At 38.4% G+C, this 57,671-nt stretch carries 43 protein-coding genes (1 of these 43 running past the window's edge); 19 read left to right on the top strand and 24 right to left on the bottom strand.

Features of this window, described 5'->3' with window-relative positions:
• Nucleotides 1–1,510, top strand: partial view of an alpha-amylase/4-alpha-glucanotransferase domain-containing protein gene (locus tag AB1444_05910; GenBank protein ID MEW6526190.1) — the 3' portion only. The gene continues 548 nt to the left of window position 1, outside the view; 1,510 of the gene's 2,058 nt are visible here — the last part of the coding sequence; its start codon lies off the left edge, out of view; the stop codon is at nt 1,508–1,510.
• Between the two features lie 97 nt (nt 1,511–1,607).
• Here AB1444_05910 and AB1444_05905 read toward each other — a convergent pair whose 3' ends face one another.
• Both AB1444_05905 and AB1444_05900 read right to left on the bottom strand, forming a co-directional pair.
• Nucleotides 1,608–1,979, bottom strand: coding sequence for a hypothetical protein (locus AB1444_05905; GenBank protein MEW6526189.1), 372 nt, complete (start codon nt 1,977–1,979; stop codon nt 1,608–1,610).
• Between the two features lie 411 nt (nt 1,980–2,390).
• Nucleotides 2,391–3,611, bottom strand: coding sequence for a hypothetical protein (locus AB1444_05900; protein ID MEW6526188.1), 1,221 nt, complete (start codon nt 3,609–3,611; stop codon nt 2,391–2,393).
• Between the two features lie 252 nt (nt 3,612–3,863).
• Here AB1444_05900 and AB1444_05895 point away from each other — a divergent pair, with 252 nt between their 5' ends.
• The gene (locus AB1444_05895) at nt 3,864–5,981 is read left to right on the top strand and encodes a heterodisulfide reductase-related iron-sulfur binding cluster (protein MEW6526187.1); all 2,118 of its coding nucleotides are present in this window, start codon (nt 3,864–3,866) and stop codon (nt 5,979–5,981) included.
• Between the two features lie 51 nt (nt 5,982–6,032).
• Here AB1444_05895 and AB1444_05890 read toward each other — a convergent pair whose 3' ends face one another.
• The 3 genes from AB1444_05890 to AB1444_05880 are packed head-to-tail and all read right to left on the bottom strand — an operon-like array spanning nt 6,033 to nt 9,668.
• The gene (locus tag AB1444_05890; GenBank protein MEW6526186.1) at nt 6,033–6,557 is read right to left on the bottom strand and encodes a gamma carbonic anhydrase family protein; all 525 of its coding nucleotides are present in this window, start codon (nt 6,555–6,557) and stop codon (nt 6,033–6,035) included.
• A 25-nt stretch (nt 6,558–6,582) separates the two neighbouring features.
• Nucleotides 6,583–7,524, bottom strand: a complete 942-nt coding sequence (locus AB1444_05885) for a site-2 protease family protein (GenBank protein ID MEW6526185.1) — start codon at nt 7,522–7,524, stop codon at nt 6,583–6,585.
• Nucleotides 7,525–7,526: 2 nt separating this feature from the next.
• Nucleotides 7,527–9,668, bottom strand: a complete 2,142-nt coding sequence (locus AB1444_05880) for an acetate--CoA ligase family protein (GenBank protein ID MEW6526184.1) — start codon at nt 9,666–9,668, stop codon at nt 7,527–7,529.
• Between the two features lie 220 nt (nt 9,669–9,888).
• Here AB1444_05880 and AB1444_05875 point away from each other — a divergent pair, with 220 nt between their 5' ends.
• Nucleotides 9,889–10,653 carry an SDR family oxidoreductase gene (locus AB1444_05875; protein MEW6526183.1) on the top strand — a complete coding sequence of 255 codons (765 nt, stop codon included), beginning with the start codon at nt 9,889–9,891 and terminating at the stop codon, nt 10,651–10,653.
• A gap of 28 nt (nt 10,654–10,681) precedes the next feature.
• On the top strand, nt 10,682–11,953 hold the full coding sequence (locus AB1444_05870; GenBank protein ID MEW6526182.1) for an ATP-binding protein: 1,272 nt from the start codon (nt 10,682–10,684) through the stop codon (nt 11,951–11,953).
• Here the strand turns inward: AB1444_05870 and AB1444_05865 are convergent.
• The 4 genes from AB1444_05865 to AB1444_05850 form a co-directional block, all read right to left on the bottom strand.
• On the bottom strand, nt 11,934–13,478 hold the full coding sequence (locus tag AB1444_05865; protein MEW6526181.1) for a 1,4-alpha-glucan branching protein domain-containing protein: 1,545 nt from the start codon (nt 13,476–13,478) through the stop codon (nt 11,934–11,936). The two genes, AB1444_05870 and AB1444_05865, sit on opposite strands and share 20 nt — an antisense overlap.
• Nucleotides 13,475–13,900 (bottom strand): hypothetical protein, encoded by a 426-nt coding sequence (locus AB1444_05860; protein MEW6526180.1) that lies wholly within the window; start codon nt 13,898–13,900, stop codon nt 13,475–13,477. Before AB1444_05860 ends, AB1444_05865 begins: the two co-directional genes overlap by 4 nt.
• 10 nt (nt 13,901–13,910) lie before the next feature.
• Nucleotides 13,911–14,939: a DUF2804 domain-containing protein gene (locus AB1444_05855; protein ID MEW6526179.1), complete on the bottom strand. Its 1,029-nt coding sequence runs from the start codon at nt 14,937–14,939 to the stop codon at nt 13,911–13,913.
• 794 nt (nt 14,940–15,733) lie between these two features.
• The gene (locus tag AB1444_05850; protein MEW6526178.1) at nt 15,734–17,191 is read right to left on the bottom strand and encodes an AMP-binding protein; all 1,458 of its coding nucleotides are present in this window, start codon (nt 17,189–17,191) and stop codon (nt 15,734–15,736) included.
• A gap of 194 nt (nt 17,192–17,385) precedes the next feature.
• On the opposite strand from AB1444_05850, the gene AB1444_05845 reads away from it, so the two are divergent.
• Complete coding sequence (locus tag AB1444_05845) at nt 17,386–17,829, top strand: hypothetical protein (GenBank protein ID MEW6526177.1); 444 nt, start codon at nt 17,386–17,388, stop codon at nt 17,827–17,829.
• A gap of 2 nt (nt 17,830–17,831) precedes the next feature.
• On the opposite strand, the gene AB1444_05840 is transcribed toward AB1444_05845, so the two are convergent.
• Both AB1444_05840 and AB1444_05835 read right to left on the bottom strand, forming a co-directional pair.
• The gene (locus tag AB1444_05840; GenBank protein MEW6526176.1) at nt 17,832–18,941 is read right to left on the bottom strand and encodes a M20/M25/M40 family metallo-hydrolase; all 1,110 of its coding nucleotides are present in this window, start codon (nt 18,939–18,941) and stop codon (nt 17,832–17,834) included.
• A gap of 8 nt (nt 18,942–18,949) precedes the next feature.
• Nucleotides 18,950–21,433, bottom strand: coding sequence for a sugar phosphate nucleotidyltransferase (locus AB1444_05835; GenBank protein MEW6526175.1), 2,484 nt, complete (start codon nt 21,431–21,433; stop codon nt 18,950–18,952).
• Between the two features lie 417 nt (nt 21,434–21,850).
• Between AB1444_05835 and AB1444_05830 the strand changes: the two genes are divergently transcribed.
• The gene (locus tag AB1444_05830; protein ID MEW6526174.1) at nt 21,851–22,564 is read left to right on the top strand and encodes a cytidylate kinase-like family protein; all 714 of its coding nucleotides are present in this window, start codon (nt 21,851–21,853) and stop codon (nt 22,562–22,564) included.
• A 43-nt stretch (nt 22,565–22,607) separates the two neighbouring features.
• Here AB1444_05830 and AB1444_05825 read toward each other — a convergent pair whose 3' ends face one another.
• The 3 genes from AB1444_05825 to AB1444_05815 all read right to left on the bottom strand — a co-directional run bounded on the left by AB1444_05825 (nt 22,608) and on the right by AB1444_05815 (nt 25,496).
• Nucleotides 22,608–23,198, bottom strand: coding sequence for a hypothetical protein (locus AB1444_05825; GenBank protein MEW6526173.1), 591 nt, complete (start codon nt 23,196–23,198; stop codon nt 22,608–22,610).
• Between the two features lie 76 nt (nt 23,199–23,274).
• On the bottom strand, nt 23,275–24,060 hold the full coding sequence (locus tag AB1444_05820) for an inositol monophosphatase family protein (GenBank protein ID MEW6526172.1): 786 nt from the start codon (nt 24,058–24,060) through the stop codon (nt 23,275–23,277).
• A 2-nt stretch (nt 24,061–24,062) separates the two neighbouring features.
• Entirely contained in the window at nt 24,063–25,496 is a 1,434-nt protein-coding gene (locus AB1444_05815; GenBank protein ID MEW6526171.1) for a tetratricopeptide repeat protein, read from the bottom strand.
• A 183-nt stretch (nt 25,497–25,679) separates the two neighbouring features.
• Here AB1444_05815 and AB1444_05810 point away from each other — a divergent pair, with 183 nt between their 5' ends.
• From AB1444_05810 to AB1444_05795, 4 genes are all read left to right on the top strand, one after another.
• Entirely contained in the window at nt 25,680–27,941 is a 2,262-nt protein-coding gene (locus tag AB1444_05810; protein MEW6526170.1) for an alpha-hydroxy-acid oxidizing protein, read from the top strand.
• 308 nt (nt 27,942–28,249) lie between these two features.
• Nucleotides 28,250–28,699 carry a hypothetical protein gene (locus tag AB1444_05805; GenBank protein ID MEW6526169.1) on the top strand — a complete coding sequence of 150 codons (450 nt, stop codon included), beginning with the start codon at nt 28,250–28,252 and terminating at the stop codon, nt 28,697–28,699.
• Between the two features lie 5 nt (nt 28,700–28,704).
• The gene (locus AB1444_05800; protein ID MEW6526168.1) at nt 28,705–29,442 is read left to right on the top strand and encodes an alpha/beta fold hydrolase; all 738 of its coding nucleotides are present in this window, start codon (nt 28,705–28,707) and stop codon (nt 29,440–29,442) included.
• A gap of 89 nt (nt 29,443–29,531) precedes the next feature.
• Nucleotides 29,532–31,004, top strand: a complete 1,473-nt coding sequence (locus AB1444_05795; GenBank protein ID MEW6526167.1) for a 4-hydroxyphenylacetate 3-hydroxylase family protein — start codon at nt 29,532–29,534, stop codon at nt 31,002–31,004.
• A gap of 198 nt (nt 31,005–31,202) precedes the next feature.
• Here AB1444_05795 and AB1444_05790 read toward each other — a convergent pair whose 3' ends face one another.
• Nucleotides 31,203–33,176: a serine protease gene (locus AB1444_05790; protein MEW6526166.1), complete on the bottom strand. Its 1,974-nt coding sequence runs from the start codon at nt 33,174–33,176 to the stop codon at nt 31,203–31,205.
• A gap of 218 nt (nt 33,177–33,394) precedes the next feature.
• Between AB1444_05790 and AB1444_05785 the strand changes: the two genes are divergently transcribed.
• Nucleotides 33,395–34,381: a hypothetical protein gene (locus AB1444_05785; GenBank protein MEW6526165.1), complete on the top strand. Its 987-nt coding sequence runs from the start codon at nt 33,395–33,397 to the stop codon at nt 34,379–34,381.
• A gap of 428 nt (nt 34,382–34,809) precedes the next feature.
• Nucleotides 34,810–35,367, top strand: coding sequence for a nucleotidyltransferase (locus tag AB1444_05780; GenBank protein ID MEW6526164.1), 558 nt, complete (start codon nt 34,810–34,812; stop codon nt 35,365–35,367).
• On the opposite strand, the gene AB1444_05775 is transcribed toward AB1444_05780, so the two are convergent.
• Complete coding sequence (locus AB1444_05775; GenBank protein ID MEW6526163.1) at nt 35,354–37,717, bottom strand: fibronectin type III domain-containing protein; 2,364 nt, start codon at nt 37,715–37,717, stop codon at nt 35,354–35,356. The genes AB1444_05780 and AB1444_05775 overlap by 14 nt on opposite strands.
• 105 nt (nt 37,718–37,822) lie before the next feature.
• On the opposite strand from AB1444_05775, the gene AB1444_05770 reads away from it, so the two are divergent.
• The gene (locus tag AB1444_05770; GenBank protein ID MEW6526162.1) at nt 37,823–41,683 is read left to right on the top strand and encodes an Ig-like domain-containing protein; all 3,861 of its coding nucleotides are present in this window, start codon (nt 37,823–37,825) and stop codon (nt 41,681–41,683) included.
• 13 nt (nt 41,684–41,696) lie between these two features.
• Here AB1444_05770 and AB1444_05765 read toward each other — a convergent pair whose 3' ends face one another.
• Nucleotides 41,697–42,086 carry a type II toxin-antitoxin system VapC family toxin gene (locus AB1444_05765; GenBank protein ID MEW6526161.1) on the bottom strand — a complete coding sequence of 130 codons (390 nt, stop codon included), beginning with the start codon at nt 42,084–42,086 and terminating at the stop codon, nt 41,697–41,699.
• On the bottom strand, nt 42,077–42,328 hold the full coding sequence (locus AB1444_05760; GenBank protein ID MEW6526160.1) for a hypothetical protein: 252 nt from the start codon (nt 42,326–42,328) through the stop codon (nt 42,077–42,079). Before AB1444_05760 ends, AB1444_05765 begins: the two co-directional genes overlap by 10 nt.
• Before the next feature lie 242 nt (nt 42,329–42,570).
• Here AB1444_05760 and AB1444_05755 point away from each other — a divergent pair, with 242 nt between their 5' ends.
• The 6 genes from AB1444_05755 (at nt 42,571) to AB1444_05730 (ending at nt 50,244) form a co-directional block, all read left to right on the top strand.
• Nucleotides 42,571–42,756, top strand: coding sequence for a hypothetical protein (locus AB1444_05755; GenBank protein MEW6526159.1), 186 nt, complete (start codon nt 42,571–42,573; stop codon nt 42,754–42,756).
• 154 nt (nt 42,757–42,910) lie between these two features.
• Complete coding sequence (locus AB1444_05750) at nt 42,911–45,115, top strand: PAS domain S-box protein (protein MEW6526158.1); 2,205 nt, start codon at nt 42,911–42,913, stop codon at nt 45,113–45,115.
• Nucleotides 45,090–45,755, top strand: coding sequence for a response regulator transcription factor (locus AB1444_05745; GenBank protein MEW6526157.1), 666 nt, complete (start codon nt 45,090–45,092; stop codon nt 45,753–45,755). Before AB1444_05750 ends, AB1444_05745 begins: the two co-directional genes overlap by 26 nt.
• Nucleotides 45,756–46,126: 371 nt before the next feature.
• Nucleotides 46,127–47,488, top strand: a complete 1,362-nt coding sequence (locus AB1444_05740) for an acetyl-CoA hydrolase/transferase C-terminal domain-containing protein (GenBank protein MEW6526156.1) — start codon at nt 46,127–46,129, stop codon at nt 47,486–47,488.
• A gap of 40 nt (nt 47,489–47,528) precedes the next feature.
• Nucleotides 47,529–48,134: a hypothetical protein gene (locus AB1444_05735; protein ID MEW6526155.1), complete on the top strand. Its 606-nt coding sequence runs from the start codon at nt 47,529–47,531 to the stop codon at nt 48,132–48,134.
• Between the two features lie 220 nt (nt 48,135–48,354).
• On the top strand, nt 48,355–50,244 hold the full coding sequence (locus AB1444_05730; protein MEW6526154.1) for a B12-binding domain-containing radical SAM protein: 1,890 nt from the start codon (nt 48,355–48,357) through the stop codon (nt 50,242–50,244).
• Between the two features lie 393 nt (nt 50,245–50,637).
• Here AB1444_05730 and AB1444_05725 read toward each other — a convergent pair whose 3' ends face one another.
• From AB1444_05725 to AB1444_05700, 6 genes are all read right to left on the bottom strand, one after another.
• Nucleotides 50,638–51,267 carry a hypothetical protein gene (locus AB1444_05725; GenBank protein MEW6526153.1) on the bottom strand — a complete coding sequence of 210 codons (630 nt, stop codon included), beginning with the start codon at nt 51,265–51,267 and terminating at the stop codon, nt 50,638–50,640.
• Nucleotides 51,255–52,088: a metallophosphoesterase gene (locus AB1444_05720; GenBank protein MEW6526152.1), complete on the bottom strand. Its 834-nt coding sequence runs from the start codon at nt 52,086–52,088 to the stop codon at nt 51,255–51,257. The genes AB1444_05725 and AB1444_05720 overlap by 13 nt, the downstream gene beginning before the upstream one ends.
• A 24-nt stretch (nt 52,089–52,112) precedes the next feature.
• A complete protein-coding gene (locus AB1444_05715; protein ID MEW6526151.1) occupies nt 52,113–52,400 on the bottom strand; it encodes a PG0541 family transporter-associated protein in 288 nt (95 codons plus the stop codon).
• 39 nt (nt 52,401–52,439) lie between these two features.
• Complete coding sequence (locus AB1444_05710; protein ID MEW6526150.1) at nt 52,440–55,556, bottom strand: efflux RND transporter permease subunit; 3,117 nt, start codon at nt 55,554–55,556, stop codon at nt 52,440–52,442.
• A 21-nt stretch (nt 55,557–55,577) separates the two neighbouring features.
• Nucleotides 55,578–56,501: an efflux RND transporter periplasmic adaptor subunit gene (locus AB1444_05705; protein MEW6526149.1), complete on the bottom strand. Its 924-nt coding sequence runs from the start codon at nt 56,499–56,501 to the stop codon at nt 55,578–55,580.
• 18 nt (nt 56,502–56,519) lie between these two features.
• The coding region (locus AB1444_05700; protein MEW6526148.1) for a TolC family protein at nt 56,520–57,671 on the bottom strand (1,152 nt) is incomplete at its 5' end.

The following is a 57,671-nucleotide window of genomic DNA, read 5'->3' as shown; positions in this document are numbered from 1 at the left end:
TTCTATTCCATTTAAGCTTCCTCATGAAACAATAGATTATTTCAAACGTCAGTGTGATAAATACGGTAACTGTGCATTTGTCTATGGTGATGATGGTGAAAAATTTGGTGTTTGGCCCCACACCTATCAATGGGTCTTTGAAGAGAAATGGCTGCAGAATTTCATAGAAGCAATCTTGAAAGAAGACTTCATCACACTGATACATCCAAAAGATTATATTAAAACGCACTCGCCTATTGATAGGGTATACCTTACACAGGGAAGCTACTATGAAATGTCAGAATGGGCACTTCCTGCCGAAAGCGCTGCGGAACTTGTCAGGATACATAATGAAATAAAATCTGCCGGCAGGGAAGCAGAGTTTTATCCGTTTTTAAAGGGAGGAGTATGGAATAACTTTTTAAACAAATACCCTGAATCAAATGCCATCAATAAACGCACGCTGTATCTTTCACGGGAAATAACTACCTTAGAGATGAAAACCGGCAAAGACCTTTCACAGGCAAAACTTGAATTGTATAAAGCTCAGTGCAACTGCGCATACTGGCATGGACTCTTTGGCGGTATCTATCTTACACACCTCAGAGGCGCCCTGTATGAGCACATCCTTGCAAGTGAAGAACAGGTATGTAATGAAAAAAAATTAAAGAAACCGGAGATAGTAACCGGTGATTTCCGCAATGAAGGCTCAGAGCAGATTTTTATTCGCAACAAATCCTGTAGTATAATTATCAATCCTGCTTTAGGTGCTTCAATTTCTGAATTTAGTAACCGAACCAAAAAAGTCAATGCTTTTGATGTTATTGCCCGTCGCAAAGAAGCATATCATCAGCTATTGGCTGAGCTTAATGAAGATGAGCTAAATAATGATACTGTTAAATCCATTCATGATATGGTAACGGTGAAAGAAAAAGGCCTCAAGCGCTATCTTGTATATGACAGCTCTCGGCGATATTCATGTAAGGAGCTTTTATTTTCAGCCATGCCTTCTGCAGATGAGCTTATGTTTAACTCCCTGCACTATACTGATTGCTCGCAATACCCCTATATGTATGCAATACATAATAATAGTATTATAAGCGATAGTTCCAGTAATGCATTACCATCAATAAGAAAAACTATTCATGTTCATGATACTGATCCTGCCATATCCATTCACTATGACATTAGTGGGTTTAACGGTGTTGTGGGCATAGAATGTAATGTCAATATGCGTGCACCTCACGTGAAGGAGTGTCACTACATTGTTGAAGGTATGGCTGAAGAGGAATCGTATCTGGACAGCGTAGGACAGATGAACAACATTACCCGCTATGCAATTGCTGATACCATTCGGGATGTAACATTCAGTGTCCAGGCAAGTAGCCCCTCTACCTTTTTGCGATACCCGTTATATACTATTTCACAGTCGGATTCGGGGTTTGAGAAAAATTTCCAGGGAAGCTGTGTTATTTTGTGTTTTGAAGTTACTGAAACTCTGGAACTGGATCTCATATTATCTCTGGAATAATTGTATAAACATCATTAGATGTATCAATCTTCCCTAGGTAGTGTAAATACAGTATAACACAATGCATGTATTGTTGTTATATGAAAAGTACAATATATTAATTTTGTTTTTCTTTTTCCTCTTTGCTCATTTCCTGCAACACTTCTTTTTGAACCTGCTGATAATGCTTAGGGGAATTGACAACCAGCGTAGTAAAGATATACTCATCTTTATGCTGCATAAGTGCGTTTACATGGGCTACTAAATCCTTTATCTCAAAATCAGATCGGACAACTTTTCGGTTTATATCATTAGAAACTATCTCCTTTATAAAATTGTAATGGGCTTTCACAAATTCTATAGCATGTTCTTTTTCAGGTGTGCCAGCATTATAATTTGCCAGGGCTTTGACAATATTATCGCTGGTTAAAATAGATGCTATTTCATCCATAACCAGAATACGTTCAGGTTGCTTTTCTTGCATATCCATCAAAAGCTCCTACAAAAATATTGTATGATCTTCATCACAACAGTATGTGATGCAATATATTTGCTGCGTTCTATCTTCTTAATATTACTGATACTTAAAACAAAATGTCAACAAAAATTAAGAGGGTGTCCCAAAACAAACAGTGGGGCTATCAATGAAGCGAGTGCAAAGTCATTGCGAGCGTAGCGCTTGCACTGAGTGCTTCGACGAGCTCAGCAACCACTTGTCGAAGTGAAGCAATCTCAATACTACGAAAAGCAAGATTGCTTCGTCGCTGACGCTCCTCGCAATGACAGGAAAATGGATTGCCACGGAACTTCGATCTTGCAATGACAAGACGGCAAAAGTCATTGCAAAGAGGTGCCTTTTGGGGCACCTCTCTGTAGAAATTGTATTGTGTAATGCATCAGATTACATTTTCTGCACAACCATCATAATTTTATTTGGGTAGGATTCTTTAATCTCTATCTTGAATCCAATACTATTTGCTTTGCCAACAAGTTCATCAGCAAGATCAGTTGTTTTTCCCGCAAACTCAACATCTATCTTTGACTGTTTTCCCGCCTGTCCCCTTACGTAAACTTTCTGGATACCTCGTATTCTGTTCTGCAAAATATCCCTGAATTTTGTAAGACCATTGTAGTCCAGTCCTACTATATTCAGTGTAATCATTCTATGCGTTGCCGCCAGTAAAAACTTTTTGGTAATCTGATTCATAAACGGTCCCGATTTAAACTTCCCGGTTTCTTCATCAGTGCTGCCTAAAATCTTTATCAGAGCACGCTGGATTGCTGTTTTAGAAGCAGTTGCATCATCTATATGAGCGCCTGGCATATTCACACTGGTAGATGCCAGGATACTGCCAGTATACACATCAATAGCCTTTAAATTAAGGATTGCCTGCTTTGATTTCATGTTTGCTGAATACTGCTTCAATACCGCTGATTGGTCAGTTGTCTTCACATCACCTACGATAATACATTCAGCTCCCACATCATCAAGGAGCAATTCCTGAACATTTCCACCCACCTGACCCTGCATTGCCTGCATCATCTTTGCTCTGTCTTTTTTTATCAACTGCTGTACAGTAGCTGCATCCACAAACTCAAAACCAGCATTCTGCATAATTTCCATCATGGTAAGTTCCGTTACGGTGAAGCCCGGTTCATTTTGCTGACCCTCAAATGTTTCACGGACCAGGATCATAAACTTTGGACGACCATAATTTTTCAATGTAGCTTCAATAGTATCATTAACAGCCTGTGGGTACACTTCACCATATATTCTTACAGTATAAGCACCTTCCTGAGAACCTTCTTTAATAACCTTCCAGTTACGCACCATCCCTGTGGATTTTGCTTCAACTATTGATTCCACCAGTGCATAATCCTCAACAATTGCACGGCCTTCGACAGTTGTACCCAACTTCATTTTAACCAGCTTATTCATAGCATCATCAATTGCCCTGTCACGTGCCAGTGCAATATCATTATCAAATATTGCAGCAAAACCATCAGCCTCGCCACACATTTCACATCCTGCTTTAGACGCTTTTTGCTGTGGTTTGGAACCACCACAGGCAACAAATGAAATAATTACCAACAACGCTATCCAAAAAACATGTCGTTTCATAGTTGAACCTCGTATTTTGTAATAATTTTTGTAGAGAGTTATATAGTAGATACTGTACAATAAATCAATGGACAAGTCAAACTATTTTTACGAATATCTGAATAAAGCCATTTCTATAATATCACTGGTTGCTAATCAATCATTCCTGAGTTACTATTTTATTTAAAATAGTGTTGACAAGGACTTCAACTATTAAAGTATTGTTGTAAAATGAATATGTGCAATCATTTTCAAGGGTAAGGAGGGTTATACATGAGCCTTTCAAGTTTATATGACCTGCCTGTCGACCAGATTACCAGGGAATCATACTTTAATGTTGGTGGCATGCATGGTTTCATGAGATGGGGTGTATATATCTTTTTAATTATCGCAGGTGTATATATTCTGTACAGTTTAATTCAACGAGTGAGAATCTGGAGAAAGGGTAAACCAGAACTGAGAACCGATTTTCACGAAAAAAGGATTATCGCACTCCTCAAATATGTCTTTTTACAGAAGAAAGTACTGAGGGAAAAATATGCAGGTATAATGCATGCTTCCCTGTTCTACGGATTTGTTGGGTTGTTCATCGTAACGTTCATCATACTTATACAGGAAGACGTTACTGAACTATTCTTCCATTTCAAATTTTTGGTGGGAGATGCTTATCTATTGTGGTCACTGGCTGGCGATGTGTTTGGCGTTGCTGTTATTGTTGGACTGGTCATGGCTTTCTGGCGCAGATATAAGGTGAAGCCAAGCCGTCTTGATACCAAGCCAATCGACACATTTGCGCTGGTACTCATTGCATTTATTATCCTTACAGGTTTTCTTAATGAGTCATTAAGAATTGCAATCACCGGCTTCCCAACATTTGAAGTCTGGTCACCTGTTGGCTATACGCTGGCTCACCTCTTTGGATGGATCAGCATCCCTACACTTGAGGTAACCCACTATATCAACTGGTGGCTTCATATGATTGGCGCTTTTACATTCATTGGGTTGATAGCAACTGATAAATTAGGCCACGTGCTTATTACCATGCTTAATGTCTACTTCCAGAATTTAGATAATGAAAGCCCAAAAACAAAATTTGCAATGCCAATCATCAGTCCCCAGGAGTTTGAAACAGCAGAGTCGTTTGGTGTGGGAACTGTTGAGCATTTTACCTGGAAACAGCTTATGGACGGTGATGCATGTACCCGTTGTGGACGCTGTCAGGACAATTGCCCGGCATATTTAACTGAAAAGCCACTATCTCCAAAAAAGATTGTCAATGATGTAAAGGCAGCAATGGATGAACGTATCCCAAAACTGCTTGTTGCTGAAGACCCCGCTACAGTTGAATCCAAAGCATTAATTGGTGAACATGTGCTGGAAGATGAAATCTGGTCATGTACTAACTGCGCTGCATGTATGGAAAACTGCCCGGTTCAGATTGAGCATGTACCAAAAATAAATGATATGCGTCGCTATCAGGTCCTCATGGAAGGTAAGATGGCTCCTGAATTGCAGACTTCATTTAGCAATATGGAAAACAACTCCAATCCTTACGGATTTGCATTTGCAGCCCGTGGTGATTGGGTCACTGAAGATTTAGGTGTTAAAACATTAGCTGAAGATCCGGATGTAGATTTTCTCTATTACGTTGGATGTGCTGCATCGTATGACAAACGTAATCAGAAAGTGGCGATAGCTCTTTGTAAGATACTGAAGGCTGCAGGATACAAAGTAGGTATCCTTGGTGCCGAAGAAGCATGTTGTGGTGATTCAGCAATGCGTGCAGGAAATGAATACCTGTTCCATTCACTGGCAGCACAAAACTTAGAAACATTTAAAAACTATGGTGTAAAAAAGATTATCACTACCTGCCCACATGGATATAACATGCTCAAGAAAGAATATCCCAAATTTGCTAAAGTGGGTGTTGATTCAAGTGGTAATCCGTTAGAAGTCAATTATGAAGTATATCATCACACAGAGGTTATCATGGATCTTATTAAATTAGGCAAGATCCGGCTGTCAAAACCTCTTAATGAAACTATCACCTATCACGATTCATGCTTCCTGGGTCGATATAATGAGATATATGACCAGCCACGAAATATAATTAAAGCTATACCTGGCACTAACTTCGTTGAAATGAGCAGAAACCACCAGCGTAGCTTCTGCTGCGGTGCTGGCGGTGCTCGTATGTGGATTGAAGAGCATTTAGGTACCCGTATTAATCAATTCAGAACAAAGGATGCACAGGCTACTGGTGCAACAAAGATTGGTACTGCATGTCCATTCTGCCTTACCATGCTTTCTGACGGTGCCAACGAGCTTGACATTCAGAATCTGCAAACATTTGATTTAGCTGAATATGTATGGGAATCAATGGAAAAATAAGAATAATGATATGAAAAAAAAGGCGTCCCTTTATGGCGACGCCTTTTTTATTTAATCTATCCTCTTGAATGATTGGGGGTACTGATAGGTCAAATCAACATATACCTGCTTGCCGGCATTCCATATATCCATATGTTTCTGTAACACATCACCTATCTCTTTTGCTGGTACTCCACCATACACTTTATAACCGGGAATTTTTTGTTTGTTTACCACCAGAGCATGTTCAGCTATAATAGCCCATTCACCTATCTCTGCATTATCACTTAATGTTGCATGCATCCCAATTACAGCATTGTCCATGATGATAGAACCGTGTATCATAACCATATGACCAACCGTTACGCGATTGCCAATCTGTACCAGTTGCATAGGACGCGCATGAATCATGCATCCTTCCTCAATGGCAGTTTCATCACCAATTATTATGGTGCCATAATCACCTCGTATAATTGCCCCAAACCCTATATAGCAGCGCTTACCAATTCTGACATCACCAATGATCTCTGCTGAAGGAGCTATCCAGGTTCCCTCTCCTATTATTGGTTTCCTCCCATTAATTTCATACAGTGGCATGTATACCTCCAAATATAAAATTTAACTATTGTCCTAAAATACTTACTGGCACCGGTATAAACGTAAGAATAAAGATGATAACACACATATACCCCATACACCGTTCCCAGATATTCAATGGCATGCCATCAGGAATATATGGATGTCCTATCATAAGCAACGTAAGGGTAAGGATAATCCATACTGCCCATCCCGGCCACAATAGTGCTAAAAAGAATAATACTACAAAAAAGACCCATCCTGCATATCGTTGCTTTTCACCAAACAATGCATAGATAATATGGCTGCCATCAAGTTGACCAATAGGCATAAGGTTTAAATTGGTAACTAAAAAACCAATCCAACCAGCCCATGCAAGAGGCGAAAGATGAACATCGCTACCGGGAGGAATGGTACCATGAATCAATTTAGTAAAGAGATAGTACAGTAATGAATCACCAAATATTGGAATAATAGCATCAGGTGCTGGTTGTGGAAGAGGTTGTACTGTAGACTGATACAGCCCGATTATGGTAATTATACAACTTAGTATAAACCCAGATATTGGCCCCATTGCACCTATATATAACAATGCTCGTTTGTCCGGTATTGGCGATTTAATGCGAATAACTGCGCCCATTGTGCCCACAATGGAAGGAAAAGGAATAAAATATGGTGGTGTTGCAATAACATTAAAATAGCGTGCAGCAAAATAATGCCCCATTTCATGAGCCATTAATATGCCTAAAAGGGAAATTGAAAACGGCAAGCCATTAATAATTATTTCCAAAAGCGTATCTCCGCCAGCAGAGCCAGCAATTGATGTTGTTAAAAATGTTGTAGCAAAAAGTATACTTATAACACCCCATTTAGGTTTGTAATCAGGTTCATAGCGAGGAAGCACCACCCTGCGTTCCATATTAAGCGCTTCTAAATAGCGTTTCAATAATAATCGAATCCGCACAGATAATGGTAATTTTATATCCATAGTTAATTATTCAATACCACCAGAGCATCAATAACAACAGGCTTACTTCCACTGATAATTATTGGGTTGCAATCTATTTCCGAAATTTCTGGATGCAACAATGGTACAGCACTCACTATGTACAGAAGATTAGCTAATGAAGATGCATCCACTTCATCTTCATTCCTGAATTTGCCTAACAGTGTTTTAGCGTGTATATCATTAAGCATCTCAAATGCATCTCGTTTTGAAAGTGGAGCCACTCTGAACGTAATATCTTTTAATGCTTCCGTAAAAATTCCTCCTAATCCAAAAAGAACAGCTTTGCCAAAGCCTTTCTGATGTATTGCTCCTGCCATGAATTCCCGTTTGCCTTCAACCAAAGGATATACTAAAATTGGTGTTTCAAAACCTGCACGCTTTTGTATTTCATTAAATGCAACTTTTGCATCTGCACTGTTTTTAATAGGCAGAATTACCAGCCCCTTTTCAGTCTTATGCATTATATCAGGATGACAGGCTTTCATTACTACAGGATATTTCAATGAATCAACAACTACATCTAATTCTTCTTTAGATCCAATAAGTGTTTCATCAGGAATTGGAATGCCATACAAAGCTAATAGTGTCTTTGCAGCATGTTCATCCAGTGCTTTCTGTTTGTTCTTCAATGCTTTTTGAATGATTGCCGAAGCCTGTGGATTGACTTCTGGCAATGCAACCTTTTCATAGGGAAGCCGCTGTGTAACTTCTTTATATCGTAATAATACTGCCAGTGCTTTTGCAGCTTTTTCCGGGCTGTCAAATACAGGCACACCTTTTTCCTGCATTGCAACTGTAAAATCATCCTGATAATCAAAAAACGATGACATAACTATTGGAATACCATACTTATAGGGAATAATACCAGGAGTATCTAGATCACTTGGTAAAAACCCCAGCACATCTTCAGGTTTATCTAAATGTAATGCCTGTTGCACGTGAGGGAATATGCATTCTATAAAACCTTTTCTAAAAGCACCATGAATACAAAGGGCATCAACCTCCCCACTCTGTATTGCAAGCTCAGGTATTTTAATTGTCAGCACATCTAAATCCAGATTGAATGTAATATCTACAGGATTTCCTGCCGGCGCATGTGGTGGTATCAATGGTTTTATTTTTTCCTGCAACTGACGGCTGAATGGAGGTACAGTAAAACCCTCCTTTTCGCAGGTGTTGGCCATTGATGTCCCCGGACCTCCTGAGTTTGTAATAATACCAACACGATTTCCTTTGAGTCTCGGCTGGGTTGCAAGCACGTGTCCGTGCATATACAGTTCCTCAACAGAATAAACTCTGATTATGCCAGCCTGCTTGAAGAGACCTTCATATAGATAATCAGGCCCTGCCATTGCACCGGTATGACTGGAACCAGCCCGTGCCCCAGCAGTAGATCCGCCAACATATTGTGCTATGACAGGTTTTTTGGGCGTAATATTTGATGCCACTTCCAGAAAACGTGGCACATCCCGAATACCTTCAATATACAGTGAAATTGCCCTGGTCTGTTCGTCATTACCCAGGAATTCAAGCGCATCAATAATTGAGATATCAGCTTCATTACCAACACTCAGTGCTTTGCTGAAGCAAATCCCGTGATGCTTCAGATACATGATTGATTGTGTTATATATGTCCCGCTTTGTGAGGCAAATCCTAATGAGCCAGGTTTTGCAGTATATGCCATTACTGTTGTATTGAGAGCTATTTCTGAATTTATTAACCCCATACAATTAGGCCCCAAAAAACGTATACCATGCTTTGCGGCAATGGCTTTAACTTCTTCTTCCAGCTTCTTTCCTTCTTCACCAACTTCTTTAAAGCCAGCACTAATAATGATTGCACGCTTAGTGCCAATTGTGCCAAATGCATCCAGTGTTGCAGGAATACCTGTAGCTGGAATTACAAATATGGCACAATCAGGAGCTTCAGGAAGATCAAGAGGGCTTTTATAAGCTTTTAACCCAAATACAAAATCTTCCTTTGGATGAACAGGAAATATTTTTCCTGTAAAGCCATCTTTCATAATACTTAAAAGGTGCATGGTAGCCATTTTTAAGGGATTGTTGCTAGCACCCACAATGGCTATTGATGAAGGATTAATGAGTTTTTCCAGCGGACCCATAATGACACCTCAATATGTTTTTTCTGCATTACGACATACTACACATATTTTGCAATATAAAAATGAATGGGTGTTATACATTTTTTTGTTAACTTTTTATACAACAAATTAATATTGTTGAATATCCCGTATCTACAGAGTACTATACTGTACAAATAACTTGACGAACATTAACCCCAATGTAGGGGTGTATACGATAATATTCAATAAGGGAGGTTTTATGAGCAAACTTACATTTGATTTAACGGGTAAAATAGCGATAGTAACTGGTGCAAGCAGAGGGATTGGCCAGGCAATAGCCCAAACATTGGCAGCGCACGGCGCTGTTGTTTACTGCACCAGCAGAAAGATTGAAGATTTAAAAAAAGTACAACAGGAAATTGAATCACAGGGTGGCAAAGCACATGCCGTTGCCTGCCATGTTGGCAAATTAGAAGATATACAGAACCTATTCAAGGTTGTGGAGGAACAATACGGTAAGCTTGATATACTGATAAATAATGCCGCAACCAATCCATTTTTTGGCGATGTTTTACATGCAACCCCGGATGCATGGGATAAAACAGTGGATGTAAACCTTAAAGGGTATTTCTTTGCAAGCCAGTATGCAGCAAATCTCATGATAAAAAATGGTGGCGGTTCCATTGTTAACGTTGCTTCTATTAATGGAATACGTCCAGCACCATTCCAGGGAATATATTCAATTACAAAAGCAGGGGTCATAGCTATGACAAAATCCTTTGCCAAAGAACTTGCCCCATTTAATGTCCGTGTGAATGCAATCCTGCCAGGTCTTACTGAAACAAAATTTTCATCGGTTATGACACAAAATCAGGAAATTTTAAATATGATTCTGCCGACAATACCAATGAAGCGTGTTGCTTCCCCTCAGGAAATGACAGGAGCAGTATTATACCTGGTTTCTGATGCTGCAAGCTATACCACAGGATCTACCATTGTCATTGATGGAGGGGCATTAGCTTAAATTTTACAGTAATAAAACAAGGGTGAACATGGCAATTGCAACCATGAATAATGAAATTGACACCATCTCTTTTGACCAGATGAAAACTCAGATTAACCGCGCGCTGGAGGAGTTGTCAATTAAAAGCAACATTATCGTGAGTGAACCCTACATTGGTTTTGAAAAAGGTTTTACTAAAATAAGTGTTTCAATTCCGGAACTATCGCCTGCACTGATAATACAGTGTTTGGGCATTATTAAAGACCATTTAGAACACATACGCATTCATGCATTTTCGGATGGCTATTATGCAGTGCAGGCTTTAAATAAAAATCTTTTTAAAACCGAGAATATCTTTGATAACCTTAAAATCGAATTTTCAGGGCTAACGACAAACTTTAAGATTGAATGCACCAAAAAAGGTAACCTTTCACAGGAAGAAATACATTGCTTCATTGCTCTGGTTTACAAAGCCTATTCACAAGCAAAAGAAAACCCTGTGATACGGCTTATAAAACATGGAGCATCAGTCTATACCGATGCAGGTGGTCTTGACTGGAATTATATCGCTGGCTATGAGGAAGTTAAACGTACCATACGCGAATCCATAATCCTGCCACTCAAAAACCCAAAAGTATATGACAGCATTGCCGAAATCACACGCAAAACATTTGAAACCAACAGGCCCAAAGCAATACTCTTTGAAGGACCTCCTGGCGTAGGAAAAACCACTATTGCTCGAATTATAGCAAAAGAGGTTCAGGTCCCTCTGGTGTATGTACCGGTGGAATCAATCATGTCTAAATGGTACGGACAGTCATCACAAAATCTGGCAGCTATTTTTGATGCATGTGATGACTTGGGTGGATCAATTTTATTCATCGATGAGATCGATTCACTGGCAGGTTCACGGGATCAGAATATGTACGAAGCCACACGCCGTATTTTATCGGTGCTTCTGCGGCGACTTGATGGTATAGGTGCTATCACCAATACTATAGTGATTGGAGCCACCAACCGGAAGCAGGATTTAGATCATGCTCTCATTTCACGATTTGATCAAACTATTCATTTCCCATTACCTGGGGAACAGGAGCGTGCAAGCATTTTTGGAAACTATGCAAAACACCTTGCACCTGAAGAGCTTGTAAAACTGGCAACAGCAAGCCACTCCCTTTCTGGCAGAACAATAAAAGACCTGTGTGAGCAAACCGAACGCAGGTGGGCACGTAAGCTTATTATAAAAGATCTGCCACCATCCCCACCGCCATTTGAGTACTACTATCATACTGTTAAAAGTTTTATTGCTGCACAAGCCTGAGGAGAAGTGAGCCAATATTCTCAAATAGAGGATATTTTTCAAATCGTTCATTTATATAGGTATTGTTGGTTATCTTTTTTTCCATCATATCCATAATTGCTTCTGCAGCAGCAGAGTGTTCCTCAAAGCGCATACGTGCATAGTCAGCATAGTTTCCTGTTGAAATCATAAACTGCCAATCCGATGAAGAAGCAAGCATAAGTTCCCGTGCGCACTGCTGTAACGCTTCATCATTACTGTGAAGTGCTTTATCAAATCTGTACAGCAATTCTTCTAATTTCACCACGGTGTGTCGCACCCTTGCATTGTACCAGGTAGAAAAATCATTCCCTCTGCCCCATGATGATTCCACCGGTTCAAAAATTTCCATATCATACTCTAAAAGCTCATGGGGCATCACGCACATCATATCATCCCGGGAAGCAATGGTTTCCAAAAGCATCTCTAAAAATACCGGGCCTTCAAACCACCAATGACCAAACAACTCTGCATCAAATGGTAACACAAATACGGGTTTTCGTTTTATAATGCATTCAACCTCCTGTGCGCGTGTTAGTATAGCATCAATAAAATCATCAACCTGCTGGCGCACAACGACCATAGCTTTCTGTGGGTCATAATAATCTTTATGGTTGCTTCCGCTTATCGCATAAATTTTTAAACCCAATAGTCTATGTTCATAATTGGGCGATAGTTCCTGCAATTCATACATTGCATCGTGATGAAACTCTCTGTAAGCAGGATTCCCTGGATATCCCTGATGCGATGACCATATCTTCATGGATAAAACCGCATCTCGGGGAAACAAAACTAAACCTGTTTGCGTTTTCAGTGGAAAAAAATTTCCTGTTTGCGGAATATTTTGAGCTAATAAAACACCTGTATCATTAACAATGGTATAGTCTATTGAATTCTGACGCAGATACCGGTCAATCCCTGCATGGTATCCTAACTCAGGCAGCCAGAACCCCCGTGGTGATTTCCCAAATTTTGTTGTAAATGAATCAATTCCAGTAATGATCTCAAGTTTCTGAAATGAAGGATATGTTCTATATAAAGGGAAAAAAGGGTGTGTTCCTGCAGTTGTCAGTAATTCAATGGAATTGTTATAAAACAATTTGCCAAAAGCATCAGCACATTTCCCATGTATGTCTTCAAAAAAAGAAAGGGAATTGGTTATAAACGTTGTATAAAAATCAAGAGCGCCATGAGCCTTTATATTCTTTTTTTTTAGTAGGGTAATGGCATCAAGAAGTGAATGCGCCCATTTTCTAAAACGCTTATGATAGTATGATTGCTGCAACATGGTAAGTAAGGTGGGGCTTATTGACAGGGCAATTGAAGGTATTATATGCTTTTGATTAAGTCTTTGGCACATGTGAATAAGCGGGATATAGCATTCTGCTATATTCTGATACAACCAGACTTCTTCCAGCGGCAATGTAGCTTGAGGATTCCTGACATACGGAAGATGCGCATGCAGTATGATGCAAAGTTTTGTTGCACTGGCTTGATTATCAATCATGAAGAAAGGCGCTTTTCATCAGCCAAATCAATAGTATTTAACCTACGAATTTCCTGTGTAAATGTTGGGATGGTGTCTTTCAGGTTTTCAGGAGAAAGAGGCAGCGTAATAGCATCGGATTCAAATATAATCTCATCGCCTTTTCCTTCTATTGCTGTCATAAGCATTACTTTGATAACACAACCGTGAAGATGATCTCCAACGGAAACAATCCAATGATTATTTCTTCCAAAAACATCAATCTGCTGATCCTGTATCCACTGGTTCCCATGCAATTTGACAATTCGTATGAATAACACTGGATCACCATATACATCAGTTACCGCGTTTGAAACAATAGTATCCCAGTATTCATTATCAATAGCCCAGTGCACATGCATCAATGAAAACGATGGTAAATGCACCGTAAAATATCCTGACATATATCCTCCCTCACCACCGTGCATGATGTTCTTCGGCCCATCCAATAATGTTGGTTACCTGTATTTTTTTACCGCTGTTATCGATAACAAAGCCATTGTATATACCAAACAGCTGATGCACCTCACTTGTTATAACCAGAAGGTTGGATGTTGCTATTCTTTCAAAAAAAGGTGAAAACGTTAAACTCAACCTGCCATCATTGGATCCAAAATACCAGGGTTTCATAAAATTTGTATTATCATAATTAAATGTGACCGTATCTAATTTATGAATACGCCCATTGATAAAGAAACAATTTTCTGTGGCATATGATAAATCACCAAAACCTTGACCTAAATTTAAACCAAACGGAGTCCCATCAGGTAAAAACCATGAAGCACTTGCCCAATTCCAGAAGCTTTTATATTCCCACACACCTCTTCCCCAATCTAACGTTGCCAGTGCCTTACCAAAGTCAAAGCCATATTCCTGTTCACCCAGTAAAAACGCACCACGCGCAGGCATGCAGTTAATTTTTTGATTGTAGTAAAATCGTTTCTTTCCAATAGGTGTCATCATAACGATTGAATCGTGTGGTGTTTGCCGTATTATCCAGTGTGCGTGAAAACCCTTCCCTTTACCAAATTGAGGCCAGCTAACATATATCTCACGTTCAATACCCTTTTTTCGGAAAGCAAAGGTTATATCATCTTTTTTAAAGTAACTATCGTCATCACTTGACCGCCCAAGCGTAAACCCTTTACCTAGTGGCGTTATGAGTGTATCTTCAATATACTGTTTTGTTTTAAAATCAATAAAATACACAAACACAAGCCCTGCATATCCAATATGTGAGATAGTAGCTGAAACAAAATAATCTTTAGTGGTTATGCCATAATAATCCCACTCCTTGATACGTAATTTGTTTAACCAGGAAACAGGATACAGGGAAACATGTTCAGGATTATACGTCCTCACAAGGGTGGTTGAATAACCTTTTTCTATGAGTTGACCATTTGTATCAAGCAAATCACCTTTTTTAGATATGAGTTGTTGCATACCTTTACCTCTTTCTTTTCCAAAATAGTATGGAACAAAAATTCATTAGTCAAGCAATTATTTTGTATGTGCTTTGTATTATCTGTAACTTCACGTTAGAAGCGCATCATTTAGACTTCCGTGGACGTACAGTTATTCATATATACATTATCAAGATTAATTTTCCTCTTTAGATGCAATTTATAAAGGATTGCCCTTATCCCACTATGCAATTTCGTTTGTCCATGTGACAACAAAAGAAATTGCCAAAAAAATATTTTTTATTTTGTGTTGTCCTTTATTCTTGAATCTGCACCTATCCTCACCCATCATTTTTTTAAAAAACTTGTATTCTAAAATAAAATCTTTTATGGTAACAGGCCCTAATTCAGTGCAATTTCTTGCGTTAATGATTTCATCTCATTGAAAATATATTCATCACATTGAATAAAATAGTCCGTATGTACGGTATACTAAACATATGTCCGAAATTCCATACACTTGTATGGATAAAACGTATTAATCCACTATAAAAATATGACATTATAAGGCTTCTTGTACATATATTAAGCTTTGGAAGTCTTTTTTTTCACCTTAAATTGCTAAATATTCTTTAAAATTGTATTAAATATGCTTAAAATTAAAAAAAATTTCTGTTTTTATAAAAAATTACAAATTTTTTACTTGACGCTGGCATACGATTTGCTTATATATAATAGTGAGCTGGGAAAATCCTGGTACACAACAATTTCCTTCCAAAGTATTCCGCTATGCTTTTGTAGAGCTAGAGGTAATCGCCCGATTACCTCTTTTTTTTATTCTATTACTATCTCATCAGGAATTTTATATATGGAAATATTCTCACTGCACCATAGCTTGAGCTTATCCGGGGATAATACTGTACTCTGTTTTGGCTTTATACGAGCAATAAGCCGCTCTCTGGTACTATCGCCCAGAAATTCAACATGTCCTGATACCCGTACACTTGCTATATCAGGGTGATATGATAGTAACCGCTCCACCTCTTTAGGATATACATTGTATCCATTTCTTAATACCATATCCTTTTTTCTCCCGGAAATAAACAAATAGCCATCATTATCATAATACCCAATATCACCGGTATACAACCATCCATCTTTAATATATTCTTTGGTTTTTTGCGGATTATGATAGTAATTGTGTATCACATTCATTCCCTTCACAATAATTTCCCCATGAACGCCAGCAGGTACATTACTGCCATTATTGTCCACCACACGAACCTCATTATAAGGCATTGGTTTTCCTATAGAGCCAATTTTATTGTCAATTCCTGGCATATTCCAGCTTACAATGGGCGAGGCTTCAGTTAATCCATACCCCTGGCGTATATCCACCTGCCGCTCAGCATACCATTTCTGAAGAGTAAGGGGTAGATAATCGCCACCGCTGACCCATAACTGCACATGCTCAAAATTGTTATTACGCTCAAAGAGCCCTTTCATGATGGCATACATGGCCGGCACTCCAACAAATGACCTGACTTCATTATTGGACAGTACCCGCATCAATTTTTTTAGTGAAAATTTTTCAACTAACTCAATAGGGATATTTTTCAAAAGTGGCACCACCAGCGAAGAGGTAAGACCAAACGCATGAAATAAGGGAAGCACGGCCACTGAAACAAGAGCGTGTCCAGGCATCATCTGAGCCACTGCTTTTGCACTTTGATAAATGCCATAATGGGTTAAAACTGCACCTAACGCACACCCATCCATTGCTGAAGTAAATATTATTGCTGCAGCATCATTGTTCTCCTGAACATAGTGGCTGTCACCAGTATTTCCACTAACAATTGAATCCATGGATGTATAGGTACTGTTTTCATCTGTGGTAATGATAGCATGATTATCACTGACAATACCATACTGCATCAGTCTGTCAGCCATAAAGCTTGTGGTAATGATACATGCAGGTTGGGTAACAGTAATATAATGGTGCAATTCAAACTGCCTGGCCAAAGGATTTACCAGAACAGGAATTGCATTGCACTGTAAAATGGCAAAAAAGCTATATACAAAATATGGCGTATTTCCGGTTTGCACAATCACGGTGGAACCACTATGCACTCCAAGCCGTCGCAGTGCATGTGCAATTTTATGCACGTTACTTAGAGCGTCTTTATACAGCACAGGCACACCGTTATAATATAGCATAATTTCCTTAGGAAATTTTTGTGCCTGTTCCTGAAACAGTTCATACAGATTATAAATAAATTGTTGTCCACACATGGTCCATTATCCATTTTTAAGCGATAGTTCATGGTATCATGCCTTATATTAAAAAGACAAGTAAATGTTTGTATGCAGTCCAATGATTTTCTTGACTTGTACTTACCAGTTTGTATACTACAAAAGATTATACCGTATAACCCCCGCCAAAAGAAGCGGGGTTATAATTATTCAATAATTACACACGAGCATATATGATTGTTCTAACATTTATTATTATCCTGCAAATATCACTGGCCGTCCATGTCTATTATATTATAAGCTATATTTCAAAAAAACAGGATAAGGATTTCAAAGGCTTTCTTTTTACTTCAATGATTAATATTTTTTTAGGGATATTTCTATCAGTATTTATTTTACTATTTCCGCAAGATCTTAAGGCAATTAATTTAGAACGTATACTGTTTATTGAATCCGGAGTAATTTTTTTTGGGATGCTGTATGTAAAAACAAAAATTGCAGTAAATATATACAAACGCACAAAAGATCCCCAGTACTTTCATTATTCATATTTTGGCAAAAAGGTATTGCATCCTAATGTGGTGAAAATGCCCGAACTTTTTACCTACTTTTTAACACTTCCACTTACACTGGTATGCGGTGCATATTTTATAGTAAAATTAGGATGCGGGAAATAATATCAGTGTTTTGCATTCTGGATAATTGACACCACTAATGATGCTACATTAACAAGATCCTGTATCATTATATATTCTTTTGTGGTATGTACCTGCCTCATGCCAGATGAAAGATTTATTGCTTTAATTCCATGCGCATTGAATATATTGGTATCACTGCCTCCACCCGAAACCGCCAGAGCCGACTTTATGCCAATATTCTTTAACGCTTTAGATGCAATTAAAACGATTGGATCATTATCGCTGATGGTGTATCCTTCATAATCCATGGTACTTTCAATCTTTACTTTTGCTTTATATTTCTGTGCAATTGTTTTTGCAGTCCTTTCAATTTCCCTTTTTACTGAAAGCACTCTGGCTTTTTTGCGGGAACGGGTTTCAAGAGTACATTCGGCCTCCTCTGCAACAATATTGGTTGCCCGTCCACCTTTTACTGTTCCAACATTTGCTGTTGTTTCTCTGTCAAGCCTGCCATGGGGAATAGCAGCAATAATTTCTGATAGTACTCGTATAGCATTAATCCCTTTTTCAGGTTCCATGCCTGCATGTGCAGCCTTCCCCTTAATAATAATTTTCATGCTAATATGATAGGGTGCTGCCACAATAATTTTCCCCACTGACCCATCACTATCAAATACAAATGCATACTGTGCCTTAACCAATGACAGATCAAATCCCTTTGCCCCAAACAATCCAACTTCCTCTGCACATGAAAATAAAAACTCAATATGGCCATGTGGTATACCATATTCTTTTACCAGTGCTATTGCTTCCAGAAATGCTGCAATTGCCGATTTATCATCAGCACCTAATATGGTCTTCCCATCCGAAACTATCTTATTATCTTTTATAATTGGTTGAATATTTTCACATGGTGTTACCGTGTCCATATGACAGGAAAAAAGAACAGGAATATAGCTTTCATCCCCGGGAACACGGATCAACACATTGTATGAATTGTTACAGGGGTACAATACACATTCAACGCCTAATGTATCCGCTTTTTGTTTTATATACTCTATAACACCCTTTTCTTCCCATGATGGAGAGGCAATCTTAGCCAGATCAATAAATGTTGAAACAATTCTGTCCTGATTAACTAATGGCTTCATGGTATTCCTCATACATATTTTGCAGTTATTTTCTTTATCTTGATACTGTAATCATCAATTAGTTTATCACGCGCTTCATCGGTTATCCCTTCACAGTAAACATGCACTGATGGCTGTAAGGTATCGGGTAAAATTATAATCCAGCCGTCATCATGGACAACTCTTACACCATCAATCAATTCCACATGACCATTTGCTGTAGAAGCTATCTCCCTCATAACCACAGCCTTAGCATCAACAGGGCATGGCAGCACGATATGATTCATATTGGTATCAGGCAATGCACGTCGTATTTCGGATAATTTCTTTTCTTCCCATGCAACAAGTTCAAGCAAAAGCAAAAAGGCAATCATTGGATCATATTCATAAATGCTATGCGGATACACTGTTTCAGAATTCTTAGAAAACATTCCAAACACATCTTCAAATACCTGTGTTTTAGGTACCCGTTTGAGTATCACATTATTTTCTTTGGCAATTTTTTCCAGCCGGGATGAGGATATAACAGGAATACAGAGTTCTTTTATTGTCCTGTATTTTACAAATAATAATCCTAATAGCGTTGATATGTCATCCCACTGTAGAATGTTTCCCTCTTCATCAACTACCGTTATTTGTTCCCCATGTGGCCCAACTATTACACCAATTTCATTATTCAATTTTGCAAGATTTTTGATCCCATTGATAGAATCCCTGCTTTCATTTCGTATTTCTTCAGTGCTGTTGAACTCACGGATCTGCCCCCTTAGAACAGTGGCTGTACATGAAAATGCAGCTAAAAGTGAAGGGAAAATATGTGTGGTGGTCCCATAAAAACAGTCAACTATCACATTACATTGTTTTTGGGCTATTATTGCTTTATTTACAAAATTTGAAACAAACATAATATATGATTCAACATTATGCGTTGGATAATATAACCTCCCAACCTCAAACGCACTGCTCCGTGGATAATCACCTCTAAAAAATATATTTTCAATTTTCCTTCTTTCTACATTATTTAGTTCAAACCCTTGTTTATTAAAAATTTTTATCAAGTTAAACTGTAAATCAGTATGTGGGGAAATCTGCACATAAATTCCAAGGTCTGCATTTTCATAAACCACAGAATATTTATTTATTGGTATGCTTGCTATCTCCAGGTCGTATACTTCCACTCCCATTGACAAAAGCCCGGCTGTTAATGCACGTTTTATAAGTCGTGATGCTCGTGTGGTATCCCGGCTAACAATGACTTTTTTATTCTTACCCAAAAAAGCACCAATAGCTGAACCCAATTTTGCAGCAAATTCAGGTGTAATCTTTATATTAAATGATCCATAGACACCTTCAGCAGAAAACAAAATCTTTTTTTCGGTTTTACCCCATATAAGGTCAGAATTAAGCTGGGTACCATGGTCAATTATTTTTTCCGGCCATATTCGTATCCCCGAAGCAACCTTAGCATTACTGCCTATCTGACAATCATCACTGATTACCGCACCCTCATATATTGAGACAGTATCTTCAATAACATTGCGTTTGCCAATGATGGCACCGCGTATTTCTGTCTTTGTCCCAATAATGGTATTATGCAGCACCACACTTCTACGCACGGAAGCATTTTCATGGATTACCGTGTTATCGCCAATGACACTATATTCAGAAACCTCAGCGCCTTTTTTGATTTTTACATAATTGCCCAATACAACAGGCCCCAACACTTTAGCTTCAGGATGTATTTCCACATCCTTGCCTGCCCATATATCTTCACCAATTTTTTTCCCGGGGAAGGTAATTTTTACCAAACCATTAAGTATATCCTGATGTACTTTCCGGTACGCTTCCAGATTGCCTATATCACACCAGTAACCATCAGAAATATATCCATAAATAGGAATAGTATTTTTCTGTAACAGAGGGAAAAGGTCATAGGAAAAATCAAATTTTTCATTTGCGGGGACAAACCGTTCCATAATCTCAGGTTCAATGATATAGAGCCCGGTATTAACGGTATCACTGAAAACCTCGCCCCATGAGGGCTTTTCCAGAAACCTCTCTATAGTGCCGTCATCACGTGCAATAACAATACCATACTCTATAGGGTCAGGAACATGTGTCAGGGCGATAGTAACCGGGGATTTGTTCCTTTTATGAAAATCAATGATATCCTGCAAATTAAAATCATAGATCCCATCACCACTTAATACCATAAATGTGTCATCATAATCTTTCAGAGCTAGTTTTACTCCCCCTGCAGTCCCCAGAGGTAATTCCTCAATACTATAATCTATGGAAACCTCCCAGAATGTACCATCTCCAAAATAATTAACCACATTTTCAGGAAGATAAAATAAACTCATTGTTATATCATCTATACCATACTGTTTCAACAAATACACTGAGTATTCAACTACAGGCCGGTTAAGTACCGGTATCATTGGTTTTGGCCTGTTACATGTCAAAGGCCTAAGCCTTGTTCCTTCGCCACCTGCCATTATTATAGCTTTCATAGTAACTCCAGGTTTTGAATATAAACATTGTACATGAAAATACTATCCCATGCATAAAGGTTAAGGTCAAGTGAAATATACATGGTACCAAAAACATAACAAAAATAATGGTGTTCTCAATAATAAAAATTGTACAATATGCAAAGTAAAATAATTGAAAAAATATATCATTATTAGATAGTTGGATTAATTTTTTAAAAAGGCCCTTTTCCTTTATGCTGTAAATACCCTGAGGAAAAGAGCTTTCTTTATGGTATTATAATAATTATTTTTTATGGGCACCTTTAAAAACTGCTTTCTTCTGAAATTATCCATACAATAGAAAGCGGTTTTATCATATATAGTGCCCACAAGGGAACATTCAAAATAACAGTTTTTAGAAGTTCCCTTATATTTTAGCAATTATAGGAGTTGATTATGAGTAACCCAATTAAAGAATCTACACTGGAACGCTGGATCCAGAACCAGATGAAGGTCTGGGAGTCTGAAAAAAAGGTTATTGAAAAAGAAGACATTCCCCGCCCCTTTATCACTATTTCCAGGCAATATGGGTGTTTTGCAAATGATATTGCCGAAGCAATTGCCAAAAGCCTCAATGATTTACAGCGTAGTGACAAATGGATTACCTATGACAAAAATTTGATTAACAAAATTGAAGAGCAGTATAACATTTCAGAAAAGATTGTGGAAACTATCGACACGAAAAAGCGTGAGGAAATGAGCGAATTATGGCGGACCATGCTTTCTGACCTGCCACCACAGGCAGCTGTTTTCCAGAAACTTGCCAGCACCATACGTTCACTTGCAATCCATGGCAACGCTATTCTGGTGGGAAGGGGGTCAGTAATTATTACAAAAGGATTACGATTTGGACTGCATCTACGTTTTGTTGCTCCGTTGCAATATCGTATCCAGAAAGTTATGGAAATCCAGAAGATTAGAGACAGGCTTGCAGCTGAAAAGCTTATTGAAGAAAAAGATAAACAACGTCATGAATTCATGACTCAGTATATCAAATTTGATGCTTACGACCCGGCATCATATGACCTTACTTTCAATATTGCCCAGTTCACACCTGAGCAGATAGCTGCTATTGTTATTGCTGCATTAAAGGCACGAAAGCTTATTTAATCATGTAGCATATTAAAAAAAGGCGGTTTTTAGCCGCCTTTTTTTATTTCCTTTTACCTTTCAGTTCATATACTTGGTGCATGATGGGATTGCCATCCTTGTCAAAAACAAGTACCGTAACATAATTAAAAAATACAAAGTCTTTCCGATATGGAGATACATGATAAGAACGCACAACTAAAGTATCCCTCACCGGAAGTGAATATAATTTATTTGTTAAAGGATTAATCCCCGATTTTGTATTTTTTGGATACGCCTGAAATATTTTTTTACCTTTGCCATCAGTATATTCATAATTTGACACATCATCTGGATAGGGGACAAAATTTCGTATACGCTCCTTTTCGGGTATAGGCATCTCAAAACTGGATGTGGTTTTTTCTTCTTTTTCAAAGGTTGCAATAACATTTACATATATATCCATAGGATTATCAGTTAAATTTTCAAACAGCACCTCAACCTCCAGGACATCTCCTTTCCCGGCTGTATCAACTCTTTTGTTAAAATATATATCCTTTATTCTAACCTGGTTACTATATAAAGACTGGACAGGAATATCTAATTTTTGAGTAGTCTGTGCCAGCAATACAGATGCAAACAATACCATAATTATTGTATAAATTTTTTTCTTCATATAAACCGCCCATCATTACAGTGTTTCTTAGTATCTATCGGTCAATCTACTTGCAAAATTTAGAAGAATACACCATCTATGCATTAATACAATCAAGTAACTGACGATGAATGAGTCCATTGGTGGCACATATTTCAGGGTACTCAGGGTCAAATGGTTCACCATTATATTTCGACACCATCCCCCCTGCTTCCACTACAATAAGTGCACCTGCTGCCATATCCCATGGATACAGCATGGGCTCCCAATAACCATCAAATCTTCCACATGCTACATATGAAAGGTCAATGGCTGCAGATCCCATCCTCCGAATTCCCTGAACGTTTGGCAAAACATTATTAAATTGTTTCAGGTTGTTTACATCCGGGTCATCTTTTTTATAGGGAAAACCAGTAGCAATAACTGAAATGCCAATATCCTGAATTTGTGAAACATATATTCGTTTTGTGTTGCAATAGGCACCGCCTCCTTTCCACGCATAAAAACATTCATCGCGTAAAGGCTCATAAACCACACCAACAACTGTTGATGTTATCTCTCTGGAATATAATGCAACAGTAACACAAAAGAGCGGAATTTTGTGAGCAAAGTTATTGGTAGCATCTAACGGATCAACATACCACACATAGTTGCTATTGGATTTCTTTAAACTTCCCTCTTCTGCAACTATTCCATGGTCAGGAAATGTATTTTTAATGCTTTCAACAATTAATTTTTCAGATTCATAATCTATGTTGGTTACTAAATTTGTCCTGCTTTTGTAATCAATCGTTACATCGTTGCTGTAATACCCTTCCAGTATTATTGCTCCTGCCTGTTTACAAACATGGATTGCATATTCAGTGATTTCTCTATAATCCATACCTACAATTCAACACCTGCTCCAAGTTTAAACGTAATTTCATGATGATCTTCAGATGTATCAGCTAATTCAAAACCCAATGACTGATAAAGAAAAATATTTTTATGAATATATTCCTCCATGCCAGCAGTAAACACATGAGAAAGTGACCTGAATCCTGAAAAAGGATCACCTTTTGTCCATTTATCAGTATTTATCCCAAACCATCCCTGGCCATTGCCAAATTTTGCATACGGATCATCAAGGTTGAGAGAACCAAAATACATGCGCTCGGTAATACTAAAATTGAATGAAAGCTTTTTTTGACCGGTTAATTCATTATACCTGTTAAGAATAACTCCTATACTAAAATCATATACACCAGCATACAAACATGCTGGTATAGTATGGTCAAAAAAGTAAAACTCATTGATAGTAAGCTTTGTATAATACTGTAAATATTTATCAAAGGTGTATGTATACGCAAAATCAAAATAATCAGCATCAAAGGTTTTCCCACCTGATTTTTCCCCATCGCGCATAATAAGCCGTGGATACAGGGCAATGTCAACCCTGGCCTTATCCTGAGTAAATCCAAACAATATCCCCATTTTATAATCATTAAGGTGTTTATTTTCACCAAAGATATCTCCACTACGGTGGTGATTGCCAAGAACACCAAAGCCTAAATAATAACCCCCTGCATTAAACATACCTTCTACTTTTTCCATCCATGCATTGGCATCAGGCATTAATGCTCCATAGTAAGGATTGCCAGTTGTTATGCGTGCTTCCCATCCATCAAATCGTCCAGCATCAATAAAAAACAGGTATGGCATATTGGGGCCAATGCCATTATCACTGACCACCTCAAACCCTTTGCTATCCAGGAAATATCCTGTTCTGGACATACCATCAACTGTAGCCAGAAGAATTCGTTTCTTTTCCTGTGGTTTTTCTTCTTCAACAACCTCTTCTTTTGCAATCTTCTTTTCTTCTTTTGCAGCTTGTTCTTCCATTTGCTTTTGTGCTTGAGCTATCAGTTTTTGTTTATATGCATCAGGTAACCACTTTATAACTTCCTGATTTTTGGGATCAAGTTTCAACACCTGCTCTCCCGTTGCCACTGCTTTATCAAATAAACCTGTTTTATAATATAAATACCCTAATCTCTCCAGAGATGGAATTTGTATAGGATTGCGCCGTACCGCCTCTTCATATGCAGGGATTGCTTTATCAATTTCTCCTTTGAGTTCATATACATAACCCATGTTATGCAATGTCTTGGCTGAGCGGACATTATATAATTTCATTGATTCGTCCAGTTTCTGCAATGATTCATCATATTTCTGCTTTCTGCCTAATTCAACCCCTTCTCTGGTTAATTCTTCAGGATCCTGAGCATACAGAGCTGTCACACAAATGCAAAATAACACAGTAATTATTTTTTTGTACATAAACCTTTCCTTACTTTACTAAAGTATAACAAGTAACAGTACTATATACTATTGAAAAATGCCAAAGAAATGCAACTAAAAATTACATTTAAGTTTTAATCTAAAAAAGCCAATAATTATAATAGCAAAATTGTTGCTGTATTGGACATGTACTGCTAATGTGACATAATATTGGGGGATTCCATGAAAAAGACCATACTGGTAATTGGCGGAGGCCTTTTACAGGTTCCTGTTATACAGACAGCTCAAAAAATGGGGCTGCAGGTGATAGTTACTGATTATAACCCCAATGCATTAGGAATGAAGTATGCTGATATCCCTATTGTCATGAGTACCCGTGATATTGAAGGTTCAGTCCGCGTAGCAAAAAAACAACATGAGATTACCCCTATATCGGGCGTTTTGACGGTTGGTACTGATGCTTCAGCCACTGTCGCTGCTGTGGCTAATGCACTTAACCTCCCCGGGATAAAGTTTGAAGATGCCATTGCTGCAACCAATAAAATAAAAATGCGTACACGGTTTTTTGAACACGGTGTTCCCTCACCTCATTTCTTCCCGGTATGGTCTCTTTCAGATGCAAAGAAGGCATGCAGGGTGTTGGGATTTCCTGTAGTCATAAAACCATCTGATAATATGGGCGCCCGCGGTGTGGTACGTATTGATAATAAAAATCAGATAGCTGACGCATTTACATTTGCCAAAAGTGCATCTCCCAGTGGTGAATTGATAATAGAAGAATTTATGGAAGGTCATGAATTATCCATTGACGCTGTTGTTTTCAATGGGGAAGTGACCTTCACCGGTATTGCCGACCGTATCATTGAATATCCTCCCCACTTTGTTGAAACAGGCCACACCATGCCTTCACAGTTGCCAAAAGAGGTGCAGGACAGTGCCTGTGAAGTGATGAAGGCTGGCATCAAAGCTTTGGGGATTCATTTAGGCTGTGCCAAAGGCGATATTAAAATAACCAAGGATGGCCCAAAAATTGGGGAACTGGCTGCACGGCTTTCTGGTGGTTTTATGTCAGCGTATACCTATCCACTTTCAACGGGCGTTAACTTAATGCGTGCTGCTATTGAGGTAGCATTGGGACAGGAACCAGGCAATCTTGAACCATTGTATAACAGGGTATCCATTGAGCGGGCAATCATCACAAGACCCGGAATAGTAAAAAAGATATGCGGTGTAGAAGAAGCATTGAAGATTCCCGGCATTGCTGAAATATTCATTAATGTAAAACCTGGTGATAAAGTGAAAAAGCCAACATCCAATGTTGAAAAAGCAGGCCATATTATTGCCGTTGCTGACACCCTGGAAGAAGCGGAAGAAGCTGTTCGTAAGTGCAAAGAAATGATAAAAATAGAAATATGTGATGAATCAGAACTTTCCATGGACACCATCAATATTTCTGCACGGGAGAGGTTGCGTAAAGTATGCTACGTATGCAAACAGTGCAATGGCAAGGATTGTGCCAGCGGAGTCCCCGGCATGGGTGGAGCAGGCAATGGCGCTTCATTTAAACGAAACAGTGAAGCACTCCTTAATTATAAAATCAATACCCGCGTCATTCACGATGTAACCAATCCCGACACATCTACTTCACTGTTTGGCATCAACCTGTCTTTCCCTGTTATGGCAGCACCCATTACCGGAGCCGTTACCAATTTAGGCGGAGCGATAGATGAATTGGATTACAACATTGCCGTGGTCAAGGGTTGTATGGATGCAGGTACCATTGCATTCTTAGGTGACGGAGCAGACCCGGAAAAGTATAAAATAGCAATGGAAGCTTTAACTCAATTTGGCGGTATGGGCATACCCATATTCAAACCACGAGCAAATAACGATGAAATCATTAAACGCATTCAGGCTGCAGAAGCTGCAGGCGCTGTTGCCGTGGGCATGGATATTGATGCCATTGTATTCAAGACCATGGAATTAAAACATCAGGCAGTAAAGCCCAAAAGCTTAAGCGAGCTTAAAAGCATTATATCATCCACACACCTGCCATTTATACTCAAAGGCATTATGAATCCGCGCGATGCTGCAATAGCTGTTGAAGCAGGTGCCCATGCAATTGTAGTTTCTAATCATGGGGGCAGGGTACTTGATGAGATGGTTGGAACCATGGATGTATTAGAAGATATTGTGCGCGAGGTACAGGGGCATATCCATATATTAATTGACGGGGGTTTCAGAACTGGTGTTGACATTTTAAAAGCATTAGCATTAGGTGCTGAGTATGTGCTTATTGGTAGACCTATTGCTATTGCTGCCGTGGGAATGGGTTCTGAGGCTGTTGCATATTACCTTAAATCATTACAGGCCGAGCTAAAAAAAGCCATGATACTGACAGGCTGCGCAACAATAGATGATATAATCAGCGACATTGTACGTAAAATCCATCATAACTCATACCAGCCATTAGAAGTACGATAGTATAGTGAACAACAAATTGTTCTATAGGGGCAGTCGCAAAACAAACCGTGGGGCAGCCCTTTTCATTTGTCAATTACCTGATAGTGAAAAAATAAGTTTTATGCGTCAGGTCATCCCCAATAGGTTTATAAACAATATCATTGCCCGATAAAATTTATAACAACATCCAGCAATAATTCCTTAAAAAATTTCATAATGAAAATAGTGTACATCTCCAGTATGAGAGACAATGCTACTACTAAAAAAATTCCTTGATTATTAGTTAGATTATTCTTACTGTGTAAAACAATAAAAATGAAGGGAAGTAGATGAATAAATTATCACAATTGTATATTGCAATAGCCATTGTAACAGTAACTATCGCCGCTCACACACTTCAGTTTGCTGACATTTATGGCAAGTGGCAGTTACTCTATCGTGGCAATTATGGATATGAATTCAGATTTTATAAAAATTACCAGGCTGTGTGTATTATCTACATGCAGACCAATGCTGTGATCTTCAAAGGTGTATATACATTTGATAATCCACAAACCATTCGCATTAACATTAACCAGATGAAAAATGCCGACAGTTGCTGTAATGTCAATACTACCACTGGTTTTGCTCTGGTAAAATCTTCATACTTCCTTTTCAATGCTACATTAATAACCAAAAACAACAAAAAAATGCTTGAATTAAAACCATTGTCTATCGTCATTGATGGAATTAATTCAGAAGGATATTTTGAACCGGTCATTTTACTCACGCACAAGTAACTACCATGAGCTATCGCACCATAACCATTCCGTATAAAGACCCCTTAGATGCAACCGTGTACCCCTGTGCTCAAAGTGTGGGTACCATTGTGTACAGCCATGGGCTTTTTTCTTCCAAAGATGCTTATAAAATAAATCAGATTGCACCATCTCTTCATGACAGCGGCTATACGGTAATAAGTTTCAGCTACGGATACACACGTCACTATACAACCGTAAACCCCCTTACTATTGCGCTGCCACAGTGTGCTGACGAACTCAATGCAGTGCTGGAATACGCCGCCAATACCTACAACCCTAACCTGCATATTATTGGTTCAAGCATGGGGGGTGCTATAGCGCTGTACTATGCAGCAACCGTGCCATACATTTTTTCTATAAAAAGCATGAGCCTTATAGCAACACCAGTGCATCTGAATCATTTGGTCAGGGCGATAGTTCCGCAAGGCATCTCAGGTGATTATGTAACCGTTGGCGAATACACAATTGATGCACAATCACTGCAGCAGATGAGTACCACTGAACTGGTGAAACTTATCCCCCGTGTTGACATCCCTGTGTGTATTATTCATGGGCAGAATGACGATGTTGTTCCGGTAACCCATGCCCATGACATTCAGAAAAATCTATGCGTACCCCATACCATGCACATCATCCCGGATGGTGACCATACGTTAACGTCACAAAAGCATGTTGAATTAATCTTGCAATACATAGTGTCATGGCTTAAACTGCATCCATAAAATTAATTTTTTACAAATTTTATTGACAATTATCTTGAGCCTGCTACATTTATGAATGTACATTAACCTTTTTAAAAAGGAGATTCCCTATGCCACTCAAAACCCCTGCCGAATATATTGAAAGTATTAAAGCATTAAAGCGAACCGTGTATCTTTTTGGTCAGAAGATTGAAAACACCGTTGATAACCCCATCATTAAGCCCTCACTCAATGCTGTTGCCATGACGTATGCCCTTGCCCAGAAAGATGAATACAAAGATATCATGACGGCTACATCACACATAACCGGAAATGTCATAAACCGTTTTACCCATATTCATCAAAGTATTGATGATTTGGTGAAAAAAAGTAAAATGGGACGCCTTCTGGGTGCAAAGACTGGATGCTGCTTTCAGCGCTGTGTGGGGATGGATGCGCTCAATGCCCTTTCAATGACAACATACGCAATAGATCAGAAATACGGCACACAGTATTATCAGCGCTTTTTACAGTACTTACAGTATGTGCAGGATAATGATCTGGTATGTGATGGGGCTATGACCGATCCCAAAGGTGACAGGTCGCTCCCACCCCATAAACAGGAAGATCCTGATCTGTACCTGCATGTTGTAAAAGAAACAAACGATGGTATCATTGTGCGTGGGGCTAAGGCTCATCAAACTGGGGCTCTTAATTCGCATGAGATTATTGTGATGCCAACTATCGCCATGCGCCCCGAAGATAAGGACTGGGCAGTTTCTTTTGCGGTGCCGGCTGATACTGAAGGGATTATTTATATTTACGGACAACAGTCTTGTGATACCCGAAAGTTAGAAAAATATACCATTGACCAGGGGAATGCCTTATTTGGCGGCCATGAAGCACTGATAGTATTTGATGACGTGTTTGTACCGTGGGATAGAGTCTTCATGTACAAAGAATATGACTTTGCAGGACACTTAGTTGAACGCTTTGCCTCATACCATCGTCAGAGCTATGCCTGCAAGGTTGGTGTGGGTGATGTGCTGATTGGTGCAACGCAGACAATAGCTGAGTACAATGGAATAGACAAAGCATCACATGTGAAAGACAAGATCATTGAAATGATACACCTGAATGAAACGCTGTATTGCGGCTGTATTGCATGCGCAACAGAGGGTAAGCGTGAAGAGCCAGGTACTTATATGGTAAACACCTTGCTTGCAAATGTCCACAAACAAAATGTCACGCGTTTCCCCTATGAGATTGCACGCCTTGCACAGGACATAGCAGGCGGTGCGCTGGTTACACTTCCTTCGGCAGATGATTTATATCACCCTGAAGCAGGCAAATGGATTAAAAAATATTTTAAAGCAAAAAGCGATGTTCCTACTGAACACCGCATCCGTATCCTGCGCCTGATAGAAAATATCACTATGGGCACAGCTGCTGTAGGCTATTTAACCGAATCAATGCATGGTGCAGGCTCACCACAGGCGCAGCGCATTATGATAGCTCGAGAATCCAACGTAAAGGAAAAGCAGGAAACCGCTAAGCACTTAGCGCAGATTATAGAGAATAGGGTGTCTCAAAACAAACAGTGAGGATCTCAATGACGCGTATGCAAAGTCATTGAGAGCATAGAGCTTGTCGGAGGAAGCAATCTCAATCCCGCAGAAGACAAGATTGCCACGCGCCTGCAGCGCTCGCAACTATGGGATTGCTTCGTCACTTCGTTCCTCGCAATGACACAAGGTCAAAAGTCATTGCAAAAATATGTCTTTTGGGACACCCTCCTCACTTTATTCATTTATCTTTATACCATTCATGAGGGTTTTAAAATCCTGTACCATCTTTTCTTCTTCCACTTTTCCAGCCCTGCCCAAAAAAAGCGTATAGAGCTTCTTAACTTTTTCAGGTTTTTCCTGTATCGTCTTAACCACGGCAGCTATTTTGGTGATATTATCGCTGGTAAAAGGTTTCATGGTATAAGGATGTTCAGCATTGACAATGCTTTCCCAGTAATTAATATAATCCTTTGGCAACCGTGTATCAGGTGCAACCCAGTTTACCAGTACAAAATAATTATCTTTCTGATATTCACTGAGCATGACACGGCGTATAGTCCATTCGGTGCCTGTGGCCTGCTTTATATACCCAAAATTGATACCCATACGCACATCATCATTGATTGCAATAACATCATTTGTAGCAGAAATAGAAAACACACCAGCACCAAACTGGAAGCCTCTTTGTGCTGAATAATCAAACTTGACCCCACTTAATGCTTTTGGCAGCAATTTATTACCCGTTAAAAACTCTTTCCAGTCTTTCAATTTTCCATAGTATGATAACTGTACATAATCCAGCAATTTCAGTGCATCATATTTCCAGAACTCAATTTCGGATGTCTCACATACAAAGACCACCGCTGACATGCCTTCAGGTGTTGGTGTTGCACAGCTTATGACAGCTTCATCAGAATATTCCAGCACCCACGTACACAGCCGCCATTTACGACCGTATTTATCGGTATGGTACTCGGTAGCTATTGGATCGCCCAGCGACAATATCCGGGTCTTCACATCGCCAAAATCGCGGGTTATGCTCTGCCCTTCTAAAACAAGTTTCATTCCCACTTTGGGGTCATTGAGCATATCCTGCAGGCTCACATCATCGGGACGCGAAATATCAATAAAAAGCAAACGCTTATCAGGATTTGCCATGCGGATAACGCCATTGCCATGTATCTTTGTTTCTTTGTATTCAATATTGGAGATAGTCCATTTGTTGTTATCCTTGCTTAAATAATTGACCTGTAAAAAGTAACTATCGGTAAAATCAAAAAGTGGGATAAGCGACTCCTCACCCTCAGGGAACATCCCCCTGCCCTGGCCTTTCAAAAGTTCATCCATGGTTGTTACATAGAATTTTTTAAAACGCTCATTAAATAATTTTTTAATTTCCTTATAGCCTTTTGGAAGTGATAGTTCATCATCAAAATCCTTAACCATTGTCTTTTCAGGAAGCAGTGTAAAGCCAAAGTTCATACGCACATGGAAAATACCGCGATTTCCTGTTTTAGTAACCTCACTTACTGGAAGTGAATAGGCAATATTATCTTTGCGCTGGATGACAATACCAATACAATTGGCCTGATCATCAACAAGAGGGCCTCCACTGTTTCCAAAATTAACATCTGATGAGCTTTTTAATAAATTAAATCTTCCATCTTCTGGTTCGGGGTAAGTGCCAATAAGCTCCCCCTGGCGCATTACGATGCCTTCACCATACGCGTTGCCTACTGCAAAGACACTATCGCCAATGCTAAAATTTTCTTTTAGTTTTAAATATTTTGCAAATGTCTTATTTTTAACCGTAAAGCGTATAAAATCCCTGTGACTATCAAACGCTAAAATTTTATCAATTTCATACACATTGCCCTGTGAATCACGGATATAAAAATCTTTGTAAATGAGCGAGTCAGTCTTCAAATCCAGCACATGGAATGCCGTTAAAAGCTCAGTGGGGGATATAGCAAATGCAGTCCCTATTGAATAGTATTTATCCACCCGTATGTTATAGGGTATTAGATGCCATGGCAGCTCCTTTTCGTATGTCAGGGTATCTTTTTCAGGCTTGTTTACAACAACCTCAAAGCACGATTCGTTAATAAGATTTTTAAGGTCTTTAGATAAAGATTTTGTTTGAGTGGTATTTGCCCCGGTAGCACATGCCACAAAGAAAGCTAAAAATAGAATCATTAGTTTTTTCATTGGTACCTCTATGTTCTTTTTGCAGAGTTTATAAAAGTCAGGGTTTATTTCTTGATATTTAATATACCGGCTGTCAAGTTAAATTACAATTATATTTATTTTTTTTATTCACACTTTGCTCATCTCTATGGCATTACCTCTTCGTTACTATTAAAGGCTTGACTGATACATAGCACACATATACTTTTGTATTAATAATTGTATAGCCGGATACTACCATGCCAAAAGGAAATAAACAAAAGCCAATAGCCCTCATCCTTGCTGGTTTTGACAAACCTGACCGCAAAACCATGATAAAGCGTAAAAAGCAGCTCATTGAAGCCTATGATGGCGATGTGATTTATATTGGAAAAAATAAATTTTTGCAAACACTTGCCGGTAAGCCTGTTATACAGTATGTGCTTGATAGCGTGTACCATGCCAAAAAATATGGCAAACCACTGTATGAAAAAATTTATGTGTACAACGATGTACAAAACTTTACCGATGCTATAGATACAAAAAAATATAAAAACCTTACCGTGTTGCAGATGAAACAGTCAGTTGGCGGACATTTAAAAGATTTTTATTTCAACTACATTGACTATGGCCAGCGGCTTGATATTTTCTTTGGCGATACCCCGCGCATCACTGCACAGGATGTTGAGTTTATCCATGATGAATACACTAAAATTTTAGGTACAGTAAAAGATTATAGGGGGGCGATAGTTCATTTAATTTACAGCATTGTGGAATATCAGGATGTTGCTAACGATAGCTGGTTGCCACACCGCTTAAAAGCAATCAAACGTGGCGAGCATAAAGGCAAACACAAATATTTTGTTGGCTTTGATACGTTTGAAGCACGCATTGGTAACTCTGCTGCTATTATCAAACATCATTCCATTGACCCAATAGTGGAATACCAGATTATTGACTTTTTCTACGGATTACGCAAGGCACTATCGCCCAATATTTTTTCTAAAATACTGTATCATCTATGGAAAACAAAAAATTTTGATGTCATACGACAGGTAAAGCAGCGCTGCCTGGAAGAAGAAAAATTTTATCGTGCTGTTATTGATGTTATTGAGCGGGTATACAAACTGGATTTATCTCACTTTGGTGGATATATTTATCATATTAAAAAAAATGCTGCTCACTGGGAAAATGATATAGACGGGCCAAAAGATTTAAAAGCCTTTAGAATGCACATGGAAAAGTAATATTTTTTACATTTGACAATTTTTAACACTGAGTATATTTTTTATTTTGATAGTTTTAAAGAAGCAACAATATCTAAAATTGGATAGTGGAAAAACGTAAAGCCATCACATTCATTGAAATTTCAAGTGGTTTGAGTGATGCCGTTTGCTATCATTATCATCATTGCTATTACTTTGCAAAATTTGGTAAAATCAAATCCTGTTGAAGAAAAAAACTTGGCAGACAGAGCATGGATTACGAACTATGGGAAACATCGATAACACTATAATTCAAAAAATGATGCGACAAAATTTCAACCGCTTCTGTGAACTTACCCAGTCCATGTTTTCAATGAAACATGCATTTTATAAATCTTTATTTCCCACTCTCAATGATGAGGAAATATGGTCAAAAATTACAGAGGATATATTAAAAAGAAAAGATAATAATGAAAGACCAAACATCAATTCCTGAAATTGTTATTGCTATTAGTTCCTGTCTTATAAAATCAAATATCTCATTCTGTATTGCCGGAGGTATTGCTGTTAGTTTATGGGGTCATGTACGGGCAACTGAAGATATTGATATTATTGCATTACTTGATGAAACAAATGAAACTAAATTTTTCAATGCATTGCAAAACCGTTTTAACGTTATACCTCATAAAGAGGAAATGCTACAATCAACATTAACCCCTCTTAAACGATATGTTATTGTACACAACTCTTTTCATTTTGTAATAGATATTCTATTAGCAACAAATGATTTCTTGAAACACTGTATACAAAACAGCAAACTATTCTCTATAAAGGGTATCAAAATTCCTGTTATTAATCTTGAAGATCTTATTGTTATTAAATGTGTTGCAGGAAGATATCAGGATATTGCCGACATACAGGCTCTTGTACGCGGTTCTATCCCGGTAAATAAAGATTATATTGTTAAACAATTGGAGTTACTGCATATTCCAGTGCCTGAAGCGGTTACACCATTTATTTTGCAATAACTACTTTCTGGAAGGAATTGAGTATAATTTTTCCATCACTCACTCTTTTTGCACGTATATGAATATAGTACAATCCAACACCAAGCTTGTTATTTGCCTTATTGGTCCCGCTCCAGCCACCTTCTTTTATATTCTGGCCTCCTTTGCGGAATGCATTATCCAGTAGTTTAGCAACAGGCCTTCCCTTTATATCATATACAGTAATATCAACATACGCATCATCGGTAAGATAATACGCCGGATAGCAGGTGGGGTTTTTGTCAGTTATGACATTGTTTAAAATACGCGTGGGCCAGGGGGTAAATTGAGTGGGCGTTGTAACGGCAAAAGAATATTCAAAGTCATTTGGATTACCGGGCGGTGATTCAGATTCCGAATCACTGTCGGTATAGGTGGTTATTCCTGATTTAATTGTTTCGATAATAAACCGCACATCATTCCCTATTGTTATTAAAGTATTAGTATCAGGTATATAGCCAACCCATGTGTTGGGACCAATTCTTGAAGTTGTGATCCTATAATAATCCACACCCTCGGTTAAAACTGGATTAATTACTCCTCCTGCAATTAAATCAACACCCACTCCAATATCACCCTGTGCAACAATTATATTGACTGTTTCTGGCAAATCAGCAGCACTAACAATTCTCACATTAACCCGTATTGCTGTTTTTCTTACAGGCCTGTTGCTTGCAACTGTTCCAAATGTGGTATCCCCCCATTCGGTGATACCATCAGTTATTGACACTTCAATGCTGGTAGCAGTTGTTGATATTGTATCGGAAATCCGATTTACTAAAGCTACTTCATAGCCAAAAACATCAACTGCTGAAATACGTATATCATAGTTGGTCAATGGGGTAAGCCCGGTTATAGTGGCCTGTGTTGTTGCGGCGTTCCCCAGTGCTGCTATTATGGTACGGTCAACCATAAACCATATACCAGCAGGGCTTTCCCGGTAATAAATTCTGTAGCTGTCAAAATCACCATCAACAGTAGCAGTATTAAGCGCCCCCCAGTTTACAGTAATAGTTGTAGCTGTCTGTGAATGCCCGGTATAGGTGGTAAATGGTGGCGTATTTGCACCAGGTGGATCCGCGTTATCCCAGTATACTGTCCGTGTTGCTACCTGTGGTATACGTCCTGCACCATTTTGCTCATCATCATGTGCTCCACCGGTAATACTTATAGCCTGATAGGTAATGGTATCCGTAGCCTGTGCTGTTACTGTTGGATATGTTATATTTGCTACAGCGCTGGGCTGTCCATTGGGAATTAATACATCAGTATTATTGCCTTCACTATCCTGAATTCTTACCGTTGTATTTCCTACTACATTGGTAAGCGCCCATTGCAACCGTGCAGTAACCCTGACCTGAGTTCCTGGTACAGCGACACTTCGCCAATAATTTGGTGATGCATTGAGGCCTCCCCCATTTATAATTTCAATATTGGTGATTTCAACCACATCACAATTAATGGTCAAAGAATTTATTGAAACTTCAGGACCTCCGGGTGTGCTGCAGGTTATTCTTACTGTCCATGTATGATTGCCTAACTGGCTATACGGTGGAGTATTATCAAGGCTAAAAAAATATTCCAATGGTACTGGTAATGTAAGGCCATCTGACTCATCACCATCAGTGGCAACTGTTGCAATCCCATTACGAAGCAATTCGGCATTTGTAATTTCACCTGTTAAAGCATCTGCAACAAGATGCACAGCATCAAGAGCGGCTGCTCCCGGTACATTATATACGATAGTTCCTGTAACATTAAAAGCGCTGTGCCATGGGTTAATCATGCCGTCAGAAGCAACACCATCCTGAGCAAAGTTTAAAATACGTATGGATGCACACACACCATACGATACAGATTTAGTATCTGTTACGGTATTATTAGCAGGTACTGTTGTTGTAGCCGATGCTACAATATTTCTGTTTAATGCCCAGGCTGACTCCTGTGTATTCCATTGAAATGTAATATTAAATGTTACAGTAAAGTTATTCCAGGTACCAGCAATAGATGAACTGCAAGCTACTGTGCCAGAAACTATTGTCAACATATGATTCCCGGCGCCCGTACCAGTTATGGCAGAAACCCTTAGCTGGATGTTTGTGGAATTAGGGATAGTTAGCACAACTTCGGTTATCTGATTCCATGCAGTAAGATCTGGATCTACCACCTGCACGGTAAAGGTATACGTTTTCCCCGCCAGATAATATCCATTACCCATAGATAAAAATGTGGGGTTTTGGGGGGTTAAAACTACCGACGTAATGGTAGCATAGGCACGCCCCCAGGAAGCAAGCATCATGATAACCAGAAAGTTGTATATATATCTTTTCATTGTAAAAAATTAATTTGCACTTTTATCTATACTACCGTATATTATGTAAAAAGGTCAATATTTTTTATGATTTATGAATACTGGCCTTATATGCGGTTATATCACATGGAAAAACACAAAATTTTACTACTCATACAACTTATAAGCCTGTTGTTGCTGTTTCAATGTGCTCCCCAGGCACCCACGGTACAACCAAATCCTGAACAGAGTGGTGGAGGGGGTACAGGGATAGGTACCGCAGCCCCTGATCTGCTTAACGCATATCCAGCTAATGGTGATACCAGTATACCGGTAGACACATCAATTGTGCTTATTTTTTCAGAACCGGTGGACCTGGCAACGATAGTTCCTGCTAATGTTACCATATCAGGTGGTGTAACGTACAGTGCATCATCTTCATCAGATGGCAGAGTTGTTATATTAACCATTACTTCAGGAAATCTTTCACCATTAACACCATATACCATTGATGTAGGTACAGGAGTTCTGGATCAGGATATCCCGCAGCGAAATCTAATCACAAATTATAGCATCACATTTACTACATCTGCAGATACTTCTACCTTTGAACATCCCAGGGTTATTGCTGCATCACGCTATCCATCTAATGGTGCAAATAACGTCAGCATAAACCAGAGTTTTGTTGACGTCACATTTACCAAGCAAGTTAATCCGGTAACAGTTGTTGCAAACGCAAGTTTTGATATAACACCAGGTTTGGCAACAGGTGTCAGTACTACTGATAACCAGACATTCAGATTACAATTATCAACTTCACTGGCTTATAATACACTCTATACAATTGCCCTTACAGCTGCTATTACCGATTCACTATCCAATCCACTTGTGCTTGATGGCAATCACACCTGGACGTTCACAACCGAACTTGCACCTGCAACCGGTGCTCTTACCATTAGCAATGTGTGGGTAATGAATATCACCGACACACAGGCCATCATTTACTGGACAACAAGTACTCCACAGGCTGCAATAAGTGTTGATTATGGTACAAGTTCAGCCTATGGTTCCTCTGCTTCAGAACCTGCAGGCACGCGCACCGTGCATCAGGTAACAATCACAGGTTTAACACGGACAACAAAATACTATTTCAGGATTCAATATCCAGGGCCAGTAACAGCCACGGGAAGTTTTATCACTGCAGATAATGCTGGAACATCTGATGATGATCCGGTAACTGATACAGCAGGTGATAAGTCATTGGTAACTATCGCTCAAAATCAAATACTTGCTACGCAGGATGGCTCAGCATTTTTTGCATGGAAAGACCCTGATGGTTCTGTATATGCTTCATTTATTGACAATGATGCTGCTCCAACAAAACGCTGGGGTGCAGATGGAACGGCCGTGGATTCCAACAACCGAACGGTACTTGGATTATTTCCTGACTTTTTAGGCTACTGCTTTGTAACGTTAGGTGATGGAACAAATATTTATATAAAACGCATTTATAACAATGCAGGAGCGCTTGCATTTGATACCGTATTTGGTGCAAATGCTGCTGCCACAGGATTAAATATTTCCACTGGCACCAACCCGGCGGTAACCATGCTGTGGGGCGATCAGGCAGCAAATAATGTGAGTGCAGGTTTTGTAACAAAGGTAGTACCTGTTGGTGCTGTGCCAAATACAACCGAAATGAACATACCATGGGGAAATTATTTCTTTGATTACGATGTTGATTTAAGTGTGGCTGCCACAGGTAACCATATAATCGATGGGTCGTATAATCACACCACAATTAACATAGCAGGACAAAATTACCGGCATGTCATAGGAACTGCTGCAGGTGTTGTCACTGCAACTGAAAACTACTGGATTGCCGACAACACCTCCACCACCAGTTTTACTGCCACCAATCATGTTGTCAATACTGCCACAGCTGTCACACAAACACAAACCACCTACAGCAACGCAGGCAATAACGCATATACCGACCATGGTGTTAATATAGCAGGCTGGGGAACAAATGACCTTATTACTGACGGGACTAACTGGGGATATGTTACTGCAAATGCATCTGCTATAAATCTTTCTGGTCTGGTTTTGGCTGATTCGGGTGATAATGATTTTACAAATACAAATCAATTAATTGATTTCTGGAGTTTCCCAAGTTGGCTTTCAACTGTATATGTTTATGCATTAGTACAAAACACAACATCATCCTTATATTCTTATGCTATTACAATTGATAATAACTATACTTTAACACTGGCTAATGATATTTTCCCAAATTCAGGCGAAAATTACTCCATCTGGAATGGGCAATACTGTTGGACACATGTTCCTTCAGCAGTGAGCTTTTATACCATCCAATTTAATCCATCAGGGTTAATCAGCAATGGCGAAACGGTAACCCTATACAACTATGTCACTGGTGGAACTGCAGATACACCTCGTACAAACCCACTCTATGATGATGGAGTTGATTTATCAGCTGTAGCTAATAATGATATTGTAGTTAACCTTACCACAAATAATGACTCAAGGGTTAATGATATCACTTACCGTACAGCTGGTGCATTGGGTCTTGTAGATAGTATCATGTCCAATAATCAATTTTACTGGATATTGAGATTTTTAAATTCAGCTGAGCCCATTCTTGTTTTGGGTCAGGCTACATCCACTGTTGCCAATCAGCTTGTTTCAACTTCAAAATCCTTTGGGTTTTCTGGCCTTGTCAAAAAAGGGGATCTTGTATATAATATCACTGACAATCTGTATGCAGTGGTAACCAGTGTTGATGACAATGATACACTTACATTAAATAAAAATATAGTAACAGTAGGCGATTATTTTATTGTATTTGCAAGTAACGAACCTCTCATTGAAACGGGCACTGTTACTACAACAGGGAATCCATTTACCGATACCAATGCCAATTTTACTTCGGCAAACGGCCCTGTTCAAGTTGGTGACATTGTTCACAATCTTGATGCCGGCACAAGCGCCTATGTAACTGCGGTGAACTCAGCAACTCAGCTTACACTGAATAATAACATAATGACAACTGCCGGTCACCGTTACGTCATTATTCAGCCACGAGTGCTTGTTGCCTATGAACGTGCAGGAGATATTTATGGTAAGGTCATCCGTCTTAGGGATGGAACCACCTATTTAAACGAATTTACTATCTGTGGTGCAGCGGGAACTCAGGCAAACGTGAAGCTAATAACCTCCGGTTATACAAGCACCAATACCGGCGCTATTGCTCTTTACCAGAGTGGTGCAGGCCCAACGTATACCTATTACGCAAAGCGCATAAATGGGGCTGGTGTGGTTAATGCTGCTGATAATGCAGCTAATGGTGGCCTTGGTGTACTGGTTACTCCTGCAAATGCAACCTTACTTAATGCTTTTTCTGATGATGCTGGTGGAATGTTTATTTTATACAAGATTGCAAATGATATATTTGTACGAAGAATATCATCAGGTATGGCTATTTCCTGGACTAACACTATTAACAATGTTGTTGATGCAGCAATGTGTAGATCTGGTACTGGTGTGATAGTTACCTACAACAAGACTACCAATTCCAGCCAGATTTTTGCTCAAGGTTATACAGGAGCAGGTGCCGTGGCTTTTGGCGAAACAACTATTGTTGCTCTGACCCCCTGGGCATACACATCCAATCTAAATATTGTACCTGATGGGAATGGTGGTGCTATTATAAGCTGGGTTGATGAGCGCTATCTGCCACAACTTGGATATGCTATAATGTCACAGGCAATCGATTCTTTAGGAACACGACGATGGGATGCAGACCCAGGTGCTGGAACCGATTTTGATGGCATTCTTATTGGGTTTACCAATATATGGTATAAACCCTACCTTGGGTTAAAAGCTGCCTTTTTCAATGATGGAGGCACCCCCTATGGCGGTATATTCCTGTGGTATGACAGGCGTAATAACAAACAGGATATTTATTATGATATAAATAGTAATTAATATAATTATTTTTTTACACCAACAAAATACCTGGAACCAGTTTAAAATGTTCATCTTTTGTAAAAAGCTTTGATCCTGTCTGCATAGCGGTTGCTGCTATCCAAATGTCATTAGTTGGTATTGGAGTACCATTGTTTTTCAAATCTTTTACTATTGCACCATAACGTTCTGCAATATCTTTATCAATAGATACAACCGTAACCCCTGTTTTTCCAAGAAACGAATTTAGCAAAGCAATATTTTGTTTATATCTTCTCCCCTGATAAAACCATGCAAACAATTCACCTATTACTACTACAGGCATAATTATTTCATTAGCTGTTTCCAATAATTCTATTATTTCTGCATTACCCCTACACATATATGCATAAATGTTCGTATCAATACACACTTTCACTTCCATACCTCTTCATCAATAGCATCCAATACCTTTATATTTGTCATAAATTCATTAAATTCATCTTCACTCCATTTTCCTGCAATATCGCTTAAATCTCTTATCTTTTTTGTAGTGTCATCAATACCAAGCGATTTATGTAATAAAGCAATTATGGTTTTGTTTATACTTGTTTTATTTTTATTTGCAAGCATCTTGAGCTGTTCATAGGTTTTTTGCGACAAATTTCTTATAACTATCTGTATCATTTTTTTACCTCTTGATATCATTTAATGATATCAATTTAATACATATTACAACTGTCGTCAAATATTTTATTATTGTATCAATATAAGCATATTTTATGTACATAACTACCACTCACATGCTTGTTGTAATATTTAAAGCTACCAAAAAAAAGTTGTACGCAAACCTGTGCAAGCGCACCCAGTATGCATAAATGAATAGAAAAGCATTGCTATATTTTCTGTATTATTTTTATCATGCCATCATGAACATCGTATTTGTACAACTTCCGCTACTTGATCACGGCTATAACTACATTGCTGGCAATATCCCCACTGCACCTGCTACATTGCAGGCATTTTGTCTCAGTAACTATCGCCCAAACATTAAGGTCATACAATTGCCGCAAACAATACTAAACTTTGGCTCTGACCCCCTGCATACTTTATAAAGCATCTTATCAATATCATTTGAATAATATATGAACATATTTACTATATACATATATAAAATATATTATATTTAAACTTTTACTTGACATAAAATATAAAGTCTTACATAATATGTATTACAGCACATACCAAATGATGTATACATACACTATCATGAATACTGACTGTTTAAAACAACCTATAGCACATAATAGCTTTAAAGATATCGTTAATCTGTTCCCTGAAGCAATCTTTGTGTATGTTGATGAAACCATAGTATTTGCCAACACTACTGCACTTTCTCTGTTAAAAGCCACTAAGCCTGATGATGTCATAGGCAGAAGTGTATACAGCTTTTTGCAACCACAAAGCCACAACGAATTGCGAAAAGTAATATCACTTGTTCTTAAAAACCCCAAAAGCTACATCTCAAGTGAAGATAAAATTATAGCCTGTGACGGGGAAAGCATCGACATTGAAATATCCTCAACGTACCTTAACTTTGAAGGCAGAGATGGTGTTATTTTCTTCTTCAAGGATATTAAAAACCGAAAAAAAGCTGAAGAAAGCCTGAAAAAAACCGAGTTGCAGTATAAAACAATCTTTGAATCAACTGGCACGGCAATGCTCTTCATAGAAGAAGATAAAACAATATCACTGGTTAATGGTGAATGCGAAAAGATATCAGGATATACCCGTAATGAGATAGAAGGCAAAATAAAATGGCCACATTTTGTAGCGCCTGAAGACCGCTGGATTTTAGAAAAAAATCACGAATTGCGCCGCACTGGCGACTTACTCCCCAATAATTATGAGTTCAGGCTTATTGATAAAACTGGCAGGTATCACAATGTTTTTATGACAATCACCATGATACCGGGAACAAAGAAAAGCGTAGCTTCCATCATTGACCTGACTGAACTGCAGGAAGCTGAAGAAATACTGATGGCTACTCAGCATAACTATCGCCTCCTTGTTGAAAACAGCAAGGAAGCAATTGCCATTATACAGGATGAGCTTGTACGCTATGTTAACCCCAAATTATGTGAAATAACAGGGTATACCGAGGAGCAGCTTTTAAATAAAAAATTCTATAAACTTGTTCATCCAGATTTTAAAGAAATCGTCCGCAATGAATATAAATACAGAATTGAAGGAAAAGAAAAATATACACTTTTCCCTATTAAAATTATTGATACTCACAGCATGGAGCGCTGGTTTCATGTAAATTCGGTGCTTACCATGTGGTGCCAAAAACCTGCAGTACTTCTTTTCTTCAATGATATAACCCAGATAAAAAATGCCCAGGATGCTCTCATGGCAAGCGAAGAACGCTATCGCCTTGTAGCTGAAAATGCCAGAGATATTATCATTATCTATGACGAAAGTGGCTTTATCCATTATATGAATGAATCAGGGCATCAAACATTTGGCATTGAAAGGGGTGATTTAAATGCAAGAAAAATTAATATTAACGACCTGCTTCACCGCACAAGCGAAACCCGCCCTCCATGGCAGGCAATAGAAGAAGCAATAAAAAATAATACAAGCTTTAAAAACCGTGTTGAAGTTTTCAATAGCCAGGGTGAGCTGATTCAGCTTGAATCCATATCAAGTCCCATAAAACTTAATGGCGATAGTCCTGGAATGCTTGTTGTTGCACGGAACATTACTGAACGCAAAAAATTAGAAAAAGAGATTATTGCCATTTCAGAAAGGATCAGGCAGCAGGTAAGCAGGGATCTGCACGATGACCTTAACCCGCACCTCATTGGTATAGAAGCCTTAACCAAGGTACTTTCCATGCGTCTTAAAAGCCTACAGCTTCCTGAAGCAGAGCAAGCTGATAAAATTGCCACACTCATACATAAAGCTATTACCAAGACACACCGGCTTGCCAAAGGGTTATGCCCTATTGACTTAGAATCAACAGGTATACAATCCCCTATCATAAATCTGCTTAAACTAATTAAAAACCTGTATGGAATAGAAGGAAAATTTTATTTTGATAAGTCGGTTGTTATGCAGGACCCCAATGTTGCTTCAAATCTTTACTACATTGCACAGGAAGCAAGCTTTAATGCAGCAAAATATTCTGAAGGTAGCTTAATCATCATAAAGTTACATAAACAGGAAAATTACCTTGTGCTCTCCATTGAAGACAATGGAAAAGGAATAAAAAAGCAAAGGATATCTGAGGATGATAACACAGGAGGAATGGGCCTTAAAATCATGAAATATCGTGCTGAAATAATTGATGGTACAATTCAGATTCAGAATAATAAGCCTTCAGGAACTATCATCACTGTAAAAATCCCTCTGGAAAGAATAACTAATGATGGGAGGATTTTATATGAAGGGACCAATGCAAAGCAATAAGCGGTATAAAATATTCATAGTTGAAGACCATCCAATTTTTCGTGATGGGATTACTCAGCTTATAAACAAGGAAGACGATATGTTTGTTGTGGGCGGATGTGAAAATGCTGAAGATTGCCTGAAATATTTAAAAAACAATCAACCTGATTGTATAATTGTTGATATAACACTCAAAGACAGTTGTGGTATTGAGCTTACCAAGGAAATAAAAAAATCCTATCCATCAATTCCAGTGCTTATCCTTTCCATGCATGAGGAACTTATCTTTGCTGAACGTGTCTTTAAAGCTGGAGCACGCGGGTATATCACCAAACGCGAAGCCACCAGCAAGGTAATTGATGCAATCCGAAGGGTGTTACAGGGTAAAATCTATATATGCGATACCATGATTGATTACTTTCTAGAGCGTTCTGTAGCAGGAGGTCAAAATATTGGTTCTTCACCTATTGAAAAATTAAGTGAAAGGGAATTTGAAGTATTTAACCTCATAGCAAAGGGGATGACAAACAAAAATATTGCCAGGGTTTTGTCAGTAAGCACCAATACTATTTCTACCTATCGTGAACGGATTAAGGAAAAGCTGAATCTGCAGAACAATGCCGAACTCAATAGGTATGCCATGCAATGGATGCAGAAATAAATTTACAACTATATGTGATATAAAACATGTAAACTCTTTTTCATTCCCTATTATATTTTGTGGTAAAGATAACCACATTACCATGCATACTTTCAAGCTAATAAAATTCCACTTTTCATTACACCAATATCTACATTATCAGACTTTTCTATTTAAATAAATATATATAAACTAATATATTATTGGATCACTGAATTTATTGAAGAGTGGTCCCTGAGCGGTTCGGCAGGCTCACCAACCACATGCCGAAGGGTGGCCAGGCAAACTATTGTATATATTTCCATCCTCAGCATTAATATCTTTAACTTTCCTTACAAAATAAGGCAAGGTGCTGGGGTGGAATCAATATATTCTATTTCAAAGGAGGACTTATGTATACAGTAACAGGAAATGTGGTACAGAAATTACGATCCAAAAAGCATTATGCAAACTGGCAAGAAGAATATGAAGACAAACTCTGCTCAGCAGAACAGGCAGCGGCGTTAATTAAATCAGGCGACCGGATAGCCATGAGTGGTGGTACAAGTATTCCGTATGAGTTTTCCCGTGCCTTAAGCAAACGAGCAGGTCAGATAAAAAATGTTGGTATCAGCATGGGCTATGCTATGGCGCTATTTGATTACATGAAACCGGAAAATCATGAAAGTTTTTACCTTGAAACAGTTTTCGTTGGTCCCATGGAGCGTATATGTATGGACTGGGGAGTATGTCAGTATGTACCAATCCACCTGGGAGAAACAGCTAACTACTGCAGAGCTTCTCGGTTAAACATTGCTGTTGCACGGGTAACACCTCCCGATGAAGACGGTTTTATGTGCAGGTCAAACTTTGCATCATTTCTTGATTTAGATACTATACGGGAAGCTGATTATGTTATCGTTGAAGTCAATAAATATATGCCACGGCTCGTAGCTCCTGAATTTAAAATCCATGTTTCGGAAGTTGATTATATCATTGAACACCACGAACCAATCTTTGAAATACCAAATATTGAAATAACTGATGCTGAACAAAAAATGGCTGATTATATTTCTGAAATGATCCCTGATGGTGCAACAGTTCAATTGGGTTTTGGTGGGCTTCCAAATGCTATAGGCTATAATCTTAGGAATAAAAAGAATCTTTCCATATATTCAGAAGTTGCAACTCCAGCAATGAAAGAACTTATAGAATGTGGAGCTGTTGATGGTTCCAGGCGTACGTTTATGCAGGGTAGAAAGGTTGTTGCCGGATTTTGCGTTGGAACAAGAGATTTCTATGATTACGTAGAAAACAATCAGGATTTTGAATTTAAACTTATTGGGTTTATCAACAATCCGCTCAATATTGCAAAAAATGATAATATTGTAGCAATTAACAACGCGCTGATGCTTGACCTAACCGGGCAGGTAGCCTCTGAATCCATTGGTGCAAAGCAATACAGTGGTACTGGAGGTCAGGTACAGTTTATATTGGGAGCAAAATTTGCCAAAAACGGAAAAAATATTCTGGCAATAAACTCAACATTCACTGATAAGGATGGTAAACTAAAAAGCAAAATTATGCCTAGTTTTCCTGAAAATACAGTAGTCACCACCTCACGTAATGACGTGGAATACGTTGTTACCGAATATGGTGTTGCCTATTTGAAGTACAAAAGTATTTACGAAAGGGCAAAAGCACTGATATCTATCGCCCATCCTGATTTCAGGGATGAATTAAAATTTGAAGCCAAAAAACGCAAATGGTTGTAAAAGATTTACATAATTTTTTGTAAAAAATTTAGTGACAAAAATGTCCCAATTATCCCCATATATTTATATGGGGATAATTATTGATATAAATGACTTTTTGCATTATGGCAATGTTAAATATGATCTGCCACACGCTGAAAAAATGCTTTTTGAACGTTGTCAAACCGCTATACTTAAAACAGCAAATCTCATAAAAGGGGAAGCGATAGTAACTGATATACAATGTGAACTTTTCACAGCTAATCCCTCTTGCACCGGTACTGTTACAGTGTTAATCACTCATGTCCCCAACCAGATAAACTGGAAATGCCCGGTATGTGGTTCTGAAGGCATAATCAAAAACTGGAAAAATAGCCCTCTGTACATGCAATTTTTGAAAGATAGCAATCAAAAAAACAAACCGACAAAAACAATAACATTATCCTCCGAAGAATTTGAAAAGCTTGTAAACCTTTTTGGTAGTCTGGATGAATGCAAAGACATGATAGCATCTGCGCAAAAAACAGGCGCTTCGTATACAATATCAGTGAATACTCTTACTGTATTCCAAATTCTTGAAATACTAATTTTTAAGATTGAGTTAAAAACCCCCGAACGTCCTTTTTATATAAAATTGCGAGATGAGTTGAAAACTGCTGTTATATGATTTTCCCACATTAATTTTATAAAAATATTTTCTCACACAGAGATAGCTAATAGCACATAAATTCATTAAAATCATCTTCACTCCATTTTCCTGCAATATCGCTTAAGTCTCTTATCTCTTTTGTAATGTCATCAAGGCCAAGCCTGGCAAGTGAACCTATTATGTATGAATCAATAGAAAAGCATTGCTATATTTTCTGTATTATTTTTATTATGCCATCATGAACATCGTATTTGTACAACTTCCGCTGCTCGATCACGGCTATAACTACATTGCTGGCAATATCCCCACTGCACCTGCTACATTGCAGGCATTTTGTCTCAGTAACTATCGCCCAAACATTAAGGCCATACAATTGCCGCAAACAATACAAAACTTTGGCTCTGACCCCCTGATTGTTGATACCATACTGCACCATAATCCAACCCATGTAGCTTTTACCTGCTATCTGTGGAATGTAGAACGCTCTTGTGCCATAGCGCAAAAAATAAAGGCTCTGACCCCACAGGTTATCATACTGTTTGGCGGTCCTGAAATACAGCTGCAATCCTATATCCTCAAGCAGCATCACCCTGAAGTAGATATGTTCATCATTGGCGAAGGGGAGTTTTTCTTTGACCACTATGTGCACAACACCCACACCCACTATCTTCATACCATCAATGGCAATGCTGTATTTATTCAGCCTGCTAACTGTTTTGTGCCTTTAAAAAAGATGGTTGAACCGTATACACTGGGATACCTGCAACCTATGTATGATGGAAGCCTCAGCGTGGAAGTAATTCGCGGGTGCCCGTTTACCTGCAATTACTGCCTGTATTCAAAAAATACAAGCAGGGTTAGAGCATTCCCTGCCGATACCTTGCAAGCTATTATCCGCAAGGCAAAAAAAGACACCATCCAGGAAATATACCTGCTTGCACCAACGTTTAATCAATCAAACCATTTTGTAAGTTACTGTAACACCCTCATAGAGTCACATAACACAATACCACTCCATACTGAAATCAGAGCCGACCGCATCACAAAAGAAACAATAGCACTGTTACAAAAGGCAGGTTTTCATAGCTTAGAGGTTGGCCTGCAAACAATGAATCAGGCCTGCCTCAATCATATTGGCCGAAAAACCAATGCACAAAAGGAGCTTGAAGGCATTGTGCGTCTTAAAGACGCTGGATTTAAGCTTCAGGTTGGTATTATACCCGGCCTTCCCACCGACACCCCTGAATCATTTATGAACACTATTGACAAACTTTTAGATTATGGGCTTGGCAACGAAATTGAACTGTACCCACTTATGGTTTTACCAGGAACAGCCCTGTATGATGAAGCACTGCAACAAGGTGCCACCTTTATGCAGCATCCACCGTACTACTTTATTGAAGGATTCAATTTTTCACAAACTGATCTCTATGCAATAACACAGTATTTTGAAGATGTAACGGGATTTGTATTCAATCCGCCATTCATACCTTCATTTGTTATGAATAAAAACGGTAATCTTACCAACAGTGTGCTCATCAATTGTAAAAAACACAAAACCTTGCCAGGCCATATTTACAATGCCATACAAACAAATCATTTCATTTTTTATTTATTGTGCGATAGTTCATCGCAAATAGACCTTGCCTTGCAATCCATCCTTTCCCATTGTCAATACCATACCATGCTGTATTCCGTTGTTTGTATATACAACGATATACTGGATGACAGCGCTATTGCCCGTACCCTTTTAGCAGCCACAAAAGACTCATTTTATTACCACATGATGCACTTCCAGGATACATACGACAGATTACCCATACGCATATTTCAGCTATTTGAAACGCTGGAAACATTTTTACAAGCACAGGAGCACTATGAGTGCATTAATCCTATACTGCTTGTAACACCCCAAAATTATACTTCTATTTCACATACTGAATTTGCTTATCCCTTCCCTATCGCAATACAGAAGGGATTTGCACGGCACTGCATTGATTGGCTCAAACAACAGTACAGTGAAAGTATAGAACTGGTCAGCTTCCAGGATGAAGCCGACCAGAAATATGTATATAAAAAATTGGGGATAGATTATGCAAAAATTATTTTTAAAACATACTATTATTAACTCCTTAAATTTAATCATTATTTATTACATAAACATTATTGATAATATTGTTTTTAATTGGGGAAATCCCTAATAAAAAATATTTTTACTATCTCACAAAATTATATGATAATCATTCCATTTTTAAAAAATATCAACCCAACAATACAGTAATGATAGCTTCACAAAGCATAATTCACAATTTCAAAACATTTAAAGGTATTGGAAATTGAGAAGGGTAATTTTTGGTTACCATTGTCGCCGATACTATTTATCTTAAAATCAATGGATATGGTAAAAATGCAAAATAATAAATTTCACATAAAGCTCTTTTCATTATTGATATGATACTTTTAATCCCTATTTAAAATAACTCTTTAAAAGCAACCATCACTTTTGATTTATTAACTATTATTAATAATTTGTTATTATTTTATAACCAATTGCCAGGCTTGCAATTTGATCAAATTTTGATCTTAAATATTTATTATCATCCCATAAGTATCCTTTCAAATATGTATCTAGCATAGTTATTTCAACATAAAAACCATGACTCAACCCTATCATTTTACTTCGACCGTTTAGCTGCATCCCAATATTTAATGCAATATGTCTTCCTGTTGGATTATAATACCTGGGCTGACAGTTTGTGGAGTTTTCCCAATACACGTTTTTATCCATAACAAAAAGCATTGTCATACCTAAATAAATTGGCAATATTACAATATCATTCGAAAAATCAAAAGAAAAAGGGTATAATGTATTTTTCCAGGAAACAGTATGTATCACCTTACCAGTAACATCAGCAGGACTATACCCATAAAATAGGGAGCTCTCCCAGGTTCTGTTGAAAGAAAGGAAACCAACACCCAAAGCTATAAATCCAATATATCCAGCTGTTTGTACTGTATAACAATTAGGATAATGCCATAAATTATCTTTGTCTTGCCCAAATGCAAAACTACTATAGGATAAACTAAAAAATGAGATTGTAATAATAAAAATAGCAAGTGATGTTTCCCAATTATTTCTTAAAATGTACATAGCTCAACATTAAAATTATCAGCATTAGCATCATATTCTAATATGACATAATTATTATTTTGTGGGCTACCAACATGATAACGCAGTATACCTTCAATTAACTTCATACTAATCACATGATCATGAGCATGAAATGCAAGTGTAAAATAACTTTTTACAATATTATTGAAAAGATTTACCTGCTCCTGGTTAAATCTTTCAGATACAACAGAACAGTCAATATGTGCTAACAATATACGATGCATTTCATTACTGGAAAGAGCTGCCTGCTCCAACCATCCCCAGTCGGGTTCACCACTTTCCCAATTATTATCATTAAAACAGATAAATTCAGTTCCACGAAAAGTGAAATTGAAATTCAATGGTCCAAACATTTTTTTATATATATTTTCACCATACCCAAGAAATTCATGGTTGCCAATAACAACAATAAAAGGGTAATGTAATTTTGAAAATATATCATAGGATAAATTATATTCTTTCAGTAAACCAACATCTGTAATATCACCTAAAATAAATACAAAATCCAAATCATTACGACTGTTTAAAATATTAACAACCTTTTCAGTTTCAGTATAGAAACGATGAGTATCACCTATAAGTGCAATTCTGTAGTTATCGGATTGTGATTCAATAACTTTAATACGGTCAATATTCTTCTTATTTAGATTTTCATAATCTACATCTGTTGAATATGGGGAATATTCCAGCCCAAGATAACATCCAATAAATATGACACATATAGTTAACACCAGAAAATTATACGCACACAGTATAATAAATTTCACAAAAACATTTTCAACTTTAAATCTTTGTTTCACTATTCTTAGCATTCTTATAGTTCCCTAAAGCATCTCTTTTAACTGCAGCACAAACATGCTTATACCAACACCTTTAAATTTTATCTTTATTTTATTGAGTTCATCTGCAATCTTATCTTTTACCTTATTGTCCTCAATAGCAATCATCATGCAGTTGTTTAACCCCGGCCATACATGTGTTCCAAGCTGTGGCTCTTTGTTCCCCTCACCCTGCACACCCACAAATTTGGTATAGCCAGTAGCATATTGTTTTGCAATTTCAACCACCTCATCATCTACCGCATTGTTGTATACTATAAATAGCAGTACCATACTATTTTTCTCCTCTGAAAATAAATTTATTAAACCATATTAATATTTTCGTCGTGCTTCATAGCGTTCGCGTATGGTTTCAAAAATCATATACATAACCGGGATAAACACCAGCGTAAAGATAAATGCTGTGCTCATGCCACCCATAACAGCACGTGCCAAAGGCGCGGACAATTCCGATCCTTCGCCCAATCCTGAAGCCATTGGTATAAGTGAAAGTATCGTAGTAAGGGTAGTCATCATAATGGGTCGCAGTCGTTTAGTGCCGGCTTCAACCAGTGCCTCGCGTATGCCGTAGCCACGTTTCCTCAAGATATCAGTATAATCCACAAGAACTATCGCATTATTTACCACAATACCAACCAGCATAATGACACCCAAGAATGTTACTACATTAAACGTTGTACCGGTAAGGAATAAAAATAGTGACACCCCAAAAATAACAGTTGGCACACTGAACATAACAATAAATGGCCTCAGTAGCGATTCAAACTGCGCTGCCATAATAACATAGGTAAGCACCATAGCAACTACAAGCACAAGGAGTAAATCCTTGAATGTGTCTTGCATATCCTTATAAGCACCTGCAATCACCACATCAAAATTGGCCGGTTTGGGCAGTTTGTTGATAGCATTATTAATATCATTTACCACAGCACTCAAAGCCCTGCCTTCAGCTTTACAGTTTAAATACACAACACGTTCCTGTTTTTTTCGCTCAATGGTTGATGGTCCGGATTTAGTCACAATATCAATTAAGTTTCCTACTGGCACTCGCTTTCCAATTGGAGTATTTATCTCAATTGATTTTATGTGCTCAATAGTTTCTCTGTCAGCTTCTCGTAAACGAACATTAATATCATACTCATCGCCCTCAAAGCGGTATCGGGTTGCTGGGTATCCAGCAACATTATTTTTTATAAGATTTGCAATCTGGTAGGCATTGACTCCCATCTTGGAAGCCTTTTCACGGTTTACAACTATGACTTTTTCGGGCAATCCTTCTTCCCGGGAAACATCAATATCTTTTAATCCTGGAATATTCTTAATGGCATTGCGGATATCTTCAACATACTGTGAAGATTTCTCAAAATCATACCCATATACTTCAATTGAAATAGTAGCTCCACCCATTCCTAAGATTCTACCACCCGCATCACCCTGCAGTGAAAAGTTAAATGTAACGCCAGGTATCCCTTTGAAAGCCTCACGCAACGCCTGCCGTATCTCATCTTTTGAACGTTTGCGTTTGCTTGGCTGTGTTAATCGCATCTCAATCTTGCCAGTATAATCGGTGGTTTCGCCAAACGCTGCGGTAAATCCCTCTCCATAACCGGCACGTACAGAAACCACTACATATTCTTCCTTTTTAAGGACATCCAGTGCTCGTTTTTCAATCATCTTCATAACGGATTCAGTTGTTTCCAAATTGGTACCCACAGGGAGCTTGGCAACAATAGTAAGCTGTGCATCATCATATTCAGGCATAAATTCCATACCGGCAATAGGGATCATAATTAGCCCAATCACAAATGAAATTGCCACATATTGGATAACGCGCCTTCTGTGGTCAAGCGCCCAGTTGATGACTTTTCCATAAAAACGTTCCAATCGCATAAAATATTGTTCACTTTTATCAAATAGCGGCTGCAAAAATGATAGTTTCCCTGTATAGGTATGTTCAATGCGGGGAATAAACTTTGCGGCAAGCATTGGTACAAGTGAAAGAGCAACAACCAATGAACTGAGCATTGAAAACGTAATAGTAAGCGCCATATCTTTAAACAGCTGTACAGCAAGCCCCTGGCTGAATAAAAATGGTACAAAAACAACAAGGTTTGTTAATGTAGACGCCGTAATAGCCATCCCCATCTCATCGGCACCTAACTTTGACGCTTCATTGGGACGAGCTCCTTTTTCACGGTACCTAAAAATATTTTCCAGTACTACAATGGAGTTATCAATGAGCATGCCAACGCCAATGGCAAGCCCACCCATTGACATCATGTTAAGCGATAGGTCAAAGAAATACATAAGAACAAACGACGTTATTATGGAAATAGGGATTGATAACCCCATGATGAGTGCAGCCCGCATATTACGTAATATAACAAGGACAACTAAAATTGCTATCAAAGCCCCTTCAACAGCATTTTTTATCATATTGGATATTGATAGCTCTATAAATTCAGCTGCATTGAAGAATGGTTGTATATCCATCCCCTTAGGCAAGGTTTTACGTACTTCTTCAGCCTTTTTTAAAATATTACGAGCAACAATAACAGTATTTTTATCCGACTGCTTTTGCACACGTAAAATAACACCGTTTTCGCCATTAAGACGCACAATCTCTTTCACATCAGCAGGTGCAAGGTAAACACGCGCTATATCTTTTACATAAATAGGAGTTCCGTTTTTTACGGTAACAACTACATTACGAATATCATCAAGAGACTTGAATTCGCCCTGAGTTCGCAAGGTATATTTCATGTATGGTGTTTTTACGTCACCGCCAGCAATATTTAAGTTTTCTGCCGCCAAAAGCTGTATAATCTGGTCGATAGTTAATTTATATGCATCTATCCTGTTTTTAATAAGCTCAACCTTTACTTCGTAGCTTTGCCCACCACTGACGTATGCAGCAGCCACACCATCGGTCTGCTCAAATAAATTTTTTAAATTATCCTCAGCATATTTTTTTACATACGCTAAGTCCTTTGGACCGGTAACCGAAAGCATAACAACAGGCATCATTGATACATCAAACTTTAATACAACAGGATTCTTCACTTCATCAGGTAAAAATCGTTTTCGGATGTCAATACGTTCCCGCATATCGCTTACTGCAAGGCCCATATCAGTTCCCCAGGTAAACTTGACAATAATCATCGATAAGCCTTCTTTTGATGTTGACGTTATGGTATCAATATTATTAACCGATGACAATGCCTCTTCCAGTGGTCGAGTTACAGTACTTTCTATCTCTTTTGGCCCAACATTGGGATATTCTGTAAAGACAACAGCAACCGGGAACTCAATGTCAGGGAATAAATCCAATGGAATTTTTACATAGCTTACTATCGCCACCACAATTATACCAATGTAGAGCATTGTGATGGTTATTGGCCGTTGAACGGATATATCAGTTAATTTCATAGTAACTATCTCCCTGCACTATTACTGTTTTATCTCTTCCATATACACTAACAGCTTATCGCCATGCCCCACATTTTCCTTGCCTAATGTTACCACCACATCACCTTCTTTGATGCCGGATAAAACTTCTGTAACATTTTTTAAGGAAAATCCGGGCTTTACCATTTGTTTAAATGCCTTGTTATCAACTACCGTATATACATAATAATTGCCGGAACTATCGCTCAAAATACTATCAACCGGGATTACCACTGCATTCTTTGCAGCGCCCATCTGTATCTGAATGTCAGCAAACATGCCATGGCGCAGCTTAAGCTGTGGATTGTCTATGAGTATGCGCACTTCCTGGGTTCTACTTGCTGCATCCAACACCGCATTTTTACGATACACCGTTCCGTAAAAATAGGTGTTAGGATAGGCATCTACACGCACCTTTGCCTTCATGCCAATCTGTACCATGTTAATCTGTTCCTCAATGAGCTGGGCAACCGCTTCAACCTGATTCATGGTAACAACCTGCGCAAGGGGAGTTTGCGGGCTTATGGACATTCCTCTGTCCACCATAACAGTGCCTACATATCCTGATAGTGGTGATTCAACAACAGCTGGCATGTATTCCATACCAACTATGTCCCGATCAATCCTGAAGAGTATCTGCCCTTTTTTTACAAACTGGCCTTCTTTCACAAGGATTTCCATTACCTTGCCTGGCACCTGCGAAAATACGTTCACTACCTCTTTGCCTACAATATCGCCACTTAAGTTTAGCGTTTTTGTTATATCCATACGTATTGCCTTAGACGCTTTTACCGGAATGACACGCTCTTCTTCAGTGACCTGCTTGGGCTTTATTTTATTTCCAATAAAAACTACCAGCCTGTAGGTAGCAATAATTGCTATAATCACAACGATTACGGTAAGTATTGTTTTTGTTCCCCTTTTCATAGTAACTCTCCCAAAAAATTAGTAAATCTTGAAATAATCCACACCAATAGATTTATTCAATTCTGCTTGCGAAACCTTGTAATCATACAAAGACTGTATGTATAAGGTTTTTGCCTGAATGAGCGCAACATTTGCTTCTAAAAATTTTGAATTATCAATAATGCCATTTCTAAATTGTGTGGTGGCAGTCTTCAGTGATTCTTCAGCAGTTTCAACATTGCCTTGCTGTGAATATATAGAATTTGAAGCCGATTTGAGCTTCAAAAAACCACGCTGTATATCAAGGCGCACACTTTTTACAAAATCCTCCAGTTGCAGATCAAGCTGATTTGCCTGGCTTTCTAACTGCTTTGCCTTTGCATGTGATGAATCAATGGGCGACCATGCTCCCCACTGATAAGTAGCCCCAAAAGTAATCATCCAGTGATCATTCCAGCCTTTAGGTGCAAAGCTTTCTGACATGCCCTGACTCATTGCTTCTAAGATGGGATCTATTGCTGGGTTCCCTGTAGGTTGGAACCCATTGGTTTCCTTAGAAATAGATTTGGTTGATCCATAGTTCCCACTTACAAACAAGCTTGGCCACAGGTATACCGATGCAGCTGCATCCGATGCATATTCTAAAGCTTTTTTAGAATGGGTTAATTGCAATAACTCGGGTCTGTTTTTGAGTGATAGTGCAACAAGTTCCTTAATAAGAGCTATCTCCTTTTCTTCTTCCAGTGAAAGATACTGCAAATCATCATTACTTACCATGAGTGCTGATTCATCAAGCTCTACAGGTTCATTTATCTCTCTGTTTAACTGTATGTTGAACGTTGCACACACCGTCAAATAATCATTTTTAGCATTAATAAGCTGCGTCTTTTCATTATTATAGGCAACCTTTGCACGCAGAAAATCCAGCTTGGAAAACGTGCCTTTCTGATAACCCACTGTCACTACTCTGAGATTTTCCTCCAGTGCCTTCAGCGATTCTTCATGCATGCTAATTAACTCTTTCGTTAACAGTACCTGATAGTACAGCCTCAGTGTAGTAATGATAGTATTTGCCTTTATTGACCGCTCCTCATATTCACTGGCAATATAGCCATTACGCGATGCCTGCAAGCTGTTATAAAACGCACCGGGATTTACTGCTATCTGCCCATTAATTATCTTTACATCATA

Source organism: Spirochaetota bacterium, assembly GCA_040756435.1.
Taxonomy (GTDB): Bacteria; Spirochaetota; UBA4802; order UBA4802; family UB4802; genus UBA4802.
Note: the sequence above shows the minus strand (reverse complement) of the source record. Positions and strands in the feature narration are given on the sequence as shown.

What these genes read in the sequence shown, in the direction of transcription:
- AB1444_05735 (MEW6526155.1), top strand. Translation starts at nt 47,529, where the DNA reads ATGTCCCAATTATCCCCATATATTTATATGGGGATAATTATTGATATA.
- AB1444_05885 (MEW6526185.1), bottom strand. Translation starts at nt 7,524, where the DNA reads ATGGATATAAAATTACCATTATCTGTGCGGATTCGATTATTATTGAAA.
- AB1444_05775 (MEW6526163.1), bottom strand. Translation starts at nt 37,717, where the DNA reads ATGAAAAGATATATATACAACTTTCTGGTTATCATGATGCTTGCTTCC.
- AB1444_05855 (MEW6526179.1), bottom strand. Translation starts at nt 14,939, where the DNA reads ATGCAACAACTCATATCTAAAAAAGGTGATTTGCTTGATACAAATGGT.
- AB1444_05760 (MEW6526160.1), bottom strand. Translation starts at nt 42,328, where the DNA reads ATGATACAGATAGTTATAAGAAATTTGTCGCAAAAAACCTATGAACAG.
- AB1444_05815 (MEW6526171.1), bottom strand. Translation starts at nt 25,496, where the DNA reads ATGTACAAAAAAATAATTACTGTGTTATTTTGCATTTGTGTGACAGCT.
- AB1444_05900 (MEW6526188.1), bottom strand. Translation starts at nt 3,611, where the DNA reads ATGAAACGACATGTTTTTTGGATAGCGTTGTTGGTAATTATTTCATTT.
- AB1444_05785 (MEW6526165.1), top strand. Translation starts at nt 33,395, where the DNA reads ATGCCAAAAGGAAATAAACAAAAGCCAATAGCCCTCATCCTTGCTGGT.
- AB1444_05860 (MEW6526180.1), bottom strand. Translation starts at nt 13,900, where the DNA reads ATGTCAGGATATTTTACGGTGCATTTACCATCGTTTTCATTGATGCAT.
- AB1444_05865 (MEW6526181.1), bottom strand. Translation starts at nt 13,478, where the DNA reads ATGATTGATAATCAAGCCAGTGCAACAAAACTTTGCATCATACTGCAT.
- AB1444_05825 (MEW6526173.1), bottom strand. Translation starts at nt 23,198, where the DNA reads ATGAAGAAAAAAATTTATACAATAATTATGGTATTGTTTGCATCTGTA.
- AB1444_05890 (MEW6526186.1), bottom strand. Translation starts at nt 6,557, where the DNA reads ATGCCACTGTATGAAATTAATGGGAGGAAACCAATAATAGGAGAGGGA.
- AB1444_05795 (MEW6526167.1), top strand. Translation starts at nt 29,532, where the DNA reads ATGCCACTCAAAACCCCTGCCGAATATATTGAAAGTATTAAAGCATTA.
- AB1444_05725 (MEW6526153.1), bottom strand. Translation starts at nt 51,267, where the DNA reads ATGTACATTTTAAGAAATAATTGGGAAACATCACTTGCTATTTTTATT.
- AB1444_05895 (MEW6526187.1), top strand. Translation starts at nt 3,864, where the DNA reads ATGAGCCTTTCAAGTTTATATGACCTGCCTGTCGACCAGATTACCAGG.
- AB1444_05840 (MEW6526176.1), bottom strand. Translation starts at nt 18,941, where the DNA reads ATGAAGCCATTAGTTAATCAGGACAGAATTGTTTCAACATTTATTGAT.
- AB1444_05710 (MEW6526150.1), bottom strand. Translation starts at nt 55,556, where the DNA reads ATGAAATTAACTGATATATCCGTTCAACGGCCAATAACCATCACAATG.
- AB1444_05780 (MEW6526164.1), top strand. Translation starts at nt 34,810, where the DNA reads ATGAAAGACCAAACATCAATTCCTGAAATTGTTATTGCTATTAGTTCC.
- AB1444_05770 (MEW6526162.1), top strand. Translation starts at nt 37,823, where the DNA reads ATGGAAAAACACAAAATTTTACTACTCATACAACTTATAAGCCTGTTG.
- AB1444_05765 (MEW6526161.1), bottom strand. Translation starts at nt 42,086, where the DNA reads ATGGAAGTGAAAGTGTGTATTGATACGAACATTTATGCATATATGTGT.
- AB1444_05800 (MEW6526168.1), top strand. Translation starts at nt 28,705, where the DNA reads ATGAGCTATCGCACCATAACCATTCCGTATAAAGACCCCTTAGATGCA.
- AB1444_05745 (MEW6526157.1), top strand. Translation starts at nt 45,090, where the DNA reads ATGAAGGGACCAATGCAAAGCAATAAGCGGTATAAAATATTCATAGTT.
- AB1444_05705 (MEW6526149.1), bottom strand. Translation starts at nt 56,501, where the DNA reads ATGAAAAGGGGAACAAAAACAATACTTACCGTAATCGTTGTGATTATA.
- AB1444_05850 (MEW6526178.1), bottom strand. Translation starts at nt 17,191, where the DNA reads ATGTGTGGACAACAATTTATTTATAATCTGTATGAACTGTTTCAGGAA.
- AB1444_05755 (MEW6526159.1), top strand. Translation starts at nt 42,571, where the DNA reads ATGAACATCGTATTTGTACAACTTCCGCTACTTGATCACGGCTATAAC.
- AB1444_05830 (MEW6526174.1), top strand. Translation starts at nt 21,851, where the DNA reads ATGAGTAACCCAATTAAAGAATCTACACTGGAACGCTGGATCCAGAAC.
- AB1444_05715 (MEW6526151.1), bottom strand. Translation starts at nt 52,400, where the DNA reads ATGGTACTGCTATTTATAGTATACAACAATGCGGTAGATGATGAGGTG.
- AB1444_05905 (MEW6526189.1), bottom strand. Translation starts at nt 1,979, where the DNA reads ATGGATATGCAAGAAAAGCAACCTGAACGTATTCTGGTTATGGATGAA.
- AB1444_05845 (MEW6526177.1), top strand. Translation starts at nt 17,386, where the DNA reads ATGATTGTTCTAACATTTATTATTATCCTGCAAATATCACTGGCCGTC.
- AB1444_05730 (MEW6526154.1), top strand. Translation starts at nt 48,355, where the DNA reads ATGAACATCGTATTTGTACAACTTCCGCTGCTCGATCACGGCTATAAC.
- AB1444_05835 (MEW6526175.1), bottom strand. Translation starts at nt 21,433, where the DNA reads ATGAAAGCTATAATAATGGCAGGTGGCGAAGGAACAAGGCTTAGGCCT.
- AB1444_05875 (MEW6526183.1), top strand. Translation starts at nt 9,889, where the DNA reads ATGAGCAAACTTACATTTGATTTAACGGGTAAAATAGCGATAGTAACT.
- AB1444_05740 (MEW6526156.1), top strand. Translation starts at nt 46,127, where the DNA reads ATGTATACAGTAACAGGAAATGTGGTACAGAAATTACGATCCAAAAAG.
- AB1444_05805 (MEW6526169.1), top strand. Translation starts at nt 28,250, where the DNA reads ATGAATAAATTATCACAATTGTATATTGCAATAGCCATTGTAACAGTA.
- AB1444_05880 (MEW6526184.1), bottom strand. Translation starts at nt 9,668, where the DNA reads ATGGGTCCGCTGGAAAAACTCATTAATCCTTCATCAATAGCCATTGTG.
- AB1444_05790 (MEW6526166.1), bottom strand. Translation starts at nt 33,176, where the DNA reads ATGAAAAAACTAATGATTCTATTTTTAGCTTTCTTTGTGGCATGTGCT.
- AB1444_05810 (MEW6526170.1), top strand. Translation starts at nt 25,680, where the DNA reads ATGAAAAAGACCATACTGGTAATTGGCGGAGGCCTTTTACAGGTTCCT.
- AB1444_05870 (MEW6526182.1), top strand. Translation starts at nt 10,682, where the DNA reads ATGGCAATTGCAACCATGAATAATGAAATTGACACCATCTCTTTTGAC.
- AB1444_05750 (MEW6526158.1), top strand. Translation starts at nt 42,911, where the DNA reads ATGAATACTGACTGTTTAAAACAACCTATAGCACATAATAGCTTTAAA.
- AB1444_05820 (MEW6526172.1), bottom strand. Translation starts at nt 24,060, where the DNA reads ATGGATTATAGAGAAATCACTGAATATGCAATCCATGTTTGTAAACAG.